This window comes from Prevotella pallens ATCC 700821, assembly GCF_000220255.1.
Taxonomy (GTDB): domain Bacteria; phylum Bacteroidota; class Bacteroidia; order Bacteroidales; family Bacteroidaceae; genus Prevotella; species Prevotella pallens.
In genome coordinates this window covers 138,609-180,797 of the sequence record NZ_GL982514.1, presented here as the reverse complement: position 1 = coordinate 180,797, position 42,189 = coordinate 138,609, and the positions used below count along the sequence as shown (strand labels likewise).

31 protein-coding genes and 2 pseudogenes (1 of these 33 cut by a window edge) are annotated in these 42,189 nt (G+C 40.3%); 13 read left to right on the top strand and 20 right to left on the bottom strand.

Translation table 11 applies throughout. The features are described 5' to 3' along the window. Positions 1-957, top strand: a 957-nt coding sequence (locus HMPREF9144_RS09920) for a DUF2931 family protein (RefSeq protein ID WP_006045895.1), incomplete at its 5' end; no start/stop codon positions are given. A 242-nt stretch (positions 958-1,199) separates the two neighbouring features. Here HMPREF9144_RS09920 and HMPREF9144_RS09915 read toward each other — a convergent pair. The 3 genes from HMPREF9144_RS09915 to HMPREF9144_RS09900 form a co-directional block, all read right to left on the bottom strand. Next, the gene (locus HMPREF9144_RS09915; protein ID WP_006045894.1) at positions 1,200-1,457 is read right to left on the bottom strand and encodes a hypothetical protein; all 258 of its coding nucleotides are present in this window, start codon (positions 1,455-1,457) and stop codon (positions 1,200-1,202) included. Between the two features lie 55 nt (positions 1,458-1,512). Then, the gene (locus HMPREF9144_RS09910) at positions 1,513-1,782 is read right to left on the bottom strand and encodes a peptidase (RefSeq protein ID WP_249031198.1); all 270 of its coding nucleotides are present in this window, start codon (positions 1,780-1,782) and stop codon (positions 1,513-1,515) included. A 351-nt stretch (positions 1,783-2,133) separates the two neighbouring features. Beyond that, the gene (locus HMPREF9144_RS09900; protein WP_006045891.1) at positions 2,134-2,901 is read right to left on the bottom strand and encodes a DDE-type integrase/transposase/recombinase; all 768 of its coding nucleotides are present in this window, start codon (positions 2,899-2,901) and stop codon (positions 2,134-2,136) included. A gap of 53 nt (positions 2,902-2,954) precedes the next feature. On the opposite strand from HMPREF9144_RS09900, the pseudogene HMPREF9144_RS13015 reads away from it, so the two are divergent. The 5 genes and pseudogenes from HMPREF9144_RS13015 to HMPREF9144_RS09880 form a co-directional block, all read left to right on the top strand. Continuing rightward, positions 2,955-3,188: pseudogene (locus tag HMPREF9144_RS13015) on the top strand (conjugal transfer protein TraO); the annotation flags it as partial. A gap of 12 nt (positions 3,189-3,200) precedes the next feature. Beyond that, positions 3,201-3,656: a DUF3872 domain-containing protein gene (locus HMPREF9144_RS09895; protein WP_006045889.1), complete on the top strand. Its 456-nt coding sequence runs from the start codon at positions 3,201-3,203 to the stop codon at positions 3,654-3,656. Positions 3,657-3,667: 11 nt separating this feature from the next. Beyond that, the gene (locus HMPREF9144_RS09890) at positions 3,668-4,174 is read left to right on the top strand and encodes a glycoside hydrolase family protein (RefSeq protein WP_006045888.1); all 507 of its coding nucleotides are present in this window, start codon (positions 3,668-3,670) and stop codon (positions 4,172-4,174) included. Between the two features lie 196 nt (positions 4,175-4,370). Further along, on the top strand, positions 4,371-5,336 hold the full coding sequence (locus HMPREF9144_RS09885) for an IS30 family transposase (RefSeq protein WP_006045887.1): 966 nt from the start codon (positions 4,371-4,373) through the stop codon (positions 5,334-5,336). A 69-nt stretch (positions 5,337-5,405) separates the two neighbouring features. Beyond that, entirely contained in the window at positions 5,406-5,900 is a 495-nt protein-coding gene (locus HMPREF9144_RS09880; RefSeq protein ID WP_002846217.1) for a Csac_0668 family 2Fe-2S cluster-binding (seleno)protein, read from the top strand. Positions 5,901-6,224: 324 nt separating this feature from the next. Here HMPREF9144_RS09880 and HMPREF9144_RS09875 read toward each other — a convergent pair whose 3' ends face one another. The 8 genes and pseudogenes from HMPREF9144_RS09875 to HMPREF9144_RS09845 all read right to left on the bottom strand — a co-directional run bounded on the left by HMPREF9144_RS09875 (position 6,225) and on the right by HMPREF9144_RS09845 (position 15,139). Further along, the gene (locus tag HMPREF9144_RS09875; RefSeq protein WP_040595757.1) at positions 6,225-8,351 is read right to left on the bottom strand and encodes a heavy metal translocating P-type ATPase; all 2,127 of its coding nucleotides are present in this window, start codon (positions 8,349-8,351) and stop codon (positions 6,225-6,227) included. A 34-nt stretch (positions 8,352-8,385) separates the two neighbouring features. Next, a pseudogene (locus HMPREF9144_RS13010) lies at positions 8,386-8,611 on the bottom strand (transposase); the annotation flags it as partial. 675 nt (positions 8,612-9,286) lie between these two features. Continuing rightward, positions 9,287-10,555 carry an NADH:ubiquinone reductase (Na(+)-transporting) subunit F gene (nqrF, locus tag HMPREF9144_RS09870; RefSeq protein ID WP_006045884.1) on the bottom strand — a complete coding sequence of 423 codons (1,269 nt, stop codon included), beginning with the start codon at positions 10,553-10,555 and terminating at the stop codon, positions 9,287-9,289. 9 nt (positions 10,556-10,564) lie between these two features. After that, positions 10,565-11,191: an NADH:ubiquinone reductase (Na(+)-transporting) subunit E gene (gene nqrE, locus HMPREF9144_RS09865; protein ID WP_006045883.1), complete on the bottom strand. Its 627-nt coding sequence runs from the start codon at positions 11,189-11,191 to the stop codon at positions 10,565-10,567. Positions 11,192-11,193: 2 nt separating this feature from the next. Continuing rightward, positions 11,194-11,823, bottom strand: a complete 630-nt coding sequence (locus HMPREF9144_RS09860) for an NADH:ubiquinone reductase (Na(+)-transporting) subunit D (RefSeq protein WP_006045882.1) — start codon at positions 11,821-11,823, stop codon at positions 11,194-11,196. Between the two features lie 35 nt (positions 11,824-11,858). Next, complete coding sequence (nqrC, locus tag HMPREF9144_RS09855; protein ID WP_006045881.1) at positions 11,859-12,569, bottom strand: NADH:ubiquinone reductase (Na(+)-transporting) subunit C; 711 nt, start codon at positions 12,567-12,569, stop codon at positions 11,859-11,861. 14 nt (positions 12,570-12,583) lie between these two features. Further along, positions 12,584-13,738, bottom strand: coding sequence for an NADH:ubiquinone reductase (Na(+)-transporting) subunit B (locus HMPREF9144_RS09850; protein WP_006045880.1), 1,155 nt, complete (start codon positions 13,736-13,738; stop codon positions 12,584-12,586). 48 nt (positions 13,739-13,786) lie between these two features. Continuing rightward, positions 13,787-15,139 carry a Na(+)-translocating NADH-quinone reductase subunit A gene (locus HMPREF9144_RS09845; RefSeq protein ID WP_006045879.1) on the bottom strand — a complete coding sequence of 451 codons (1,353 nt, stop codon included), beginning with the start codon at positions 15,137-15,139 and terminating at the stop codon, positions 13,787-13,789. Between the two features lie 91 nt (positions 15,140-15,230). Between HMPREF9144_RS09845 and HMPREF9144_RS09840 the strand changes: the two genes are divergently transcribed. Then, on the top strand, positions 15,231-19,694 hold the full coding sequence (locus HMPREF9144_RS09840; protein ID WP_006045878.1) for a translocation/assembly module TamB domain-containing protein: 4,464 nt from the start codon (positions 15,231-15,233) through the stop codon (positions 19,692-19,694). A gap of 856 nt (positions 19,695-20,550) precedes the next feature. Here HMPREF9144_RS09840 and HMPREF9144_RS09830 read toward each other — a convergent pair. The 3 genes from HMPREF9144_RS09830 to HMPREF9144_RS09820 all read right to left on the bottom strand — a co-directional run bounded on the left by HMPREF9144_RS09830 (position 20,551) and on the right by HMPREF9144_RS09820 (position 22,314). Beyond that, positions 20,551-21,033: a hypothetical protein gene (locus HMPREF9144_RS09830; RefSeq protein WP_006045873.1), complete on the bottom strand. Its 483-nt coding sequence runs from the start codon at positions 21,031-21,033 to the stop codon at positions 20,551-20,553. Continuing rightward, a complete protein-coding gene (locus HMPREF9144_RS09825) occupies positions 21,017-21,241 on the bottom strand; it encodes a type II toxin-antitoxin system antitoxin (protein ID WP_006045872.1) in 225 nt (74 codons plus the stop codon). Before HMPREF9144_RS09825 ends, HMPREF9144_RS09830 begins: the two co-directional genes overlap by 17 nt. Positions 21,242-21,348: 107 nt before the next feature. Then, positions 21,349-22,314, bottom strand: a complete 966-nt coding sequence (locus tag HMPREF9144_RS09820) for an SPFH domain-containing protein (protein ID WP_006045871.1) — start codon at positions 22,312-22,314, stop codon at positions 21,349-21,351. Between the two features lie 340 nt (positions 22,315-22,654). On the opposite strand from HMPREF9144_RS09820, the gene HMPREF9144_RS13575 reads away from it, so the two are divergent. Both HMPREF9144_RS13575 and HMPREF9144_RS09810 read left to right on the top strand, forming a co-directional pair. Further along, on the top strand, positions 22,655-22,831 hold the full coding sequence (locus HMPREF9144_RS13575; RefSeq protein ID WP_169310321.1) for a hypothetical protein: 177 nt from the start codon (positions 22,655-22,657) through the stop codon (positions 22,829-22,831). Between the two features lie 80 nt (positions 22,832-22,911). After that, positions 22,912-25,329, top strand: a complete 2,418-nt coding sequence (locus HMPREF9144_RS09810) for a hypothetical protein (RefSeq protein ID WP_006045869.1) — start codon at positions 22,912-22,914, stop codon at positions 25,327-25,329. Between the two features lie 836 nt (positions 25,330-26,165). Here the strand turns inward: HMPREF9144_RS09810 and tamL are convergent. The 6 genes from tamL to HMPREF9144_RS09780 all read right to left on the bottom strand — a co-directional run bounded on the left by tamL (position 26,166) and on the right by HMPREF9144_RS09780 (position 38,940). Then, positions 26,166-28,604 carry a translocation and assembly module lipoprotein TamL gene (gene tamL / locus HMPREF9144_RS09805; protein ID WP_006045866.1) on the bottom strand — a complete coding sequence of 813 codons (2,439 nt, stop codon included), beginning with the start codon at positions 28,602-28,604 and terminating at the stop codon, positions 26,166-26,168. Further along, positions 28,588-33,702 (bottom strand): translocation/assembly module TamB domain-containing protein, encoded by a 5,115-nt coding sequence (locus HMPREF9144_RS09800; RefSeq protein WP_006045865.1) that lies wholly within the window; start codon positions 33,700-33,702, stop codon positions 28,588-28,590. Before HMPREF9144_RS09800 ends, tamL begins: the two co-directional genes overlap by 17 nt. A gap of 325 nt (positions 33,703-34,027) precedes the next feature. Continuing rightward, positions 34,028-34,867, bottom strand: coding sequence for a DUF5991 domain-containing protein (locus tag HMPREF9144_RS09795; RefSeq protein ID WP_006045863.1), 840 nt, complete (start codon positions 34,865-34,867; stop codon positions 34,028-34,030). Between the two features lie 98 nt (positions 34,868-34,965). Further along, positions 34,966-36,312 carry an AAA family ATPase gene (locus tag HMPREF9144_RS09790; protein WP_006045862.1) on the bottom strand — a complete coding sequence of 449 codons (1,347 nt, stop codon included), beginning with the start codon at positions 36,310-36,312 and terminating at the stop codon, positions 34,966-34,968. Positions 36,313-36,701: 389 nt separating this feature from the next. Beyond that, the gene (locus tag HMPREF9144_RS09785) at positions 36,702-38,117 is read right to left on the bottom strand and encodes a hypothetical protein (protein ID WP_006045860.1); all 1,416 of its coding nucleotides are present in this window, start codon (positions 38,115-38,117) and stop codon (positions 36,702-36,704) included. A 286-nt stretch (positions 38,118-38,403) separates the two neighbouring features. Beyond that, positions 38,404-38,940 (bottom strand): anaerobic C4-dicarboxylate transporter family protein, encoded by a 537-nt coding sequence (locus HMPREF9144_RS09780; RefSeq protein WP_487246493.1) that lies wholly within the window; start codon positions 38,938-38,940, stop codon positions 38,404-38,406. 727 nt (positions 38,941-39,667) lie between these two features. Between HMPREF9144_RS09780 and HMPREF9144_RS13570 the strand changes: the two genes are divergently transcribed. The 4 genes from HMPREF9144_RS13570 to HMPREF9144_RS09770 form a co-directional block, all read left to right on the top strand. Beyond that, positions 39,668-39,817, top strand: coding sequence for a hypothetical protein (locus HMPREF9144_RS13570; protein ID WP_006045854.1), 150 nt, complete (start codon positions 39,668-39,670; stop codon positions 39,815-39,817). Positions 39,818-40,455: 638 nt separating this feature from the next. Further along, on the top strand, positions 40,456-40,593 hold the full coding sequence (locus tag HMPREF9144_RS13360) for a hypothetical protein (protein ID WP_156792531.1): 138 nt from the start codon (positions 40,456-40,458) through the stop codon (positions 40,591-40,593). A 318-nt stretch (positions 40,594-40,911) separates the two neighbouring features. Then, on the top strand, positions 40,912-41,586 hold the full coding sequence (locus HMPREF9144_RS09775; RefSeq protein ID WP_006045851.1) for an HmuY family protein: 675 nt from the start codon (positions 40,912-40,914) through the stop codon (positions 41,584-41,586). A gap of 211 nt (positions 41,587-41,797) precedes the next feature. After that, positions 41,798-42,189: the start of a TonB-dependent receptor gene (locus HMPREF9144_RS09770; RefSeq protein WP_006045850.1), read on the top strand. It continues 1,831 nt past the right edge of the window; 392 of the gene's 2,223 nt are visible here — the first part of the coding sequence; its start codon is at positions 41,798-41,800; its stop codon lies off the right edge, out of view.

Below are 42,189 nucleotides of genomic sequence, written 5' to 3'. Positions count from 1 at the left end.
GGATATGTTGGTGTGATGGAGAGATTTACTGGTTCAGGTTTGGGCGAAGCGGATGGTACGGTAGATATGGGCAGTGACTCTAACGGAGGAATGGATGCCCCCAGTAGTGTTGATATTGTGTGGCTTTCGTATTTAGAAAAGAAGTTTTATCGGCTTAATGTTAAATTCTCATTAGAGCTACAAGATAAGATACGCCAAAAGTTCCGTACAAAATATTATGATTGGCCAGCTAAGAGGTATTGGGCATTTACAGGTTTTGTGATCAATATGCTTCCCAAAGGGCATGTGTGGCTTTATGTAGATGGTATAGGTCGACGCGAATTGGTCTGTGACACTCTTGTTGGCAGGGAAGTAAATGTGCCATTGCAGGATTTTGACGAAGATGGGTATCGATACCGCAAAACGCTTGATGCGTTTTGTGAAGGGCGACTTGGGGATTACACATGGGCGGAAGAGAATTTCAAACGAAATGGTTTGTCAGATGGTTTGTGGGATACCTACAAGACAAAATTCAACTATGAAATAGAATTTAAGTTTGAAGACGAAAAAGCAGCTTTTACTGATTACCTTTACCGGTTCCTTACGGGAGAATTTTGGCATAGAGATAATAAGCCGATGCCTTCATTATTGCCTCGCGTAAGAGAGATACAGGCTGGCTGGAAGGTAGGTACAACAATTTATAATGGAAAGTTCTATTTTGATGAAGATGAAATCATAAAGGGATATGCAGAGGCTTTCAAAGCTAAGGGAGCTTCGGGAAAGTTGGTCATTGAGGTTAGCAAATATAACAATTGGTTTACTATTTATTTGTTGGTGAGTGGTAAAAAGTATCCCTTAACCAAAACAAAGATTCATGTTTTTCGAATAACCCCACAGCATTTAAAGGAGGAAAAATGGCCATTTTATAATAATCATCCAGATATTTATTCTGGAGACATTCATTATATAGGAGAATAGCGTATGAGAGAGTATTCAAACAGTATATGTGGGAACGAATCGAATGATTCGGATTCGAGTTCAGATTGTACGTTGTCAAACAAAAGTGCACAACGTACATTCATTTTCCTTATTTGATATTCTATTATGCCATGCAACATACAGGTTATCTTCTATCTATGATTTGTCTTTGAACAAATAAAGCAGCTATAGGCAAAGTCCCATACTTTCTTCGTTAATTTCTTTTCTACTTCTACAATTCTTTATTTAATATTACGACTTTCTTCTATTAGTTTTTCTTTTGATGGTAATTTTTCTACGTTAAGGATAAAGGCTATTTTCTCATCATATATTAAAGTTAAATATCCTTTATGTTCCCATTCTTTTAATACAGGAAGTATTCTTTCCCTTTCTGTATATATAATTGGAGGAAAGCTATCCCATGTCCAGATAGGACTATATGCAAATGGATCATGACAAATATAAGTTGCCAATACACGAACAATTTTTATTCTCTTCATATTATTTTAATGTTATTGTTCTACCTGTTTTCAAGTTCACCATTCTCATCAATCATTATTTGAAATTCAGGCTCTCTTCTATTAGTTTTTCTTTTGATGGTAATTTCTCTGGAATAAAAGAAAAAGCAATCTCGTTATCTTCTATTAATTTTATATATCCATTTTCCTGCCATTTCAACAAAATGGGTCTAATTCTTTTATAATTATTTCGAATATTTTTATTTAGCACATCTAATAAATTCCAATCAACAATTGGAGACATCAAATAAATATTATCGTGATAAATATAATTTATTATTATTATTATTAATCTACTACGTTTCATAACTCATGTGTTATTTGAAGGTTATGACTTCTCCTGTTTTTAGATTTATCATTCTTTAGTTTCGCTATTAGACTGACGAGACATTATACTCGATGGCAAATTCGTTATTTTAAACTTATTGCCTTCGATAATTTTTACGATACCCTTTTCTTCAAGAACCAATAAATAATCTTTTAAGAGACTCTGAACATTTCTATTGTTTGAAAAGTCTTCTACAGACCAAATGCTACCCAAATTTCTATAGAAAAACTCCAGTTTGTGTAGAAACTCCGTTTTAATTTTATTTTTTTTCATAAATATCAGTGACTAAATTGTACGTTGTCAAACAAAAGTGCACAACTACAAATGTAGTTATTTACTCTGATATTTCATTGTTTTATTATCAAAAATTCTTTTTTTGATTGAATTTTGCTTTATCGTTTCTCGTATTTTCTTTATTTTCTCCCCTTGTCCTAGATATACGTCTCTGGGTGTAAGATTATCCAACGATTCATGAAACCTTCTCTCATTATAATATTTCACCCACCCATCGATAGCATTTTCCAATTCAGAGGGACAAAAATAATGATTTAGCTTAATCACATTTTTCATCGATCTGTGATATCGTTCTATCTTTCCCTGCGTCTGCGGATGCAAGGGTTTGCCATGGATATGCTTGATATTATATTCCTTACAGAGATACTGTTTGAGAGAGGAAGCAATATAACATGGTCCATTATCTGATAACAGACAAGGAGGATTCTGGAATGTAACTCCTGCCTTCTCAATTGCGTTATCGATTGTTCTGGATACATCATCAGAAGTCATACTCGAACATAACTCCCAATGGATAATATACCTGCTGTAGTCATCAATTACAGTAGAGAGATAATACCAGCCCCAACCCTTGACTTTGAAATAGGTAAAATCAGTCTGCCACATCTCATTAGCGAATTTAGTCTTATGATGGAATTCATCAGCTGCAAAGATAAAATCATGCTCCATACGTTCCAATAGACCTCTTTCGTGTAATATACGATAAAAGCTTGACTCTGAAACAAATATCTGACTCTCTTCCAATAAAAGAACTGACAATTCCCTGGGGGTAAGCTCTGGATGTTCTAAAGAAAGTTCAACCACTATTTGTCGTATATTATCAGGTATGCGGTTCCACGTTGTCGGTGCTCTGCAATGCCGCCTTGGGTGGCTATGAGCAGCTGAACAAGGACAAGAAGCTGCTGCCCGACGGGGCGACGCTGCTCGACCGCTCCCGCTTTATCTATGGTGGTGCCGTATATGGTTCGATGGAAGTGTTCCTAACGGATAGGATTCTCTTTCTTATAAAGGCGCAGGGACGTTTCCTCTTTGGAACGGACGTGCATTGTTTTCGTCCGGCTGTTTCAGCAGGACTAAGGTTTAACTTTTAAGTAGAAGAAAAGATGAAGAAGATATTGAATACGATTTGGGTAATGGGTGTGCTGACCCTTGCCGTGTTTTGCCTATCTGCTTGTGATAGGGATTTGGATGTTCAGCAGTCTTATCCGTTTACGGTGGAGACAATGCCGGTTCAGAAGGACATCATAAGAGGGCAGACAGCTGAGATACGCTGCACACTGAAGCGAGGTGGTGAGCTTGCCGACACTCGCTATACGATACGTTACTTCCAGTCTGACGGCAAGGGCTTGCTAAGAAATGATAACGGCACAGTCTTCAAGCCGAACGACCGATATCCACTCACAAAAGATGTGTTCCGCTTATACTACACCTCGTTCTCATCCGACCGCCAGACAATTGATGTATATGTGGAGGATAGTTTCGGTAAGGTTCAGCAGCTAACCTTTAGTTTCAACAATGAGCGTGAGGAGGGCAAGAAGCCTGCATCTTCTCGCCACTAATAACATAATGGATGCGAACGATAAATTCTTTCATTTTACTTTGTGTATTCTGCCTGTTCTGTCAGCCGACCCTTGCCCAGCGCAGGGTGCGGCTGGCGGACTTGCCACCTTTTGAGCGTGCTGTGGTCGTTGTGAAATATTTTGAGGGACTGCACGGCTGGAAGAATTATCCGTATGTTGGGTATGGGCATCAGCTGCAACCAGGAGAACGTTTCACTGCGGATATGACGGAACGGCAGGCTGACTCACTGCTCCGTGCCGACCTTTGGAAATGCTTTGAACACTTCAAAGGCTATGGTAAGGATGCCCTGCTGCTGACCTTGCTTGCCTATAATGTGGGTATGGGGCGACTGCTCGGATATGGCAAACACCCTAAGAGTAAGTTGCTGCGAAAGATAGAGGCTGGAGATAGAAATATTTATCGGGAGTATGTTTCGTTCTGCCAATATAAGGGAAAAGCCTTGAATGGGTTAGTTAAACGCAGACAGGTGGAGTTTGCGCTGTTTTATATTCCATGATTTTACACAGAATGACTCTTGTGCAGATTCAAAATCGAAGTGCAATAAAAGAGTACCCCTCGCCGAGAGATGCAGACGTTCTCGAAGCGTAGCGAGAGGTTGTCTGCATCTCTCGGCGAGGTAAAGAAACAATCAGCAATACAAATAAAAAAAGGGAGACCGAAATCTCCCTAAGATTAATTAATTTTGTATTGCTATGTCAAATCAACTAATCGAAGCACAAAGATACGAAATCTATCTTGGACTTCAAAGGAAATGGAGCAAATCCCGTATAGCAAGGGAAATCGAAGTGTCCTGCTCAACGGTCATCCGTGAAATCAGGCGAAACTCCAAGCCAGACGGCACGTATGTGTGGAAGTATGCACAATCCAAGTGCGAAGCCCGCAAGCACGGCTTTAAAGGCAATCACCGCAAGCCTGAGGACTTATGGTGGCGTGTTGACCGCATGATAGAGGATGAGGACTGGTCTCCCAGCCAAATTGCAGGCGTGCTCAGACGTGAGGGTATTCACATCGTGAAGCAGACCATCTACAACCACGTCCATGCAGACACCACCGGAAAACTTGCTTCACATATGCCACATAGGCTCAAATACACAAAGAGGAGCAAGGCGTTGCGTCCTACGAAGGCTACCAATATCCCTAACCGTATAAGCATACACCAGAGACCAATGCAGGCTGACGGCACGCGCTTCGGAGACTGGGAACTGGACACTATCGTCGACTCGTACGGTCATGCCATTGTCACCTTAACGGAACGCTCGACTAACTACATTCTCATGGAAAGACTGCCGCAGGGACGGAAGGCGTTACCAACGGCAAAGACCGTGGCAAAATTGCTCTTTCCATATAGGGAATCACTGCTTACCATTACCACTGACAATGGATGTGAGTTTGCCGCACACGAGGAAATAACAAGGCGGCTCAGCATGAATGGAAGAAATCCGGTGGTGGTTTACTTCACCGATTCTTACTCCTCCTGGCAGAAAGGTGCTGTAGAGAACGCAAATAAACTCATTAGAAGGTACATACCAAAAAAGGCAAACTTCAACGATTTCTCTGACCGAAAAATAATGGAAATACAAAAGAAAATAAACAGAAGACCAAGAGAAAAATTAAATTTTGATACCCCTAAATACAAATTCTTCGAAAACTTTCCATAAATTTGCATTTGCTGTTGGACTCTACAAAATTGGTTTTACCTAGTTTAAAAAAGAAATTATAATGAAAATATGGAGGCTAAGAATATGAAGATTAATAATGAATGTTGTTGTGGATGCAAAACAGAAAAGCCGGATCAAATTAAAGACAATTGTCCTGTATGTAATAATGAAGGGATTTCCGTTAGTAAAGTAACTGTTGAACATCTAGTGGTAGATGATTATCGTAATGCTGTTAACGGAGATCAATATAAGATTTGCATGAACGAGGACTGCGACGTTGTTTACTATAACTTAGATAATGAAATAAAATTCTTGAAAGACCAAGTTAGAGTTCCTATCTGGTTTAAGAAAGATGCAGATCCTAAGTATGCTTGTTATTGTAGCGAAGTCACAGAAAATCAGGTAATTGAAGCAGTTGTAAAGCATGGCGCGAAATCCGTAAAAGAAGTAAATGCCATCACTGGGGCAATGAAAAATTCTAATTGTAAAGAAAACAATCCGTTGGGAGTTTGTTGTCATAAGATTATTCAGGAAGCTATCGATAAAGGCTTGAAAATGAAATGATTACAGTCGATATGTTCCTACAAACGAGAGCCAATCTTTGATATGTTTCCATCTACGAGCGTGGATATGTTCCCCATAACCATAGGGGTTGAGACTGTAGTATTGATGTCAAGAAAATAGAATAACAAGCTATAAAACATATAAAATCAATGGCTTATAGGATTTTAAAAGAAATCAGTTTTATAATAAATTAAAAATCGTGTTGGTAGAAAAATCGTCTACTTCTACCAACACGATTTTACAAAGAGCCAGTACTTACATCTCTTTTTCTCCTGTAAAACTATTGTATATTGATACTTTAAGGAGTTTCAATCATTCGATCTGTTAACCGTTATTTTTTGGATCTAAACTTAATAAAATAGCATTAATGGCGACGATGACTGTTGACACAGACATTAGGATTGCTCCTAATGCAGGGCTTAATGTGATACCAATAGGAGCCAAAATTCCTGCAGCTAGAGGGATAGCTATAAAGTTATAACCAGCTCCCCAAAATAGGTTTTGTTTCATTTTACGAGTTGTTTTGTGTGCTAATTCAATGAATGATTCAATATCTCCTGGATCGGATTGAGTCAATATGACATCAGCTGAATCCAATGCAACTTGAGTTCCAGCACCTATAGCTATACCAACATCTGCTAAGGCAAGAGAAGGAGCATCATTTACACCATCACCTACCATGATAACTTTCTTTCCTTCATCTTTAAGTGTTTTAACCAACTCATATTTGTCTTGTGGAGATTGATTTGATCTATATTCAATCCCTAAAACTTCTGCCGCGCCTTGAGCCGCTTTTTCATTATCACCTGTTGCCATAATTGGTTGAATATTGTTCTTTTTAAGAGCTTTAATTAACTCTTTACTCGTTGGTTTTAATTCGTCCCCTAAAGCTACAGCACCAATGGCATCATCGTTTTCTACTAAGACACTAAGAGTTGCTCCTTTTGGAATATCCATATCAAGATTACGTCCATAGGATTTTTGACTGATTAATTGGTAACTATGGCCCTTGGCTTTGCCTTCTACGCCAGCACCGGAAATCACATCAATTGAATCAAAAGATACTGGACTTATACCTTGCTGCTTAGCGAAGCTTATAATTGATTGAGCAATCGGGTGGCTAGATCCTCCTTCAATACCTGCCAGTAAGGCAATGATTTCCTCTTTATTATATTTGTTATTAAAAAGTTCAACGTCTAATACTTTAAACTCACCAGTTGTTAAAGTACCCGTTTTATCTAAAATCATCACATCTGCATCTTGAGCTATTTCTAAGGCTTGGCGGTCTTTTACTAGTAAGCCACGACTTGCCCCTAAGCTTGTGCTACGAGCGGTGACCAATGGAATAGCTAGACCCAAAGCGTGAGGACAAGCAATAACTAATGTAGTAGTTGTAAATATAACTGCCGTTGGCACATCTTCTATAACCATCCATGTTACAAAAGCAATTAGCGCGACAATAACAGCAATATAGAAGAGCCATCCTGCAACCTTTTGAGCAATATTTTCTACTCTGGAAGGCTGACTTTGAGCTTGGCTGATTAAATTCTGAACTTGAGATATAAAGGATTGATCACCTGTCTCATTCACTTTAATATAAAGAACCCCTTCTCCATTTGTTGAGCCTCCGATTACTTCATCGCCAGGACCTTTTTTAACTGCTTTTGATTCTCCAGTTAGAAGAGCTTCATTTAAACGTGATTCGCCACGCTCGATAGTTCCATCTGCTGGCACATTTTCTCCAGCTTGAACTCGAATTAAATCACCTACCTTTAAGTCAGCAACTGGTCGTGTTTCTATTGAATCGTCTTCTAATACAACGTGAGCATCTTTTGGTACTAGCTTAGCCAGTTCTTCTTGTGCATCTCCTGCTTCTCCAATAGCTTTCATCTCAATCCAGTGACCTAATAACATAATTAATAGTAATGAAGCAAATTCAAAGAAAAAATCCATAATTTGTACACCTGTTACGTAGCTTGCTATTACAGTATAAATACTATATAAATATGAAACACTTAAACCTAAAGAAACGAGAGCCATCATTCCAGGTTCTTTTTGTTTAAATTCGTCAACTGCCCCTTGATAGAATGGACGTCCACCATAAATAATTAATATAGTAGATAAAATAGCTACTACAATATCAGAATATGGAAAAGCAAACTGGAATGGTAGTTCAAACCCAGCCATAGGGGATAAGAGCATAATAATGATTCCTATTGGCAATGACTTTAAGAAAAGTTCCTTAAAGTTACCGTGATGATGATGCTCATGCCCACCGTGCCCGCTGTGATCATGCCCACTGTGCCCGCTGTGGTCATGCCCAGCATGATGTTCTTGATGTTGATCCTTATAGTCTCCATGTTCTTCCGTGCTTACGTGCTCATGTTTTGAATGATCCATGTCGCCATGATTATGGTGACTGTGGGATAAATGTTTGTTGTAATTGTTCATATACCAACAAAGATTGCATCTCTTTGTATTCTTAAGTAAAGACCTCATTTAGTTCTTCTGCCATCTGCGGTTTATCCACAATTTAGTATTTGTTGCTTGACGTGAGCTACACAAAACTGATGAGATGCCTGGGGGAAAGCTGCACAAACAGCATTCTCTATTCCTTGAAGTGCATCAGATACTACTAAGTCTATTTGAGTAACTCCTCGTTCTTTCAACACTTCAAGTTCTTCCTTCCAGCATATATCTCCCTCACTAGGACAAAACCTTCGCTGCTGCTTGTGTAATTAGAAAGAATTTCCGAAATTTGTAATTGTGTAAGTTCCATTGTTTATTTATTTTGTTGTTCTCAAATGCAAAGAGAAGAAAAATATGGGCTTACACACTTTTTTAGACACTACCATAAATAGATAATTTGTATGCTATGTTTGCAGGTATTTGCAAATAAAATAGCTCTCTCAGAAATTAGGAAAACTCAGCCAGGCGGTAGTATCTTTTGTTTCAGATATCTGTCGCACTCGTTTCAGATATCTGTCAGTTGCGTTTCAGATATCTGTCAGTTGCGTTTCAGATATCTGTTTTTTCCAAATTAGACGTAACAACAAGTTTCAGCCTTTATTACGTGGGGTTGTTGCAGCTGAAAGAGATTTATTGAGATGAGAATTATGAAAATAAGGTGTAATGCTATACGTATTGTGGTTTCTATTGTTTGGCTACAATGACTAAACATTGTGAGAAACAGACTTATAAAGAACAATTACGGGAGGTTAGTTGTTTGAGGAAGAAAGGTGTGTAGTTTTCTTAAGAAGTTACAAGCTAATGTTTTAGAACGAAGTGGGAGGAGGGTGAGAAACAGAAAAGGTGTCTACATATCGCATGCAGACACCTTTTAATATGTATGAAAAAATTAAAAGTTCGTTTTGAATGTTTTGTTTTTATCCGAAGTCGTCGAAGCGAATAGCGTCTTTCTCTACGCCAAGGCTGTCGAGATAGTCGGTAACAGTCTTAATAAGCATAGGAGGTCCGCATAGATAATACTCACAATCTTCTGGTGCTTCGTGGTTTTTCAGATAAGTGTCTCGTATGCAGTTCACTGCAAATCCCTGATAATACTTCACTCCTTCAGCATCTGCTACAGGGTCTGGCTGGTCGAGCGAGAGGTGCATGTGGAAGTTTGGATATTCTTTTTCGAGTTTCCAGAAGTCGTCAAGGAAGAATGCTTCGCTTAGCGAACGTGCTCCGTAGAAGAAGTGCATTTCTCTATCGCGAGTGTGCAATGTGCACAACATGTGCATAATTTGGCTACGCAACGGAGCCATACCTGCTCCACCACCAATCCATATCATTTCTTTTCCTGATGTGAAATTAGGTGCAAACTCTCCGTAGGGACCACTCATCATTACTTTATCGCCAGGTTTTAGGCTGAAGATGTATGATGAGCCAATACCAGAAGGTACATTTTGGAATCCTACTTGTGGGCGTGGCAAGAATGGCGGAGTAGCAATACGCACGGTAAGCGTAATTATATCGCCTTCTGCAGGGTAGTTCGCCATAGAGTAAGCACGCACCGTGTCGTCGGGGTTGCTAGCTTTTAGCGAGAACAAATTGAACTTTTCCCATGTTGGAAGATATTCTTTTCCAATGAGTTCTTTATCGAAGTCTTTGTTGTAGTCTATGCAATTGTACTTTGGAATGCGTATTTGTGCGTACGAACCAGGCACAAAGTCCATGTGTTCGCCCGGGGGTAGCGCCACTTTAAACTCTTTAATGAACGACGATACATTAGAGTTTGAGATAACAGTACATTCCCATTCTTTAACGCCCAATACGGCTTCGGGTACTTTCATAGAGAGATTTCCTTTCACTTTAGCCTGACAGCCCAGACGCCAATGGTCTTTTATCTCTTTACGAGAGAAGTGTGGGCGTTCCGAATCGAGTATTTCTCCGCCTCCTTCCAGTACTTGGCACTTACACTGACCGCAGCTTCCTTTACCTCCACATGCTGAAGGCAGGTGCACTCCGTTTTCGTTTAGTGTAGCCAGAATGGTGCCACCTTGTTCCACTTCTAATTCTTTTTCACCATTAATGGTTATCTTAACCTTTCCACTGGGGCTTAAATACTTCTTTGCAACAAGCAGAAGTACAACCAAAAAAAGTATTGTAACCAAGAAAACAGCAATGCTGTATAATATAAACTCTGCCATTTTTGTATTCTAAATTTTAAGTCCTGAGAAGCACATCATAGCCAAAGCCATAAGTCCCACGGTGATAAATGTAATGCCAAGTCCTTGCAAAGGTTTTGGAACATCAGAGTATTCCATTTTTTCGCGTATAGCTCCCATCAGCACAATTGCCAAACACCAGCCAATGCCAGAGCCGAGTCCGTAGATGAGGGCGTCCCAAACAGAGCCTATATATTGCGAGCTTGCAGGGTCGAGACCTATGCGTTGCTGCATAAAGAGGCTTGCTCCCATGATAGCACAATTCACTGCGATGAGTGGAAGGAATATTCCTAACGCTCCGTATAGTGATGGTGAGTATCGCTCTACAGCCATCTCTACTATCTGCACAATACCAGCAATAACGGCAATGAAGAGAATAAAGCTAAGATAAGAGAGGTCTACACCTTCTATTAGACAATCGGGTCCGAGCACTTTAGTCTGTAACAAATAGTTAACAGGCACTGTAACAGCTAACACGAAGGTTACGGCTGCACCCAATCCGAACGATGTTTTAACGTTTTTAGATACGGCTAAGAATGAACACATTCCCAAGAAGAATGCGAAAATCATATTGTCCACGAAGATGGACCTGAAGAATAAGCTAACTAAATGTTCCATAATTATTTTCCTTCTCCCTTATAGAAAAATGCTCGATGAGCCCATATTACACAACCAAGTAGTATCAACGCCATTGCAGGCATAGCCATCATACCGTTGTCTACATATCCCATATCGTAGAAACTTTGTGGAATTATCTTAAAACCAAGTAAGCTTCCACGTCCAAAAAATTCGCGGAAGGCTCCTACTAATATCAAAATGAGCGCATAGCCTAACCCATTTCCTATTCCATCGAGGAAGCTTGGCCAAGGCTTATTGGTCATAGCGAAAGCCTCTAAACGTCCCATCAAAATACAGTTTGTAATGATAAGACCTACATAAACCGACAATTGCACGCTAACATCGTAGGCAAACGCCTTCAATATTTGGCTTACAACGGTTACCAAAGCTGCCACAACAACCAGCTGAACGATAATACGAATGCGGTTAGGAATGGTTTTTCTGATAATTGAAATAATCACATTCGAGAAGCCCGTAATAATGGTTACGGCTAATCCCATTACTATAGATGGCTTTAATTGAGAGGTTACAGCTAAAGCCGAACATATACCTAACACTTGAACAAGTATTGGGTTGTCGAGGTTTAATGGGTTTATAAAAACCTCTCTATTTTGTTTTGAGAACAAACTCATAATCTTTTTGTTTTATATTAATTTATTTCTCAATATTACTTTTCTGTAAGAAACTTAATGTATGGGGCTAGTCCACCTTTCTCGTTGTGGAACATTTCAGAAACGCCATTACTTGTTAAAGTAGCTCCAGTAACGGCATCTACCTGATTGTTTGGCTGTTCTACTTTCTTTGTTACACTAAAAACTATATGTTGTTTTTGTGCATCTAAGATGTTTTTACCCTTGAATTTATCTTGCCAAGCTTTGTTATCTTTTATTTCTGCGCCCAGTCCGGCAGTTTCACTTTCGTGGTTAAAGTACACACCGAATATGGTTGTTTTATCTCCATTCAGGGCTATAAATCCGTTAATAGGTCCCCATAGTCCGTTACCATATACTGGTATAACATACTTATCTTGTCCATCTACCTTACAACGGAATAGCGCCAGTTTACCTTCTTTAGCATCTTTGCTATTCAGTTTAAAGCCTGCATCTACACCGCCTTGTGTTCCTTGTTTCACTACTTTTCCATTTGCGTCTATAATATCGTCGGCAATAATAATTTGATGCCAAAGCTTTTGTGCTGTTTCATCAGACATATTACGGTCTTGATTTAGTGCAAACAGAATTTGTTTCTGGTGGTCTAAGCGCACATTAGCATCTTGCTGTGGGCGTAATGCCTGAAAAACAAAAGCAAGCAAGAATGCTACAATAAGCACAAGAACAACAGAATAGATGATTGTATACGAATTACTATTAGTCTTCATTTGGTATTCTCTCCTTACATTTTAGCACGTTTAGCACGCTTGTTTATATTAGATTGAACCACACAATAGTCTATTAGAGGAGCGCACATATTGCCAAAGAGTATGGCAAGCATCATTCCTTCTGGATAACCAGGGTTCAATACACGAATAATAACTGCCATAGCACCTATTAAGAAGCCATAAATCCATTTGCCTTGCTCTGTTCTTGCAGAGGTAACAGGGTCGGTAGCCATAAAGACTGCACCAAAACAGAAGCCTCCTAATACTATATGTTCGTACCATTGTAGTGGACTTGCTCCTGTTGAATGGAATATTAGTGCCATTACAATGCCACCAACAAACACGCTAAACATAGTTTTCCAACTTGCAATGTTCGTCCAAATCAATATAATAGCACCGATAGCGATGGCAATAACAGATGTTTCGCCCACCGAACCGGGTATTAATCCAAGCACCATATCGCATACTGAAGCATTTACAGAGGCACCTTGAGCAACCTCGCCCAATGGTGTTGCCATTGTAAATCCGTCTGGAAGCGTGTAGCCAAGCCCACAAATCTGATTAGTAGCTGCCCAAATCTTATCGCCAGTCATACTCCCGGGATAAGAGAAGAAGAGGAATGCACGTGCAGCAAGTGCCACATTAAAGGTGTTCATACCTGTTCCACCAAATATTTCCTTTGTGAATATCACAGCAAAAGCCACTGCTAAAGCCAACATCCAAAGGGGTAATGTTATGGGAACTATAAGTGGAATAAGAATACCACTTACCAAATAGCCTTCCTGAATCTCTTCGCCTTTCCACTGTGCCCAGGCAAATTCAATACCCAGACCCACAATATAGGATACTAAAATTTTTGGTAACAGCATTAAAGCGCCATACAGAAACATTCCCATGCAGGTTGCTTCGCCCAGTTTGCCGGCAGCTAATGCATTTTGATAACCTATATTGTACATTCCAAACAGCATTGCGGGTATTAACGAAATAACCACAATACTCATTATTCTCTTAGAATCGATGGCATCATGAATAGATGTTCCGCTCTTTGATGTTTCGTTTGGAACATACAGAAAGGTGTCCATACCATCGTAGATACTCTTGAAAGCGTGCCATTTTCCGCCTTCTTCGAATTGCGGACGCAGCTTATCAAGCCAATTTCTTAAGCTCATATTGTATCTCTTAAAGTTGTTAATTCTCTATTATAATATAAGGTGTATTTACGCATTCTCCTTTCGTAGTGTATTCAAACCATTGCGCACAATTTGTTGTAATGGTTGTTTTGAACTATCAACGAACTCTGCCAAAGCAAAATCTTCAGGGCTTACTTCGTATATTCCCAGTTCTTCTTGCTTGTCTATGTTGCCTGTTATAATGGCTTTAACAAGATATTCGCCATATATATCCATTGGTAACACAGCGTCATACTCACCACTCATAATAATATTACGCTTTCCTCCCTTGATGCGCGCATCGAGGTCGTACTCTTTCTTCTTGCCAAAGAGCCAGCTAAAATAGCTTCGAGATGTTGAGAACTGGTTGAAACGAGGCATTATCCAACCTGCAAATTCATTCACATTGTCGCCTTCTGGCATTGCCACAACCTCTGATGTGTGTGCTCCAAGAAAACTTTTATCGTCTGCAATAGTACCTGTTAGTGGGTTTCCGTTTAGAATACGCACGTGTTCTGTGCCCGTTAGTCGTTCTGCAACAATATCTTTAATGGGTGTTCCCACTAATGCTTTCACGTAAGCTGGGTCTTTCACCTTGCTACCTGCTACGGCAACAACACGTGTTAGGTCTACTTTTCCTGTAAGAAATAGCTTTCCAAAGAATATAACAGCCGTTGGGTCTACCGTCCAAACCACCTCTCCTTTGTTTACTGGAGATAGATGATTTACCTGCACACCCACATTTCCTGCTGGGCATGGTCCATCAAATACAGTAAGTTCCACATTCTTTGCCTTTGTTAAAGCATCGCTCTTCTGCTGTATTCCAATAGATAAATAAACCTTTGCTATCTTAGAAAGTGCCGTTAATCCTACCTGAAAACTTTCTTCTTGTCCTTTTAATTCGTATTCAAAGTCGCCCGCTAACGGTTTATCTCTTAGCGCTGATACGAATATTGCCTTGGGTTTTGTGTCGGGAGTGGTAGACACTGCGTAGGGCAATTGGTTGATATAACCAAACAAACCTGCCTCTAAAAGTGCATTTTTCACTGTTTCTCCATCGAGTGTTTGCACATCTTTTACGCCAAAATCAATAAATTCTTGCTCTCTATCGGGTTCTATACTTACATATAAAACCTTTCTGCGATCGCCTCGTTCCACCGATTTTACGGTACCACTTACAGGAGAAGCAAAGCCTACTTCCTCCGAATTCTTATTCACAAAAAGCGTCTCCCCCGCTTTTACATGGTCGCCTGGCTTTACTTTTAGCCTCGGAATGATTCCTACAAAGTCGTCTGGTACAAGTCCATACACCGACGATAATTCTTGTGGCATAGTCGTTTCCTTAGCACGTCCTTTGAGTTTTATGTCTAACCCCTTATGCAACCTTATTTGTTTTGTCATAAATTTAAATAATGAAAACGTCACTAAATGAGTGTGCAAATATAGCTATTTTTAATCAGTTTAGAAAACTTTTCGCTTCATTAATTTCACTATGCAACAGAAAAATAGTAGTTTTGCACTCGCTTTGAAGATATTAAAGACTCTTATTCGTTGGGGTGTATGGACAGCCATAGGGCTATATCTGCTTATAATTATACTGTTACACCTTTCGTCTGTGCAACATTTCGTAGGTGCGCAGGTTGCTGGTGCACTTGAAAAAAAGTTAGGAACAAAGGTTAAAATAGAGCGTGTAGACTTGGGGTTCCTTAACCATTTCATTGTAGACGGACTTGTTATTAACGACCAAAGTGGTAAGCAAATGGCGAAAGCATCGCGTATTGCTGCCAAAATAGACATTCTTTCGCTTATCAATGGGGGGAAGGTGCGCATCTCGTCGGCACAGATTTTTGGACTGAATGCCCTACTCTACCAAACTTCTCCTACCGAAAAACCTAACTTCCAATTCCTTATAGACTCGCTAAAATCGCGCAATACCACTCGCCATACTCCATTAGACCTTAATCTTCAAAGTCTTATTATACGGCACAGCAACGTGCGCTACGACCTTCTTTCGGCACCTAACACGCCCAATAAACTAAACCTTAACCACCTGAATGTAACCGAAATATCGGGACATATTGATATTGACACGCTTACAGATAGCCGTATTTGCACCCAAATACATAGTCTTTCGTTCAACGAAAAACAGGGTTTAAATGTGCAAAATCTACGTTTTAAGCTGAAAGCTAATAAACAATTAGCTACCATAACTCAGCTCTTTGTTCAGCTGCCACAGTCTAAAATTAATGTACCTTTCTATTCTGTGCGCTTTAATAATAGGTATAAAAAACTTAATTTTGCTACTGCTTATCACCAATTACGCACAGAAAAATCGTATATAACACCTGCCGATATTGCCTGTTTGCTACCTCCATTGCTTACTTTCGACCAGAAATTGTATTTCAATACAAATGTTTCTGGAACAGCTAACCAGCTGAAACTTAAAACGTTTGCACTGCATTATGGAAACAACGAGGCTGCTATTAGCTGCAAAGGTATGCTCTCGCAGCTCGCCAAACAACCAGCATGGAAGTTGAATTCGCTGTCGGTGGTTCTTAAAAGTAAACTTATTCAGCACATTAACAGTGCCTTCCAACTAAAGTTGCCTGCCGAAGTTATGCGCTTAGGAGATGTGCGTTTCAAAGGAAAAACACAAGGAACACGAAACTACCGACACGCAAAAGGCACTCTTCTGCTTGCACATGGCAATGCCAACATAAACTTTCTACAGCGTGGAAAAACCATTAATGCCGAACTGTATACACCGCATTTCACACTCGGAAACATTCTTACATCATCGCAACTTGGCTCTATTGCTGCCGATATAAAGGTAGAAGCTACGTCCGATTTGCACCATATCAAGGCAAAAGGGGTTGTTCCTCGTTTCGACTATAATGGTTACACTTACCGAAATATTGCCGTAAATGGCGATTATACTAACGATACTTTCAACGGAAAAGCATCTATCAACGACCTCAATGGCAAACTTAGCATTGATGGTATGGTGGGAAACATTCGCAAGTTTATAGAGAAAAAGGGATTAATAAGGGTGAATGCACGCATTAATGCCGAACGTTTAAACCTGCACAATATGCACATTACAAACGCATTGGGCAATCGTACGCTCTCGTTTCGCACTACTTTAGCTGGAAGTGGAACTACGCTTAACAACCTGATTGGTAAACTTACGCTCGACAATTTTGTAATGCAAGAGGCGAACAACCGTAGCTTTAAGCTAAACCATCTGGAACTTAATGCCGATAATAAACTTGCTGGTAGGTCCATAAAACTACTGTCCGACTTTGGAACGCTCGCCATTTCAGGACGTTTCAACTATACTTCTATGGTGCAAAGTGTGCAAAATGTGGTGGGCACATATCTTCCTGCACTCGTTGAAACACCTCACCGATGGAACAAAACCACTGCTAACAATGTGTTCCACATAGAGGCTAACATAACAAACACACAGCTTTTACACGAACTAACAGGACTTAAAATTGGTCTTTCGCCATCGCTTCAGCTTAAAGGCGACGTAAACGAGGCTAACAACACCGTGTCGCTTAACATTGCCGCACCACGTGCCAACTATGCAAAATACCGTTTCGAGAATATCTCTCTTGCACTTTCCACTCTCCACAATGCACTAAACATTGGCATAAAAGGCGAATGGATAGATGGCGCAGGACGGCGTCTTGCACTGCAAACCATAGCTACTGCACAACACAACGAACTAAATACGCTATCGTCGTTCAATGCTTTTGCACAGAAAACTTTCCGCGGACAGATAGATTGTTCTGCACAATTTGAACGACAAAGGGGTAACAAACTGGCTACTCATTTACACTTTGCGCCATCTAAGATACGCATTGATACAATTGATTTACAGGTACAACCATCAGAAATTTCGTATGTTCAGAACCATTTAAATATACAGCATTTTGAACTTTCTAATAAGGAACAACACATTATTGTTAATGGTTTAACATCGGGAAACCCTGCCGATTCGCTCACCGTACAGCTTAAAGACATTGATGTTCCATACATTCTCGACATTGCAAACTTCCATAGCGTGGGCTTTAATGGGCTTGCTTCGGGCAATGTTGTGCTAAAATCGGTTTTCCATAACCTACAAGCCAATGCCAATCTCACGGTTAAACAGTTTCAATTTGAGCATGGCGATATGGGAATACTATATGCAAAAGCTAACTATTCTAATGCTGAAGGACGCATAAACATAGATGCTGAAACCATAGACGAGGGGGCTTCAACTAACATTGAGGGATATATAGACTTGCGACATAGCTATATAAATTTGCCAATATATGCAAACGACACACGACTAACCTTCTTAAACAAGTTCTGTGGAACCTTTATGGACAACATAAACCTACGTGGAAATGGCTGGGTAAAGGTGGTTGGACCACTTAATAACGTTAATCTCGAAGGCGATATGCTGGCTTCTGGCTCGGTTCGCATAACTCCTTTGGGCACCACATATATAGTACAAGATGGCAGGGTTACGCTTGTTCCTAACGAAATAAACCTCAACAACATTTCCATTGCCGACCCTGAAGGACACAAAGCGGTGCTTACGGGCGGATTGCACCACCAGGCTTTGCGACATTTAACGTTCGATATTGATGTGCAAACCAACAATTTGCTTACTTATAACTTTGCTCGCAAGGCATCATCGGGTACTTTTTGGGGACGTATATATGCCTCTGGCAAATGCCAAATAATAGGTCGCAACCACGAAATTACTATGAATGTGGATATAACGCCTAACCGTAACTCGTTCATAACATACAATGCGGCAAAAAACACCATAGACGAAAACTCGTTTATTAGATGGCGCGATATGACACCAGACTCGTTACAAGCCTCTCTAAAGCAAGACACTACATGGCTGAAACGACCTGCAGAAGACGGATATAACAAGAATTTAGCAAGCGATTTGCACATTAACTTCCTCATAAACACTACTCCCGACTTTACATTGGGCGTTCTAATGGACGAGGCTACTGGCGATAATATATCGCTAAATGGTACAGGGGTTATTCGTGCTACCTACTATAACAAAGGGGCTTTCCAAATTTTTGGAAACTATAATGTGAGACGTGGAGCATACAATCTCACCATTCAGAACATTATAAAAAGGCAGTTCGCATTCGACGAAGGCTCGCTTATAGCATTCGGAGGCGACCCTTATGCTGCCACTCTCGCACTTAAAGGACGATATACGCTTAACTCTGTGCCTCTATCCGACCTGCAAATGGGTAGCTCGTTCCGCACCAGCAACACGAAGGTAGACTGCTTATTAGACATAAATGGTACACCAGAAGCTCCCTCTGTTACCTTTAATCTGAACTTACCAGAGCTTTCTGCCGATGCTAAACAAATGGTACTATCGGTGCTAAACTCCGAACAAGACCTTAACCAACAGGTGTTATACCTACTGGCTGTGGGGCGTTTCTATCCGCAAACTGCCAACAATGCCAATCCAAACACACCCAATCAGCCCAAACAAGCATCGCTCGTAATGCAAAGCATACTGTCTGGAACTATCTCGCAACAAATAAACACCGTGCTTTCTAACGTTATTAAGGACAATCATTGGAACTTTGGAGCAAACATTGCCACTGGTAACGATGGCTTTAGCAATGCCGAATACGAAGGCATACTATCGGGAAGTCTGCTTAACAACCGCCTACTTATAAACGGCGAATTTGGATATCGCGACAACGTTGCTACCAATACATCTGCCTTCATTGGCGATTTCGATATTAAATATCTACTATTGCCCAACGGCAATATAGCACTAAACTTCTACAACAGAGCCAACGATCGCTACTTTACACGTAACTCTCTCAACACACAAGGCATAGGTGTGATTATGAAAAAAGACTTTACCAACTTTAAAGAGTTGTTCCATTGGAGAAAGAAAAAGAAGAAGTAAACAATGGTTAAGCATTAATACTGAGGCAAATAAGTTGTTCTTTTCTGCAACAAAATGGCTTATTCGTTGTGTAAAATATACGGCAGCGTGCATTCCGAAAGGGTTATTTATTACGCAATATATATGCAACGAACATTCCGAAAGGCGTATTTATCATACAAAATGTATGGCAACAAACATTCCGCAATATTCATTTTTTTGCGCAAATATATGGCAGCGAACACACCGCAAGGCGTAGGGGCCGATTCATCGTGCCCGTTTTTCAATCCAAACCAAATGGTTTTAATGTATCGAAATGATGCAAATTGCAACGCCATTTTGTGGAATTACGCGGGTGTGGTACAATGAATTGCAATACCAACGGTGGAAAAACGCAACACCAATTCAGGGAATTTCGTGGACACGGGCACGATAAATCGGTCCCCTACGCCTACGGGGTGAACGTGGAAAAACACATTCTCCATTCGAAAAACATTACCAAATAGAGAACGAAAGATATATCAACGAATAACCCAAAATGATTTATTCATCGTGTAATATATATCAACGAACATTCCGAAAGGGTTATTTATTACGCAATATATACGCAGCGTGCATTCCGCAAGGCGTAAGGGCTGATTCATCGCGCCCGCATCATCAACAAAAACAACCCATTTTGGTATGCAAAATATTACTAATTGCAATGCCTACGGTGGAAACAAAATATGAGAAAAGAAATATTGTGTAACTGTTTGTATAACAATGCTTTGCGAAAAACCACCTTTTTGTATTACAAAAGTATGGTTTTTGGCGTGCAAAAACCATACTTTTACATTGCAAAAACCCCCTTTTTGCATTGCAAGAAGGGGGAACTACATTACTCTTTTTGGTTGTTCTGTTGTTGTTTTCGCCACTCATCATCACGTATCCGCATTAGTTTTCTTGCTGTAAGCATATAGTTTACCACTATAATAGCAAGTGTAACTATTGTGAAAACTGTGGACGATTCTTGGAATTTCATATCCCACAACGCCATAAGAGCCATAACCAAACCTAACGATGTTAGTTCTATGGCAAACACACGATAGAACTTTGATACCACTATAGCCTCTCGAACGTTTGCAGGGTGGAAGTTGTTGTTATCCCAACGCATACCTGGCCGATACGAAATGTAGTGTGCTATTGCCGCAACAATAGTAAAAACAAGTAGCACAGTAATAATTACTCCATTCTTTCTGTGTGCATTTGTTGCCATAACGCCTGCTATCCATGCAAGCAGAAGCATAATTGCCGACCCCACTTCGTATAGTGTCGATTCGGTAGTACGAGGTAAACGTAAATCTTCAATTGGTGTTTTCATTGTCTTTATTTGTTGTTTTTGTTTCGGCTTTGTCTCTTAGTTGCTGCTTTGGAAGGCGGTGTGCTTTGCGCAGAGCTTCGGTTATTATCCACTGTAACTGTCCGTTTGTGGAGCGAAACTCATCGGCAGCCCATTTCTCTATTGCCCCCATTGTGGTAGCATCTACCCTAAGAATAAAGCTTTTTGTGTTATTTTCTTTCTTTGCCATATAGTTTTAGCTTATGCCAACAACACGTTTTTACAGTGCATAGGCACGGCACTCGGCACGCACTTATATATATAAGGTGTGGGCAGAGTGCCTCTATAATGTTTGGTTTACATATTCAGTGTGCCCGAATTTACCACTGGTTGGGTGGCGTTTTCGCTACATAGCACCACCATAAGGTTGCTCACCATAGCCGCTTTCTTATCGTCGTCTAAAGCCACAACGTTCTCTTTGTCTAGTTTTTTCAGTGCCATGTCTACCATAGAAACCGCTCCTTCCACTATCTTTTCGCGGGCAGAGATTATGGCAGAGGCTTGTTGGCGACGCAACATTACGGCTGCTATCTCGGGAGCGTATGCCAAATAGTTAATGCGAGCCTCTATAATTTCTATTCCAGCCATATCTAATCGTTCGTCAAGCGTCTGTTCCAACAGTTTGTTTATCTCTTCGCTGTTGTCTCTAAGTGTCTGTGCTGTCTTGTCATCGTCGGTGTTATCGTATGCATATTGACCAGCTACGTGTCGCAAAGCCGCATCGCCTTGTATGCGAACAAAGCGTTCGAATGCCATCATAATATTGCTTACAGGATTAACTTTGCCGTTTTCGTCTACCGATGTTGCCATTGCTTCAGAGTCAATCTCGAATATTGCCTTGTAAGTATCCCTTAATCGCCACACCAACATCATACCAATTAAAACCGGATTACCTGTTTTGTCGTTCACCTTAATGGGGGCAGCGTCTATGTTTCGTGCCCTAAACGATAGTCGTTTTGTACTAATAAAGGGGTTCACCCAGTGGAAACCTACAGTGGTAAACGTACCCTTGTATTGTCCGAAGAACACCATTACACGAGCTTCGTTAGGTTCTATTTTCACAAAACCGCACATTACGCATATCATACACACTATTAATGCAACACCCAAACCAACAAATAAGCCTCCGTTGGCATTGTTGTCTTCTTGCGCAAAACCATATATGGCACTGGCAATGCCACACAACAACAATGCAAGCGTTAGGCTTAGCATAGCAAAACCATTCACTACTGTGCCTTTAAAGGCAAATTCTTTCTTTTCCATAGTCGTATTATTTTAATCCGTTTTCGTATGTTTTATAATATCATTTTGATATCGCAAAGATACATTATATATCTTAATGGTGTGTCAAAAACACAATACTATTATAGAATATTAACGAAACAAAATTATAAAATCATCTTTAATTATCATTAAAACAAATTCCAATGTTCTGAAAAAGAGAATATAATATCTAACTTTGCACCGAATTCTGAGACTATAGAAGCAAACTTTTGTTGAGAAAGAGCCACGGCTTTAAACGATGCTCAAACCACTAACATTAGTAGTTTTGTATATTCAGATTAACGGAAATAACTTAAAAAAGAATTTTAAAACAACATTTATGGTAACGAAGAAACTGTATGTTAAGCCCTTATTTGAGGTATTAAGCCTCTACACCGATGAACTTTTGGAGGGTGGTTTCCACGCAGGAAGTCCGATACATGGGCACTTAGACCCAGCAAATGACGAACCTGATCCCGAAGATAATACGGGAGGAATAGATGATCAAGACCCTTAACGAACCAATTTTACTAGAATTTTGTAACTATAGGAGGGCGAAAATCGTCCTGCAAAAAACTCTTTTACAACTTATTTTTTATGAAACAATTATTCTATTCATACCTTGCAATATGCGCATTACTATTTGCAAGCTGTACAGATAAGGACATTATAGACAATACAAACAACGAAAACAACCTACCAGGTATTACTGTTTCGATGGCAATGGACGGCAATATGCAAGCCGACAAACCTGCTCTTACTACTAGAGCAGACCCTCCAAACAACGCCATTGGATACGAAACAGACGACAACACTGGCTTTCCTACTCCCGTAGGTATATACAACAAGGGTACAAACGAGGGCACAGAGCTTACCAATGGTACCAAAGTGCCAGTGCTATTAATATTTAAAAGCACCGACACAACACAGCCTGTAACAAAGGTTATTACCAAATGGACCTACGCAAAAGGGGGAAATTTAACGCTCGAACCAACCGAAACGTTCGAGATGAAGGCGGGTACCGACCTCAGTAAGGGTACATGGTTTGTGTGCGGAATACTGGGTGGAGAGCCTCTTCCTGGTGTTAATCAGGTGAAATTTAATGGTTTTGTGGAAGGACATGTGGCACGAGATGTTGCTGGAAACAAGGTTAAATGGGGTGCAAACATACCATACGTGTTCAGCTGGCGTAAGTTAGAAACCAACCAAACCAATAAAACTATTAAGGCAAAAGACCCTGTTCGCTTTAAACAATTTGGCTCAATAGTCCGACTAAAGGTTACTAACAAAACCGGATTTGGCTTTAAATACAATGGCGTTCGCATAATAACAAGCAACATTTTGTGTGGTCAGTTCGACTTAAAAGTATTTGATGAGGTTCCAACAACCGACTTAATTGACACAGAAGATGCCCAAATTGCATCGGCAACATCTACCTCTTTCCAAGATGCTTTCAAGGCTTTTAAGTTCTATCAACGCCCATTAACCGACAATGCAATGATAGGATCAGATGGTCTTATTGCCAAAAAACACTTCCGTATTAAGGGCGAATACATTGCAAACTATGCTGAAGAGAAGGCTAATGATGCTAAGGCTGACAACGATTTAAGTAAGAAATTCAATACAGCACTTACTTATTACGACCACACTTTCCTAAAAGATGCAACAGGAAACAACTTCGATAATGTTCCAAATAATAGCGAAGCACCCAGCTACATATATGTTTGGATGGCTCCACAAACACAGGCTGTGAAGTTGTATAATGATAATACAGAATCTGCAACAAGCACTAATTACACCGTAAACCGTATTGCTAAAACACAGTTCCTACTGATGGCTGTGCCTACAGAGACCAGTTCGGCTACTAAAGTTGTGCCTTCGTCTATCAATATGATACCTGCTTACGGTTCGTTAAAACCTTATACATCGGGTGCTAACTATCCGGCAAGGGGCAGTGTGGTATACAAATTCCCACCATTAAGCTACATTGCAAAACACGATAACTTTGGTACTGAAGCTGAATTGTCGGTTGATAACGATTATAATGTGGCTAATACAAAACGCTATACTTACCAAGAATATGTTGCAAACACAGAAAAGATAACCGACAAACTGGCTTCTATACCGTCTGGATATATGTTTGCTGGCAACGAATACTGGCGTAGCATCATTGCACAATACTATGGTTTTGCTGGCTTCCGCAATGCTGGTACAAACTATAAGTATGCTGTTGGCTTTGTTTCTCCTGCCAAATTACCGGGTTGGAGCACCACTAAACTTGTGTTTCATTCCTATTCTAAGGGTGTGAAAGATAGCAACGGCAAACTTATTGCCTATATGATTGGTATGTCGAAAAAGCCCGATTACATTACCAATAGCGGAGAAGGCCAGGTTTATATGGGGCATGTAACAGCTTCTCAAGGACAAGTTAGCGCAGGACTTGATGGCAATCCAACATGGATAGACAATAATAACTATCGCTATACTATACGCTACGAAGATGTAAATGGGGCAGCTGTGCTCACCCAACGCTACCTTGGTCCACGCTTTGTACTGGATATGGACGACATAGATACGGAGGATTTCTGGGCTGATCCAAGTAATGGTACCACCTATCCAACCGATACTAAGCGTATATTTCCATACGCAGGAGTGAACAGTTCTACCTCTGCTGGAAACCAAACGTTCTGGTATTACGACACATCAACCTTAGGAAAGTGTACACAATATTGGACTCCTGACAATACAACAACCACAGGAAGATATAATCCAAAGGGCTCTGATCGCACCGGAGCAATGCTTGGATTGAATAATGTTCTACCTAAACAGGCGGTTGCTTTCATGGGTTCGCAGGGCGGAAACGAGACTTGTGGCTTCTTCCAACACTATCTTTATGTAAACGTTCCTGTTAATGGTGATGTAGCTCAAGGCGCAAAAGATGATCCAAGATTTAAACTTAACTTCATTATGAGTGCCCCTGTACGTCTTTGGAGGACCTCTCCTTACGCTAACTAATGGGTATAGCTTAACAGCACTCGCCAGTTTAACCCCTAATTGGATATTAGTGGTTCGGCAGATTTAAGCCAAATGTAACACAAAGTTATAGCAGAAATACAATGGAATGCTGTTGTGATATGCCGTCCAATTAGGGTTTAACAATGTGTCGATTGCTGTTTAGCAATTCAAAGAAAAATGTTTAGAAAAACAAAAGAGCCTGTTTCGCATATCGAAACAGGCTCTTTCTATTTATAAATCCCCTTTTTTGCGATATAAAAGAGTAATTTTCGTTTTCGAACATTGCATTTTCGCAAACCGTTAGCAACGTTATTGGCAGACCGTCAGCAGCTGTAGGGGACCGATTTATCGTGTCCGCATATATATATTCGCCACACATTCGCAATCTGTTTGAAACACATTCCATGGTGTTCGCAACGTGTTCGTTATCTGTACGTTACATATTCGCCATACAAAAGTATGGTTTTTACCGTGCAAAAGTATGGTTTTTGTCGTGCAAAAAGGGGGTTTTTACATTGCAAAAGTATGGTTTTTGTTTTTTGAATGTTATGTTGTTGCAAATCGGTAGAAATGTATTTCGTGGTTGAGTGTGAATACTTCACGAAATAGATGTAGATATTTCTCAGCACATTCGTTGCGTTTTGGCTAACCGTTCGTAACAGAACGGCAAATCATAAGCAACATTTTTCCAATTCGTTTACAACGAAATGGCGGTCCAAAAGCAGCCGTAGGGCGATATTTATAGTGCCTCCGCATATACAGTTAGCAATATTATTGCAATATGTTTGTGGCAAATGGAGGAAACATTTCCTAAGTTTTTATGCCTTCTATAAGCATTAGAAAGGCATTCCAATGGCAAGATGTAGGGCTTGCGCATCGCCAAAATGGCGAATATTATAGAGCCTATTCAACCCGGTTTCGTAAGGAACGTGCAGACCAATGCCCCAATCTACACGAAGCATAAAGAAGCCTATGTCGTACCGAAGACCTACGCCTGTGCCGAAAGCCAGCTCTTTAAAGAAGTTGTTAAAGTGGAATTGCGAACCCGGTCTGCTGGCATCGCTGTGCAAAGTCCACACATTGCCAGCATCGAGGAATAGTGCACCATACAAATTTCCTACCAAATGCGGACGATATTCCACATTTGCTTGTACCTTTACCTCGCCAGTTTGCTCTACATACGACCGTACGAGCGATGCAGAACGGTAAGTTCCCGGACCAATTTCGCGCACATTGAAGGCACGAATGCTGTTTGCGCCACCCACAAAGAACTGTTCTGAATAGGGAGCAAACCTGCTGTTGCCATACGCCCACACCACCCCTGCGTTTGCATGGGCTGCTATAGACGACTTGCCAGATAGCGCCCACAGTTTAGTAAAGTTAGTTTCGATTTTTACAAACTGGGCAAACGGATTTTTAAACATGGTTTTTCCACGCTTATTCCACTTTTCTCCGCTTGCCAAATAGCCTAAAGCGATCACGTTAGAGGCTTCGCTGACTGTAGACCACCACCTTATTGGATTGGCATATCCGCTCGGACTCTGGTACGTATACTGGAATAAGGCTTTCGGAATGAACTGATCTGCCATAGAAACTTCTAAATATGGCACACTATCGGTGAGTGCTTTAAAGCGGTTGGTTACGCTTCTCATATACTCGTATGTAAGCGATAGGGGTTTAAAAATGAACGAATGGCGTTCGCTGGGTGCCCAACTGTAAGTGAGTTCGCCTGCTACCACGTGGCGTTTAAAGTAGAGTGCACGTTTAATAACGTTGGTTGAAGCACTCAAAGTGGTCATTGGCGATTCGAAATAGGTACGTTGTGGCTTCAGCGTGAGAGGTTTTCCAGCTGCAATAGCGGCAGCTTCGCGTTTTCGCATACGTTCGCGAAGTATGCGAGGAGGTGTTTTAAACGGATTAAGAAAACGAGGAAACTGTAGGCTTACCTCTGCTCCGTATTGGTAATCGTTAATGCGTCCGGTGGTGCCAGCATCGTTGCTACGTTTTGTTGTCCACTCGTATGCACCGTGCAAACGCACATTTAGCAGTTCGGCACCACGGAAAGCGTTACGCTTAGTTACACCTACCACCAATTCGGGTCCATATTTTCCTGTTGTTTTTCCCCGTCCGTAAGCCTCCACATAGAAGTCGTATGGTCGGTCGAACATGAAGTCTAACGTTACATTAAGCGTGCTACAGGTGTCTGTAGAGTTGCTTGGTTTGAACGAAATGTTAGACGCCGTAAACAGTCTGGTGGCGTTTAGGCGTTCCATAGTCTCTGTGTGTTTGCTTTGTTGGTATAGGTCGCCGGGGCGAAATTGTAGGTCGTTGGCAATTACTCTGCTCCTTAATGGCGAGTGTCTACCGTTGAAATTAAGGTCGAACCCTTGTTTTTTGCGATGTTGGCGTAGTTCTTCCATAAAGTTTTTTTGCAGATTTACCGTTATTTTTCCTATGCGCCACTGTTTCAAATCGATGGGATTTATGGAGTCGGCAAGCTGCAAACGTGTTATAACTTTACCTCGAACGATGGTGGTATCTGCCAAATAGCTAGCGTCATTGTTCTTATAATAGTAGTAACCATTATTGCGAAACAGGCTCGTAAGGCGTTGTCGCTCTTGTTCAAGTGTGGCAACGTCGAAAGCATCGCCATTTTTTATAATGGCATTAGGGCGTGAAGCCTGTATCAAACTGTCGGCATCGGGTGGGAAATCTACATATTGCAGACTGTCGATGGTCCACAAATGTCCCATATTTACGGTGTATTTCAGTTTTATTTTCTTCTTATTTGATTGCGGAACAAGCTCGTGTGTAATCTTATTATTGAAGTATCCACGCTTATTTAGCAGGTTTTTTCCAACCGTAGCATGTAGGTCGGGAGACACGTTCGATAAGGTAATGGGTCGCGAACCGAACACTCTTGTTATCCATCTACCAAACTTTGTGGTATCGGGAGAGAAGGCATTCCATATCCATAACCCCACAGGGAAGGGCGATTTTAGCGATGGACTGCCAAAAAGAGAGGCATTTGGCTTTGTGGCTAACACAATATCGAGTTCTTCTTGCACAGAATTGAAGTGGGCGTTTTTGGTGTAGTTGGTGTATTCGGTGGGGGTCATGCCCGTGTAAAGTTGCTCACCTTCTGGCAAAGCACTGGTTGTGCTGCATGCCGAAAGCATAGCTGTGAGCACAAACAAAACAACTATTGCTATGCAAAACAAACTGCCACGTGCTGCTATAAAGTGGCTATGGTTGTGTTTATTGTTTCTTTTCATTTACGAAATTTATTAAACTGTCGCGCTTTGGAGCCTGTTCTTTCTTGCTTTTAAAGCGAAATATGTCTTTAAAATGCTGCAATTTGCGTCGCCACATAAAGCCTATTCCAAACTCTCCTTGGTTTCCTTCGAGCCAATCGTATGCTTCTCGCTCGTAATAGAGCTTTAAATACTGCGTTTCTTGTCGGTTTAAGCGATACTCTAACGAGAAGTTATCGAAGAAAGCACCGTTCTGTTCGGACACTTGAGAGCCTGTTGAGACACGTCCGCCCATAATTATTCGGAGCCTATTGTCCCACAAACGTTTAGAAAAACGGAAGGTATAGTCGGTGTGAAGACTACCCGATGCATCGGCAGCACTCTCCATATTGGCTGTAATGTCTACCCCCATAGAGTTCAAGGCACGTCCTGTTATGGCGTTTACTTGGTTCTGAAGGAATCCCATTAGAGCATTATTCATAGCCGAATTGGCGGTTGTGCCTGTGCTTCCATCAAAGTACATGCCCGATGCAAGCATAGTAACGGCAAGTTTAGAACGTTCTTCTGCACCCTTAGAACTTAGTTTTCCTTGCATTTCTTGGTCTTCTGGCGCTTGTATAATGAACTCTACGCCGGGGTTAGGGAAGCGTTTCGATAGTCGGACACCCGCCTCAAAGTCTACCATTCGTCCGTTGCTCGATCCATCAGAAACGTTGGTACGCACATTTTCGGTGGCTGTAATGCTAAGCAATGGTGTGGTTGGGTCGCCCATAAACTCTACATAGCTACCTTCTTTTATATTGAAAGTGTGCAATGGAATAATGGGTAATGAATACTTCATTTTACCATCGCTAATGGTGTAACGCCCTCTTAAGCGTGTTCCGTTAGTAGCATCGTACTCCATATTTAGGGTTCCTCCGCCCACAATATCTATATAGTTAGACCGCTCTGGGTTGAGTGCGCACACCAAATGAGCCTCGTTATCCACCTCGACACTTAGTTTCATGCTTAGTCCTTCTATATCTGGTCGCTTCACAACGTCCTTTGTTGAGTCGTTAAGATTGGTGAAAGTAACAAGGTTTTCCAGCTCGTTATCGTTGGCAAGCTGTGCATCGCGCATTATGTAAGTAAGGTCGGTGTTGTCTAAAATGTCTACTTTTCCAGCCAATTGGAGCGACGATAGTGGTCCTTGCAGCTCTCCATCGAAGTTTACAAAAGCCTTTCCGAATACTTCAGAACGTGCATTTTCCTTTGCATCAATTACTTGGAAGTTTCGTGTTCGCATACGTAAATCGGTGTTCATTCGGTCGAAATTAGAGAAATCTAAGTAGCCAGAGATGTCGAGCGGAGCCTTATTGGAAGCGAGAACCTCAAAGTTTTCGAACTCCACACGACTATGATTGATGAGCACTGGGTCGTTTGCGAAGTTGAGTTTTACCCCGTATGGTTCGCTGAAGACGTAGGAAGAGTCGAGATAAATCTCTCCATTTATATCCATATTTTTTAGTGGTCCTTGCATAGAGAGTGTACCTTCGCCTGTTCCGTGTAGGCCTATTATGCGGTCGGGAATAAAGCCGTTGATGTAACTAAGGGGGAATTTTTCGAGTGTAAACTCGGCATCTAAGCTGCCTTTACCCTTACTATCGTACACACCAATGAGCCTTCCTATCTCTTTATCGTCCTTTGTTAGCATACCATCTACATAGTGTGTGCCATCGTCTTTAGGCATATAAACAAACTCTGCCCCTACATCGCCCATGCTGTTTTGCTCGTATACCATGTTTTTAATACCCATATCGCTCGACACAGTTAGGCTAGATGCAGTTTGAATAACGTGATAGTCGCCATTAAGTTCGCCCGAAATGCGTGGTGCAAATGGTAGAACTTTCATAAGCTGACTAAGTTCGAACTTGTTGATAGATAGGGTGAAGTTTTGCAACGAGGTAGAATCGGTGTCGTCGCTGTATAGGTGTAAACCTGCTTCATCGGTAGCAAGCAATTGCATTTCTGCCTTTAGTCGTTTGTTTCTGCCTATATATAAGTAGTTGTTAGGCTCTACATTATATGTTTTATAGCCTAATATTGCTTGGGCAGAAGTAAGCGAAATGCTTATGCCTTGCCCTTGCATTGCTGCCTGTGCAGATAGTGCAAGAGCTGTTTTATTGTCCATATCGGTTATCAAAAGAGAGGTGTTGAGTCCACGATCGAATAGCGAACCGTGCACAAAACCTTGGTATGGATAGCTGTTTTGGGCATTGTTTAGCACTTGTAAGTCGTAGTTTAATCCTGTATCGTTGGTAGTTAGGTCTACTATTAACGAGTCGGCTTTCACATCGTTGTATACTAACGAGTCTACAACAATATTGCCGTTGAGTCCCTTTAGAGGCGATGATGTTAGGTTAATATTGGCTGTTTTAAACACATAACCTTGCTGTTCGAGCAACTTACTAAACAGATTTCCTTCGCCACTAACTAGTTTAAATTGTCCTATGGGGAGTAGTTTTTGCAACGAAGTTTGGTCTATTCGTTTGTTTTTCACTTGCTTTTGCAAGTTGGTTGCTATTTTTTCGCCTGCTGTTAGCACGTGTTTATAGCTTCCATGCCAGTCGGTGTTCAGTGCAAAATCGCCTCCTTCAATCACGGCATGGGTAGTATCGGCTCTACTTAGCACGTCTATGGTAACATCGCCGGGTACAAATTGCTTGTGGTCTGCCTGTACTTTCAGGTTACCAAGCATACCTTTCACCATTAATTTGGCTGCCATGTCGGTGCTAAAATCTATGTTTAGTGCACAATTAGACACGAAAGGCTTGTCTACAAACCCCATTTGATAGAGGTCGGCGTGGCGTATCACACCGTTAGCACCCCCATTTACCAAGTTGCCTGCCATTGTTGTGTGAATGTTTAAGTCGCCATTGAAGAGCGAAACAGTATTTCCTTCTCTATGTTCGTCTATCTTTAAATTGCCTAAATAGCCTTCCACAGTGTAGTGTTTGGGGCGTTCGGAGTGGAAAGCAATATTAGCTTCGGTAGACAGAAGGTAGGGTTTGTTTATTAGTTCTAAACCTTTTAGGTTGGCATAGTCTAACTTTCCATTCACGTGAGCGGCAGTTTTGGCACCATTTACATTTGCTGTAATGTTTAAATTGCCAGCTGCTAGCTGTTGTTTTCCGTGTTTATATTCGCCAATTACCATCAAATGGCGCAGTGGTCCGCTAACATAGTGATGGTTTTTTAGGTTAGAACGTACATCTATATCTACCCAAGCAGACACCACGTAGGGCTTTTTCATTACACCAAGTTGGTTTAAATCGACACGACGCAACCACCCTCGCAGATGTCCATCTATGTTTTTAGCCGACAGTTTGCCCCGATATGCAAAGTCGCCTCCTAACATTCGGTTTGTGCTAACAATGCGTGCACTGGTTGTTTCGCCATGTTTTGCAATGTCGGTGTTTATGCCATTGAGCACGTAAGAGCCGAAACGAAACTGCTCTATATTGGCTTTCAGTCGCAAAGATGCCTTTGGACTGAGCACATTAAAGCCTCTACCATATACCGAAATCATACCAGTGAAGGGGTGGAGCCCGGTTTTTGCAACGAAATGTTGTATTTGCAAATTGGTTGCACGCACTGTTACGTTGTAGGTTTCAGTGGTTTTGTTTAGGCTAGCCCGCACTGTAGCGTTCCCACCACCCTCGTATAGCAACATATTTGCAGCATATTGTGGTCCTTGTGCCTTTACTTTTGCATTGAAATCAATACCTGTTGGTATCTTAATGGTGCTATTTACGCTCTTGGGTAACAGCTGTTTTATAAAGCGAACATCTTGTAAGCTGCCACGTAAAGCAAGGTTTGCCGATAGATTTTCTGGCTTTTGCAATCCTGATATCCGTCCGTCCACATTCAAAACCAGGTGTTTTGGCATGCGAAAACATAGTTTTTGCAGAGTAAAAAGGTGGGTATTGCCTCGCAAAAACCCGGTTATGTTTATGCGTTCGGCAGGAATGGAGTGTAGAAACCTTGATGGAACTCTGCCATATAGTAGCGGTTGCAAGTCGTTAAGGGTGGTAAACCCATTCAACGATACGGCAAGTTGTCCGGGATTGTATGCACTAAAGGCATTCAAAGCCATTGTTATGTTAGCCTTTAGTTCGGTTTTGGGCAAACGCAGATAGAGCGATTGCAAATAGAGATTGGCTTTATCGAGCCGGAACTGTGTGCGTAAATCGTTCACAACCAGCCCACTTCGTTCAGTAAAATTGGCAGTTCTAACATTAGCAGAAGTAGCAATGGAGTCGTAAGAGAGTGAGTCTATGCCTATATTTAGGTTGTTCAGTGCTATGTGAGCGGGGTCGAATCCATGCAAAACGTGTGGAACAAAAGTCTTATCGTAGGTAAGTTGTCCACCACTCCACGCTATTTGGCGCACCCGATACACCTTATTATATAAGTCTATGAGTGCATTTTCCACAGTAGCTTTCTGGAAATTGGCACCCACAACCATAGTATCGCCAGGCATGTGTAGGCGGAAATTGGTGCGATAAAGGTTTATTTTATTGATGTTTATCTTCCAAACTGTTTTCTTTTTTGTAGTGTCTTTCGGTGTAGTATCGTTGAGTGCTATGTCGAGAAATCCCCCCTGCACATCGGCATTGTTTAGCATTGCCGTAGTATTGTTAAGGTCTATGCCATGCGAAACCACTTGCAACCGTTCCAAATTGCCCCTTATCTGCAAGTCGCCAATATAGTTCATAGTGTTCGCTTTCAGTCCTTTGAAGGTGAGTTGGTCTATCTCTACTTGTTTTTTTAGTAGTGGAATAAGCTGCACATCTGCCACAAGTTCTTTCACATCTGCCACTGTATCGCGCCTTTGTGGTATACTATCGTTTGGTCGCAATGCCATTACTTGTTCCAATTTTAGGTCGAGTGGGAAGCTAAGCGATACGTGTCCAACCGATATTTCTAGTCCTGTTTTCTGTGAAGCATAGTCTGCTACCTTCTTTACTATCCAGTTTTGAACAGGTGGCAAGTAAAGAAGAACAAGCAAAAATATAAACAATGATATTGGTGCTAACACTATGGCAGCCAGCCATTTCGTTGATTTTCGTATGCGCATAAGCTTGTTTCAGCAGTTGGAACAATATGTTTCAGATTGCAAATGTACGAAAAAAAAAAGTGCAAACAGAAGGTATTGTGCAAAAATGTTGGGGCAGTGATGTATAGGTTGGTAGCATTTTCTCTCTTCCGTAGAGTCTACCAGCAAATGTAAAATTCCCGAAGAACTCTTCTTTCGGCATAGAAAAGTTGAATTTTTCCCCCTCGGTCTTCTGTTTTCTCGTTTCCTATAAACAAGTATTTTTATGTTATCCCTTGTTGTAATGGAATATACTCAATGAGATTATGTGGTTTTGTCCTTGCCAAGCATTAAAAGTACCAAGGATTTATTTTATTTTTCTACATTCTATTTTTACATTTTTTTTGCCTTCAGTATTGCTGATAAACGGACTTTCCAGATAGTATTTTCCTTTCCTGTAATATAAATTCACTGTGGGTGAAACATTTCTGTCAATATTGGGCATCAGTGTATCTTCCGACAGCGATTTGACAAAATCAAGGGAGAGTTTGTCTTTCGTTTCTGTTTTTACACTGCATTGGATTTCAAAAGCAGTCATTTGCCCATTACCGCTGAATACACATTGGTCAGCCGCAATGCTCAATGTGTACTCTATGAAAGGCGAGGGAACAACGGTCGTATCTGAGATGAAGTATTCATATTCACCGAACCATTTGTGATTTTGAACGGCTACGATAGGTGTGGGGCTATCTTCTGGTTCTTGGTCATCGTACTTTTCCTTTATTTCTTTGAAATATCTCTTCTCATTGGTAAAGTAATTATGATACACTTCGCCATCTTCCATATACTTATATGTCCATAAAGCTTTATTCTGATCTATTATCTTACATCTGAATGGTGTGCAAATGTTATTGACAAAAGATATGATAAACTCGTCTTTTTCTAAATGTACTGTGTCTATGGGATAATGTACATCTTCCATATCGTACTGTACAAAAAGTTCTTTTTTTATTGTATCGACATTTATTTTGTGTGCTACATCAAAACAAGCATGGTATATTACGGTGTCTCCATTGTCTGTAATTGTCAATTGCTCCCAATTTCCTACAAAGGAATGGTTGTTGCTGTCTTTTATGTCATACCATTTTTGTGCATTGCTGCATGAATAGAAGAATAAAAGATAAAATAAGATATTTAATAATTTCATAATTAATTCCTCCTAATTTGTGTTACTACATATTTTTATAGCATTATATTTTGTATAGGTGGGTAGCCGTTGAACCAACCACCCAGCACCAAGATACATTATTTTATCTCTTCAAAGCTACCTTTTGAATTGATGCAATAGTATCTTCTACGCTCTTTTGTTTTCCCGCTTTCTCGCTTTTCCTCCACCTCGGTATAGTCGTTTAACACTGGTAAAGCACCATAATAACCTGCAAGATACTGCTTTGCGAAGTCGGCATCGTTGCGTATTCCGCGCAAATCGGCTAACGAATAGAGTCGCGTAGATTCATCTTCCTGCTTCTCGGCAAAGTAGAATTGGTCGCGACGCATAATGGAAGGAGACATCAAATTGGTGTCGTGGCTGGTGAACAACAGCTGCGAATTGTTTTTATTTATCTTAGGATTGTTGAACATTTCTATCAATTTGATGAGCAAGGAAGGGTGGAAATTACTGTCTATCTCGTCGATAACAATTAGGAATGGGGTATTTCCCATATTGAATGCCATAAGAAGCACTCCCGCCAAATCAAAGATTTTCTTGTTCCCGGACGACTCTCTGTACTCAAGATTCATTGACAATGGTTTGTTGTTACCATCGTGAGTAGTTCTTTTCAACAACACTTTATCCAAAGGAAAGTTACTATAATCATTATCAGGATAACTTTCATCGTCTATCAATTCAATGTCATCGTATTTCATATTGAATCGTTTCAGAAAAGAAAGAAAGAATGGTGTCGATTCTTTTATAATATTTATGGAAACGCCTCTGAATAGCCCTTTTTCTATGATATTGTTTATTGTATGAATGGTTAAGTAGTTTGCTATTTGCATAGGGATACCCTTTGCATCGAAAGCAGCCGCGTGAACAAGGAACAATGTGTGCGGATAGGGCAGCTTGGTGGGTATTATCATTCCTTCCGAAGTGGGCAAATTGTTCTCCTTCACCTCGTTGCCTACACGCAAAAACAGGCGTTTCATGTTTTTGTCTACATTGCCATAGAGCCACTCGCTCTCTATTTTAACATCGTTAGAACTATTCTTACCTGGTACATTATCAGACTTATTCACCACAAAACCATAGCGATACTTCTTGCCATTTAGTAACAATACTATCTGAAAGAAGCAACCTTCGTTGGACGTTTCGAAGAGAAACGGGTCGTAAAGTGGTCGTACTCCACGTGAATCTATCGCCAACGTGCGTACTGCATGTGCAAAATAGCTTAACGCCATCAGCATGTTCGACTTGCCACTGGCGTTCGCTCCGTACAGACCAACCGTCTTTAAGAGCGACACACCATTGTTTTTAACAATATTGTTAGAGTCTATTTCGCTGCCAGCAGGACTTTTCAAGCCTGTTGCTTTAAAGCTGATTGTCTGCAAATCTCTTATGGAACGATAGTTCTTTACGCTAAATTCTATAATCATAACATCGTAGTATTTCTGCAAAAATAGGCATAATTATAGAACTAACAAAACGTTTTCTTTAAAGTTTGCGGTTATTCTGCAAATTCGAAAGAAACGATATCAAATTATAGAAATATGGCTGGCGTGTAACTATCTATAAGCTACGCTGTTGCGAAAACCCATTTTTTGCAATGCAAAAACCCCCTTTTTGGAGTGCAAAAAGGGGGTTTTTGTAAGACAAAAGTATGGTTTTTACAAACCGATAGTATATAAGTAAGAATGCTCCTTGCCGGTTCGGCTGTTTGAGATATTACGAATACGCAACATCATTTCGGGGAGTTTCGTGGGTACGGGCACGATGAATCGGTCCCTAAGCCTGGCGGAATGGTTGCTGATAAATACATTATGCGTTAAATGCGCCTTACGTATTCTAATGCTTTCCCTATAACTTTATCTATATCAACCTCCAAAAAACGATAGTCATCTACCGATACCATACTAGGAATAGTCATAACACGGTCGAACGTTTTATACGTTCCTTCTTCCTCGTCTACCACCATTTGGTATAGCACACCCCTGTGGCAGACTTTCCCATGCCGTAGTATAGATTCCTTTGTTACGGCAAAACAGCCCAAAAGGTCCATAAAGTTCTCTTCTGCTTCAATAGCCGAAAAGAAGTCAGACAATTGGTGTTCTTTCACGCCAATCCTTTTTAGCAATGTCAAAAGCTTCACTAATGGGGTGTCAGACTGGAAGTGAAAGTTATCCGTAACACTCACTTCTTCTCGTATATATGCATCTTCGAAGTTGTCTAACACGTTCATCATGTCTTTAATATCGCTTCTATCCAGCCTTATTCCAATAGCCGTTAATCCTTTAGAGACGGTTTCGAAGTTTATTTTACACTCTTCTTTTACATACGATTGTAGGGAGCTTTTTGCATGTTCGGATACTGAATGATAGAAAGTAGTACGTGCAACAAACTCTTTTATATAGCTTTCGTAGTTGGCTTCGCCATAATAGTTACGAAAAATAGTGCCTATTGCAACTGTATCCATCATAAATATTATCTTAGCAAAACCAAACTTATTTTGTGTTTTTATTGGATTTATTTCGTTGTCGTCTCCCTGTTTTTCTGTTGCATTAGCTGTGGTTTTCTTTTCTGTTCGTGTAGAAAATATATTGAAAATACCAAACAATTGCACTGGGTCTATGCGGTCAAAGTCTTCTATTAATAGCACTGGTGTCTTTTTTAGTCCCATTATGGCATGTGTTATTAGCCAGCTCATAGGGTCTATTTCGCCTATTTCATTGGTTGCAGCAGACATTTTTGCTATTGATTTTGTAGCTCTTTCAAACTTTGCTCTTGCTATATTTTCTTTTAATCCCCTAAATTTCTTACACTGTTGAGCATATCCTTCTGCCAGAGTAATGGTTCCTTTTAAGAGCATACCCAGCTGATTGCCATTGCTTAATGTAGATGGTGCGAATCGCATAATGTCTTTTACAACATCTATAGTATTCTCGTTGAAATACCATTGCAATAGAATGTGGTCGGGAATTTTAATGTTTGTGTTTAACGTACCATCTAAAATGAGTTGGAAAAGTAGGTCGCGTTTAACATACTCTAGTATCTGTTCGTTCATTGCAACCTCGTAATTAATAGGCGTAAGCGTATAAAATGCGTATTGGTTGCTATACTTTTCTTTAAACTTTTCTATAAATTCGGAATTTCTTTCGCCTAATTTTACCGAAAAAATGGTTCTGTTTACATCAGCTGCATTCAGATGATTGTAAAACGCTATTAGTTTATTTGCGATATCCATAGGGATTTTTTGGTTAATGTCCTAATACTTAGTGATTAATATCTTTGGCTCCATTACCACACATTTTCGTAATGCAAGCATTGTGAATATATGGTTTAGAGCTTTCGATACAAAGTTACTAATAAATTTTTATAGTACAAATTTTTTGCGTAAAGTTTCTTTATATAAACGAAAAAAAATGATATTGGGTGGTTTTCTGTACACAAAGGTGTATTATTTCTAAGGTTTCTAATGCTTGCAGAGCGTATAGAAACCTTAGAAAAGTGTGGTAAAAGTGATGTATTTTTTAGTACAATCCGAACCAGAAATGGTAAACGTAGCTAATGCCAAGTCCGGCAATGGTTGCCATAATAACGTGTATCATACCTGGAGCCATAAACGAATGGTTCAGCAAATACTTACCAATGACGGTTGTTCCCGACCTATCGAAGTTCACAGTAGCTATGTCTGATGGATAATTAGGTATAAAGAAGTAGCCGTAAGTAGATGGCATTACGCCAAGAAGAATCCACCCCGGAATGCCTAAGGCATAAGCAAGTGGCAACATACTAACCACTACTGCGCCCTGAGAGTTAATGAGAACGGACACAGCAAAGAAGGCAATGGCTATAGACCAGGGGTATTCGTACACTATTCCTCCTAACAATTGTTGCATTTCTGCCTGGTAATTGTCAAAGTAAGTGTTGCTCATCCACGCTATACCATATATTGCTACCACTGCAACCATACGGTTTTGCCATACTGGTCCGCTAATTGCTTTCTTGGGTTTTGCCTTACAAAACATTATCATAAGGGCACATAATACTAGCATTATTATCTGAATGACTATGTTTTTTCAAGGTATATATACATAGAAAAAAGGTATATATATAAAAAAAAGAAGCTGTGCTGCACTTCATAAGTATTGGAACCACGAAGTTTTTTTAGTTTACCGCACAGCATTCTTTTTCTATGTTGCGCAATGTTCTCGGTTCCAATGTACAGCTTTTTTAGCTTCTTTCCACAACGTTCCCGATTGTACAACACTGCGTTTAATTTGTTTCAACATAATAGTGCTTATATTTCCACAACATTGTGGAACGCACAACTAAACCTCATAGGTATATTTTCATAATCCCTATTAGCTTGTATCAGTCCGTTGTAGATTTGCCTGTCGGTTGCTTCATAGCAGGTATTGACTACTATATACGAAGCTTTATGGTTAATTACGTTTATTTGTAACTTGCTGCAAAGGTAGATATTATTTTTGAAAAGAAAAGAAAAACACAATAAAAGTTTTCTGAAAACATCATTTTTTTTGGTTTTGCGCTTTAGGCTCTCTACCCTATCGCTAGTTCGTATATATATTAAGAAGAATCGGACTACGCTATTTTATTGTTCTATTTTCCTATTATAACAAAATAATTATAAGGAAAACGACATTTTGTATAGTGCTTTGTTTAAAAAATATGAAATATGTTACAATTCTTTCTCCTGCATTTGACATTGTCAAATAAATTGTTTATATTTGTAACGACTTAACATATATATCACAAAAGAAAGGAGTTTATATGAAGAGCTTAAATCATTCGGAGTTGTATAACGATAGTACAACCGAAAAAAATATGTACAACAAAAAGGAGAACGTGAACAATCTCCAAGGTGAAAAGTTGGAAACAACTGACAAGAAACCATTAGGTGGCGAAATATGGTATACCTAACAGCAATACACATATAGTGCTAACGGTATTGTAAAGGCTGTTTCTACGCTTTCGGTGTAGAGGCATTGCCCTTACCAAACTTAGAAAAGCGCAACCCCATTTGGTGGGTTACGCTTTTTTTTATTGCCTAAACAAGTTTATTAGAAGCTATATAACAATGTAGATAGAAACACCTGTTACAGCAGAAATCTACCTCCGCTGTTATTCCAAAATATATGCAGCAATCACCAAACAAAAGCCTCTCACATTCTATTGCATATTATACGATTATACACCCCCCCCTTTTTGCCGTGCAAAAGTATGGTTTTTGGCGTGCAAAAAGGGGGTTTTTACATTGCAAAAGTATGGTTTTTGCAATGCAGAAGTAGGCATTCTGTGTATGTTGTTGTGTTATAGCAAGTTGCAAGTGTACGTTGGTGCACATTTTTATGGTGTTTGCAGATACGTAAACACCCACAAAATGGCAGACCGTCAGCAGCCGTAGGGGCCGATTTATCGTGCCCGCATATATGAAAAAACCCACAAAATGAGAAACGAACATACGTGTGTGGTGGAATGAATATACGTATTTGATAATGTGGACATACGTGTACGAGGAAACGAATATGCATATTTAATAATGTGAAAATACGGATACAATGAATCGGTCCCCTACGCCTGGCGGAATGTTCGTGGGGTGTTTCGTGGTTGAATGTGGACATTTTGCGGAATGTTCGTGGGATATTTCGTGGACAAACGTGGTATTGTTGGCAAACCATAACACCGAAAATAATTGATATTACAACTGTTATGCTCTGTGCAAAGAACAATACAGAACACAAAAAAAACACACTTTGGTAAAACAAAAACAAATAAACGAAATATAAAAAATGGGTACACTATATCATCACTATTAAGTATTGATTCTGTGGTTTTTACCGTTTCGTACAAAAAAAATACTATAAAGTAGGTAAAAAGAGCATTTTCTTTAAAAATAAAATCACGAAAAATAAGTATTGTGTAAAGCATTCTTTCTTCCTAACTTTGCACTGCTTAGATAAGCAAAACAATAAAATTCAAATTTAATATAAACATAAAATAACAACAATAAAACAATGAAGACAAAGTTTTTTGCGGCTCTTTGCTTTGCTGCCGCCCTGTTTACATCGTGCAGTAAAGATAAAAACGATGAGCCTAAAGTTAAGCCTACACCAGAGACAGCACAGATTAAGCATTTCGAAACTCTTATGCCTGGCTACGATTCGTGGATTTATGTAGACCTCGAAACTGGTAAATACGAACAACAAGAAGAGCTTGGCGCACGCGAATATCGCAAATACAACACAATGACAGACTACGAAGTGGTGAAGACAGAACCTGCAAAAGGTAGCGAGAAAGACCTACCAAAGAAGTGGGATTTAGCCTTCCATATTACCGATGTTCGTACCAATGACGGTGCAGTATTGATGACCGACCAAACCAATATTAGTAGTATTAAAACACTTCCACAAGGCGATTATGTTGCAGATGTACCAAGCGAGATATTCGTAGAGTTGGGTGCTATGAAAGCAGGCGGCCTTATGGTAGTGTCAAAAACTATGTTAAACAAAGAAATGGCTAAGTGGGCGAAGAGCACTGGTATGGGTAAACCAAAGATAATTAGCGACAAAGTGTTTGCCGTTAAGTTTAAAAATGGTAACGAAGCCCTTATTTTATTCAAAGATTACTTAGACGCTACTGGCAAGAAAAAGGCTGTAAGCTTCGACTATAAGTTTATAAAGAAAGCATAACAGAGCCAAACTCTTTTATGCTAAACCATAGCACGAGCGATAAACATAGTGGCAGAAGCATTGCCAATGTTTATCGCTTGGAATGTGGTTAGCTGTAATCTATACCTTATTATATATAGGTTCACATGCCTGTCGTTCCCCTTCGGGAGAGCGATAAGGTGCACTTTATACCAAAATTACATAGAAACAAATTCATCAAAGCTTCAGTAAAATGAAGAAACTATTACTTATTCTCACACTCTTAACAACAACCTTCGCTACTATTTGTGCCGACAACGTTACACCAGAAAAAGGTTATCAGCTATCGGGAACGGTGGTTGATGTAGACTCTGACGAGCCTTTGGCAGGCGCAGTGCTAAAGGTTGAGGGCACCAATATAGTGGCAGGCACCAACAGTAAAGGCGAATTTACACTTGTTTTTGGTGCCAATAAGGTTTACACAGTACGCATTTCGTGTATGGGTTACGCCCCCCGCACAATACAAGTTCCGGCAGTTGGACACCCCACACTCAAAATAAAGATGATTCCAACCAACTCTAATTTAGAGGAGGTAGTGGTTACTGGTTCGCGAAGCGAGCGACCTTTGAAAGACGTTCCCGTAAT

Excerpts from the sequence above, each read along its gene's own strand:
- HMPREF9144_RS09910 (WP_249031198.1), bottom strand. The coding sequence starts at position 1,782 with ATGAAACGTAGTAGATTAATAATAATAATAATAAATTATATTTATCAC.
- HMPREF9144_RS09860 (WP_006045882.1), bottom strand. The coding sequence starts at position 11,823 with ATGAGTTTGTTCTCAAAACAAAATAGAGAGGTTTTTATAAACCCATTA.
- HMPREF9144_RS09875 (WP_040595757.1), bottom strand. The coding sequence starts at position 8,351 with ATGAACAATTACAACAAACATTTATCCCACAGTCACCATAATCATGGC.
- HMPREF9144_RS09850 (WP_006045880.1), bottom strand. The coding sequence starts at position 13,738 with ATGAGCTTAAGAAATTGGCTTGATAAGCTGCGTCCGCAATTCGAAGAA.
- HMPREF9144_RS09885 (WP_006045887.1), top strand. The coding sequence starts at position 4,371 with ATGTCAAATCAACTAATCGAAGCACAAAGATACGAAATCTATCTTGGA.
- HMPREF9144_RS09880 (WP_002846217.1), top strand. The coding sequence starts at position 5,406 with ATGGAGGCTAAGAATATGAAGATTAATAATGAATGTTGTTGTGGATGC.
- HMPREF9144_RS09825 (WP_006045872.1), bottom strand. The coding sequence starts at position 21,241 with ATGGCAAAGAAAGAAAATAACACAAAAAGCTTTATTCTTAGGGTAGAT.
- HMPREF9144_RS13360 (WP_156792531.1), top strand. The coding sequence starts at position 40,456 with ATGAATCGGTCCCCTACGCCTGGCGGAATGTTCGTGGGGTGTTTCGTG.
- HMPREF9144_RS09800 (WP_006045865.1), bottom strand. The coding sequence starts at position 33,702 with ATGCGCATACGAAAATCAACGAAATGGCTGGCTGCCATAGTGTTAGCA.
- HMPREF9144_RS09830 (WP_006045873.1), bottom strand. The coding sequence starts at position 21,033 with ATGAAAACACCAATTGAAGATTTACGTTTACCTCGTACTACCGAATCG.
- HMPREF9144_RS09790 (WP_006045862.1), bottom strand. The coding sequence starts at position 36,312 with ATGATTATAGAATTTAGCGTAAAGAACTATCGTTCCATAAGAGATTTG.
- HMPREF9144_RS09890 (WP_006045888.1), top strand. The coding sequence starts at position 3,668 with ATGCGAACGATAAATTCTTTCATTTTACTTTGTGTATTCTGCCTGTTC.
- HMPREF9144_RS09915 (WP_006045894.1), bottom strand. The coding sequence starts at position 1,457 with ATGAAGAGAATAAAAATTGTTCGTGTATTGGCAACTTATATTTGTCAT.
- HMPREF9144_RS09775 (WP_006045851.1), top strand. The coding sequence starts at position 40,912 with ATGAAGACAAAGTTTTTTGCGGCTCTTTGCTTTGCTGCCGCCCTGTTT.
- HMPREF9144_RS09795 (WP_006045863.1), bottom strand. The coding sequence starts at position 34,867 with ATGAAATTATTAAATATCTTATTTTATCTTTTATTCTTCTATTCATGC.
- tamL (WP_006045866.1), bottom strand. The coding sequence starts at position 28,604 with ATGAAAAGAAACAATAAACACAACCATAGCCACTTTATAGCAGCACGT.
- HMPREF9144_RS09840 (WP_006045878.1), top strand. The coding sequence starts at position 15,231 with ATGCAACAGAAAAATAGTAGTTTTGCACTCGCTTTGAAGATATTAAAG.
- nqrE (WP_006045883.1), bottom strand. The coding sequence starts at position 11,191 with ATGGAACATTTAGTTAGCTTATTCTTCAGGTCCATCTTCGTGGACAAT.
- HMPREF9144_RS09845 (WP_006045879.1), bottom strand. The coding sequence starts at position 15,139 with ATGACAAAACAAATAAGGTTGCATAAGGGGTTAGACATAAAACTCAAA.
- HMPREF9144_RS09895 (WP_006045889.1), top strand. The coding sequence starts at position 3,201 with ATGAAGAAGATATTGAATACGATTTGGGTAATGGGTGTGCTGACCCTT.
- HMPREF9144_RS09820 (WP_006045871.1), bottom strand. The coding sequence starts at position 22,314 with ATGGAAAAGAAAGAATTTGCCTTTAAAGGCACAGTAGTGAATGGTTTT.
- HMPREF9144_RS13570 (WP_006045854.1), top strand. The coding sequence starts at position 39,668 with ATGAAGAGCTTAAATCATTCGGAGTTGTATAACGATAGTACAACCGAA.
- nqrF (WP_006045884.1), bottom strand. The coding sequence starts at position 10,555 with ATGGCAGAGTTTATATTATACAGCATTGCTGTTTTCTTGGTTACAATA.
- HMPREF9144_RS09785 (WP_006045860.1), bottom strand. The coding sequence starts at position 38,117 with ATGGATATCGCAAATAAACTAATAGCGTTTTACAATCATCTGAATGCA.
- HMPREF9144_RS09810 (WP_006045869.1), top strand. The coding sequence starts at position 22,912 with ATGAAACAATTATTCTATTCATACCTTGCAATATGCGCATTACTATTT.
- nqrC (WP_006045881.1), bottom strand. The coding sequence starts at position 12,569 with ATGAAGACTAATAGTAATTCGTATACAATCATCTATTCTGTTGTTCTT.
- HMPREF9144_RS13575 (WP_169310321.1), top strand. The coding sequence starts at position 22,655 with ATGGTAACGAAGAAACTGTATGTTAAGCCCTTATTTGAGGTATTAAGC.